This window comes from Herbaspirillum lusitanum, assembly GCF_026127345.1.
Classification (GTDB): Bacteria; Pseudomonadota; Gammaproteobacteria; order Burkholderiales; family Burkholderiaceae_D; genus Herbaspirillum; species Herbaspirillum lusitanum.
The window spans coordinates 1-57,671 of sequence record NZ_QXFG01000008.1 but is presented as its reverse complement, the minus strand read 5'-3'; the positions used below and the strand labels follow the sequence as shown (position 1 = coordinate 57,671).

Sequence of the window (57,671 nt, the reverse complement as noted above, 5' to 3'; positions counted from 1 at the left end):
AGAAGATATGGCCTTGACCAACGTCGCCCTGGACCTGATCGGCCAGGCGCGGCTGTGGCTGTCGTATGCCGCAGAACTGGAAGGCGCCGGCCGCAACGAAGATCAGTTGGCCTTCCTGCGTGACGCGCATCAGTTCAGCAACGTGCTGCTGGTCGAACAACCCAACGGCAACTACGCCGACACGCTGGTGCGCCAGTTCTTCTTCGACGCGGCGCATTATTTCCTGCTGGAAGCGCTGACGACCTCGACCGATCCTCGCATCGCCGGGATCGCGCAAAAGTCGATCAAGGAAGTGACCTATCACGTGCGCCGCAGCGGCGACCTGATCGTGCGCCTCGGCGACGGCACCGAACTGAGCCATCGCATGGTGCAGCAGGCTGTGGATTACCTGTGGCCTTATACCGGCGAACTGTTCAGCAGCGACGCCGCCGATCAGGCGGTGATCCAGGAAGGCGCGGCGCCTGCAACCGAGGCGATCCGCGCGCAATGGCTGCAGCACGTGCAGGAAATCCTGACCGAAGCGACGCTGCAGACGCCGCCGGCCGACGCCTGGATGCAAAGCGGCGGCAAGCAAGGCAAGCACACCGAACACCTCGGCTTCCTGCTGGCGGAAATGCAGTTCCTGCAACGCGCCTATCCCGGAGCAACCTGGTGATCGCGAGCGCTTCCAGCCTGTCGACCGAGCAGCTCCAGGAACAGATCTGGAGCTGGCTGCACCTGGTCCCCGATCCTGAAATCCCAGTGATTTCGGTGGTGGACCTGGGCATCGTGCGCGACGTGCAAGTCAGCACCAGCACTGGCAAGAGCGCGGACGACGAGCAGGAAGTGCAATGCACCATCGTGATCACCCCGACCTATTCCGGCTGCCCCGCCATGCAGGTGATTTCCCAGGAGATCGTCGCGGTGCTGGCGCAGCACGGCGTTGCCGGCGTCGCCATCCAGACCCGGCTGTCGCCGGCCTGGAGCACCGACTGGATGAGCGAGCACGGCAAGAGCCAGCTCAAGGGTTACGGCATCGCGCCGCCGGCGCAACAGGTGATCGACATCAGCGGCATCAGCCGCAAGCGCTTGCAGGCGCCCAAGGTGGCCTGCCCGCATTGCGGCTCGATGCACACCGTCGTGGTCAGCCAGTTCGGTTCAACCTCCTGCAAATCCCTGTACCAGTGCAAGGATTGCCTGGAGCCGTTCGATTATTTCAAAGCCCATTGATCCTTCAACAGGCGCCTCAGCACATCAGGCAGACACCCATCATGAGCAAATTTTATCCTCTGACCGTCGGCAACGTGAAGAACGAAACCCGCGACACCATCGTCGTATCGTTCGACGTGCCGGCCGAACTCAAAGAGACCTTCCAGTACCAGCAGGGCCAGCACCTGACGCTGCGCTCCGAGATCAATGGCGAAGACCTGCGCCGCTCCTACTCGATCTGCTCGGCGGTGCAGGACGACCAGCTGCGCGTGGCGATCAAGCGCACGCAAGGCGGCGTCTTTTCGACCTGGGCCAACGACACGCTCAAGCCGGGCCAGAGCCTGCAGGTGATGCCGCCGATGGGCCACTTCAACCTGCCGCTGGACGCCGCCAACCAGAAACATTACCTGGCCTTCGCCGCCGGCAGCGGCATCACGCCGATGCTGTCGATCATCAAGACCACGCTGCTGGCCGAACCGGGCAGCCGCTTCACGCTGGTCTACGGCAACCGCGCGTCGTCGTCGGTGATCTTCAAGGAAGAGCTGACCGACCTGAAGGACATCTACCTGGAACGCCTCAACGTGGTCTACGTCATGAGCCGCGAACAGCAGGATGTGGAGTTGTTCAACGGCCGCATCACGCGCGAGAAGTGCGACCAGTTCTTCAAGTCCTGGATTGATCTCGACGACATCGACGCCGCCTTCATCTGCGGCCCGGAAGAGATGCTCAACGCCGTCAGCGCATCGCTGCAGGCCAATGGCCTGGACAAGTCCGCCATCAAGGTAGAACTGTTCGCCGCCAGCATCCCCAAGCACAAAGCCGTGGCAGCGCGCCCGGTGGTCGGCAAGCAGGAATGCGAAGTCACCGTGATCGTCGACGGCTATCACACCGTCTTCACGATGGAGAAGGAAAAGGAATCGCTGCTGGACGCCGGCCTCAAGAACGGCATCGACATGCGCTACTCATGCAAGGGCGGCGTTTGCGCCACCTGCCGCTGCAAGATCGTCGAAGGCAAGGTCGACATGGACGCCAACTACTGCCTGGAAGACTATGAAATCGCACGCGGCTTTGTCCTGAGCTGCCAGAGCTTCCCGGTCACCGACAAGCTGCTGATCGACTTCGACCAGGACAACTGATCGCGTTGATCCTAGCTGACCCAAAGTCGACCACACACAATCATTCAGGAGACCACATGTCGACCACCTTCTTTGAACGCCACCGCGCCACGCTGGACAAAGCCGTGCAAGCCATCGGCGAACGCGGCTACTGGAGCCCGTACAGCGAAAGCCCGAGCCCGCGCGTCTACGGCGAAACCGCCGCCGACGACGGCAAGGCCGCTTACGATGCGCGCCTGAACCGCCCATTTGAAATCGACCAGGCCGGCACCACCGGCCGCATTGGCAGCGAAGTCTCCCCTTACGGCCCGGCGCTCGGCATCACCTATCCGAAGGCTGACATTGATCAGTTGTTGCAAGGCGTGGCCGCCGCCGGCGTCGCCTGGCGCAAGGCCGGACCGGAAGTCTGGGCCGGCGTGGCGCTGGAAATCGTCGCCCGCCTGAATGCCCGCAGCTTCGAAATCGCCCATGCAGTCATGCACACCACCGGCCAGGCCTACATGATGTCGTTCCAGGCCGGCGGCCCGCACGCACAAGACCGTGCCGTCGAAGCGATCGCCTACGCCTGGCAGGAAACCAGCCGCATCCCGGCCGGCGCGCATTGGGAAAAACCGCAGGGCAAGCACGACCCGCTGAAGATGCAAAAGAGCTTCCGCATCGTGCCGCGCGGCATCGGCCTGGTGATCGGCTGCTGCACCTTCCCTACCTGGAACAGCTATCCCGGCCTGTTCGCCGACCTGGCGACCGGCAACACCGTGATCGTCAAACCGCATCCGGGTGCGATCCTGCCGCTGGCGATCACCGTCGAGATCGCGCGTGCTGTCATCGCCGAAGCCGGCTACAACCCCGACGTCGTCACCTTGGTCGCGCATGAAGCTGGCGACAAGGTCGCCACTGAACTGGCGCTGCGCCCCGAGATCAAGCTGATCGACTTCACCGGCAGTTCCGCCAACGGCAACTGGCTGGAGCGCAATGCGGTGCAGGCACAGGTCTTCACCGAAAAGTCCGGCGTCAACCAGATCGTCATCGACTCGACCGCCGACTTCAAGGGCATGGCGCGCAATATCGCTTTCTCGCTGGTGCTGTACTCCGGCCAGATGTGCACCACGCCGCAGAACATCTATATCCCGAAAGATGGGATAGCCACCGCCGAAGGCCACGTGAGCTTTGATGCCGTAGTGGCTGCAATCGGCGAGGCGATCAGAAAATTGACCGGCGATCCGGTCAAGGCGGTGGAACTGCTGGGCGCGATCCAGAATACCTCCGTGCTCGATCGCATCGAGGCGGCGCGCAAGATGGGCGAGGTCGTGCTCGACAGCATGCCGCTGCAGCATCCGCAATTCCCCGAGGCGCGCATCCGTACTCCGCTGCTGGTGAAGACGGCCGGCGGCAAGGCCGTGACGGAAGAATTCTTCGGCCCGATCTCGTTCGCGGTCGCCACCGACAGCACGGCCGAGAGCATCAGGCTGGCCGAGCAAACCGTACGCGAGCATGGCGCGCTGACGCTGTCGGCCTACACCACCGACGCCGCCGTCAAGGAAGCACTGGGCGACGCCGCCGCCGAAGCCGGCGTGGCGTTGTCGCTGAACCTGACCGGCGGCGTGTTCGTCAATCAGTCGGCGGCCTTCAGCGACTTCCACGGCACCGGCGCCAATCCGGCCGCCAACGCCGCGCTGGCCGATACGGCCTTTGTCGCCGGCCGTTTCCGCGCGGTGCAGACCCGCGAACCTGTCTAACCAGTTAGGAATCCGCCATGCAATACGAATCCATCCTGTTTGAAAACACCGACGGCGTCGCCGTCATCACGCTGAACCGGCCCGACAAGCTCAACAGCTTCACGGTCGCCATGCATCTGGAAGTGCGCGATGCGCTCGACAAGATCGCCGCCGATCCGCGCGTGCGCGTCTTGCTGCTGACCGGCGCCGGACGCGGCTTCTGCGCCGGGCAAGACTTGTCCGACCGCGCGGTGAAGCCGGGCGACGGCGCCGTCGATCTGGGTGAATCGGTGGAGAAATACTACGGCCCGCTGGTGCAGACATTGCGCGCCCTGCCCTTCCCGGTGATCTGTGCGGTCAACGGCGTGGCGGCGGGCGCCGGCGCGAATATTCCGCTGGCGTGCGACATCGTGCTGGCGGCGCGTTCGGCCAGTTTCGTTGAAGTGTTCTGCAAGCTGGGCCTGCTGCCGGACACCGGTGGCACCTATTTCCTGCCGCGCCTGGTCGGCACTGCGCGCGCGATGGGGCTGGCGATGCTGGGCAACAAGCTGAGCGCGGAACAAGCCGAGCAATGGGGCCTGATCTGGAAATGCATCGACGACGACAAATTGCAAACCGAAGCGCGCGCCATGGCGCAACATTTCGCCACCGCGCCGACCAAGGGTCTGGCGCACACCAAGGCGGCGATCCATCAGAGCCCGGCCAATACGCTGACCGAACAGCTGGCGCTGGAACGCGACAGCATGCGCGCACTCGGCTACAGCCGCGACTACAAGGAGGGCGTCACGGCCTTCCTTGAAAAGCGCGCGCCGCTGTTCACCGGAGAATGAGCATGTCCGGCAGCAATCATCCCAAAGCGTTGGCCCCTTCCCGCACCGTTGCCGTCATCGGCAGCGGCGCCATGGGCGCCGGCATCGCGCAAGTGGCGGCGGCAGCCGGCTACAGCGTGCAGCTGTTCGACACGCGCGCCGAAGCGGTGGCGAAAGCCATCGCCGACATCGGCGGCATGTTCGACAAGCTGGCCGGCAAGGGTCGCATGACGGCCGACCAAGCGCGCGCCGCCACGGCACGCTTGCGCCCGGCGGCGGCCTTGTCCGAGCTGGCCGAAGCCGGCCTGGTGGTCGAAGCCATCGTCGAAAACCTCGACGTCAAACGCAAGCTGTTCGCCGACCTGGAAGCCGTGGTCGCGGACGATTGCATCTTCGCCAGCAACACTTCTTCGATTTCCATCACCAGCATCGGTGCGGCGCTGCGGTTGCCGCAACGGCTGGTGGGCATGCATTTCTTCAACCCGGTGCCGTTGATGGCGCTGGTCGAAATCATCAGCGGCCTGGCCAGCGATGCGGCCGTGGCCGAGTGCGTGTACGACACCGCGCTGGCCTGGGGCAAGAATCCGGTGCACACCAAATCGACGCCGGGCTTCATCGTCAACCGCGTGGCGCGTCCGTATTACGCCGAAGCGCTGCGCATCCTCAACGAACAAGCGGCCGGGCCGGCCACCATCGACGCCATCCTGCGCGAAGCCGGCGGCTTCCGCATGGGACCGTTCGAGCTGATGGACCTGATCGGCCATGATGTCAATTTTGCGGTGACGCAATCGGTATTCCATGCCTACTTCACCGATCCGCGCTTCACGCCGTCGCTGATCCAGCAGGAACTGGTCAATGCCGGTTTCCTCGGACGCAAGAGCGGGCGCGGCTTCTATCGCTACGGCGCGGATGCCGTTGCGCCGACGCCGGCTACGGAAGCTGCGGTTGAGCATGCGTCACAAATGGTGCAGTTGTCCGGCACCGGCCCGCTGGCCGAGGCGCTAGCCGCACGACTGGGCAACGTCAGCGTCGAGCGCAGCAGCACACCCGGCGCTGATGATGCGGTGCTCCAGTGCGGCAGCGCCCGCGCCTATCTGACCGACGGCCGCAGCGCCACCCGGCGCGCCGCCGACAACCGTCACGCCGATACCGTGCTGATCGACCTCGCATTGGACTTCAGCAAGGCCACGCGCGTGGCAGTGACGCGCGCCGATCAATGCAGCGATGCCGCCTATTTCTCCATTGTTGCGTTGCTGCAGGCGGCCGGCTTTGCCGTTTCGCGCCTGGACGATGTGCCGGGCATGGCGGTCATGCGTACTGTGGCGATGCTTGCCAACGAAGCCGCCGATACCGTCAACCAGGGCGTGTGCAGCGCCGCCGACGCCGACATGGCGATGCAGAAAGGCGTCAACTATCCGCGCGGGCCGCTGGCCTGGGCCGACGCCATCGGACTCGATACCGTCGCCGAAGTGCTGTCGCACCTGGCCGCCGCCTATGGCGAAGACCGCTATCGCGTGTCGCCGCTGATCATGAGAAAAACCGCAAGCAAAGGACAGTTCCATGCCTGAATCAATCATCAACGCTGCCGCTACCGTTGCCTCCCCTGTTGCCCTGAACCCTGAAGAAGCGCAGGCCCTGGCCGAAGCCACCGCCAAGTCCATGTACGCGCGCGACAACGCCACGCAGGCGCTGGGCATGAAGATCCATGAAGTACGTCCCGGCTATGCGCGCTTGTCGATGCTGGTGCGTTCGGACATGCTCAACGGTCACGCGTCCTGCCACGGCGGATTCATCTTTGCGCTGGCCGACAGCGCGTTCGCGTTTTCGTGCAACAGCCGCAACCAGGCCACGGTCGCGTCCGGCTGCAGCATCGAGTACCTGGCGCCCGGCGCGGTCAACGACGTGCTGACGGCGGAAGCCATCGAACAATCGCTGGCGGGACGCACCGGCGTCTACGACATCACCGTCACCAACCAGGACGGCAAGCGCATTGCGCTGTTCCGCGGCAAGTCGTATCGCATCAAGGGCGAAGTCATCGCCGGGTTCGACGCGACGGCCCTGGCGAAAAATGCAGCTGTGCCTGTGTCCTGAACATTTGAACATCGCCACAAGCACCGATTTAAAAGCGCCCATTAAAAACGATCGCTCATAGAGCTGATCCCGTACGGAGACTCTCATGCAACAAGGTTCCAGATTGATCCCTCGCACTTGTGCCGCTCTCGCGCTGGTCGCTTGCACCACCCTCGCGTCGACCGGTCGCGCCGCATCGGATCCGGCTTCGGACCGCGTTGCCGTTCCTGCCGGCAAGATCACGATCAAACGCGACGGCTATGGAATTCCGCACGTGTACGCCAACGATGTGCGTGGCCTGTTTCACGGATTCGGCTATGCGGTCGCCGAGGACCGCCTGTTCCAGATGGAAATGGCCCGCCGCGCCGTGCTCGGCACCGTCGCCGAAGTGATGGGGCCGGCCTATATCGCGCTCGACAAGGGAAGCCGCTCCGGCTTCACGCCCGCCTCCATCCACGCACAGATGGCTGCGCTGTCCGCCGACGACAAGGCCATCTTCGACGGCTATGCCGCCGGCTTCAACGCCCGTGTCACCGAGGTGCTGCAGGCGCAGGCAACGCTGCTGCCCAGGCAGTTCATCGACGCAGGCTTCAAGCCAAAAGCCGACTGGACGGGTTACGACGTGGCCATGATCTGGATCGGCACCATGGCCAACCGCTATTCCAATGTGAGCAGCGAAGTCGCCAACCTGCGATTGCTGGATCAACTGCGCAAGGCGCGGGGTGATGTCGCCGGCCGCCAGTTGTTCGACCAGATCCGTTGGGTGGAAGACCCTCTCGCGCCAACCACCGTGCCGCGCACGGCTGCCACCCTCAAGACGGCGTCGTCGACTGTCGATCTTGCGCCCGTCTCGCCCGAATTGCTGGCCGCTCGCAACGACATTGACGCGGCCCGCCGCGGCGTTGCCGAGCCATGGACACGCCCGATCGCCAGCAACCTCTGGATCGCCGGACCGGACAAAACCACCGACGGCAGCACGGTCTTCATCAACGGCCCGCAGTTCAACTGGTTCAATCCGTCCTATGTGTTCGGCATCGGCCTGCACGGCGCCGGTTTCGACGTCACCGGCAATACGCCGTTCGCGTATCCCGTGGTCCTCTTCGGCACCAACGGCAAGATCTCCTGGGGCGCCACCGCCGGCCCGCTGGACGTGAACGACATGTACCAGGAGAAGCTCAGCCCGGCCAATCAACACGAGTATCTGTTCAACGGAGCGACGCGCCCGATGACCAGGCGCACCGAGGTGATCCATGTCAAGGACCAACCCGATCAGAGCGTGGACGTCTACGCCACCGTACATGGCATCGTCACCAACTTCGACTTGCCGAATGGCGCCGCCTATACGATGAAGCGCAGCTGGGACGGCTACGAACTGGAGTCCTTGCTTGGCTGGATCCATTCGATGCAGGCGACGAACTGGGATCAGTGGCTGGCGCAGGCCTCGCGCGTGGCCATCACCATCAACTGGTACTACTCGGACACCAACGGCAACATCGGCTACGTGTCTCCCGGCCGTCTGCCGATTCGCCCGGCCGCGCAGGACATCCGGCTGCCCGCCGTGGGCGACGGTTCGATGGAATGGCTTGGCATCCGCCCCTTCAGCGACAACCCGAAGACTTTCAATCCGGCACAGGGATACATCGCCAACTGGAACAACCAGTCAGCGCCAGGCGCAGTGAGCGACGGCGGCAACTATTCGGTGGTGGACCGCGTGCGCGAGTTCACCGCGCGCCTCGAGGCCAAGCCAAGACTGACGCCTGATGAGCTGTGGGCGCTCAATCGCATCACCGCCTACGCGGACACCAACGCCCGCTACATGGTGCCTTTCGTCGTCGAGGCCACGCGTGACCTTCCGGCCAATGATCCTGCACGCCGCGCCGCGCAGTTGCTGGCCAACTGGAATATGCTTAACGACGATCCGGCCGAACGCGGTGTGTACGACAGCCCCGCCACCACACTGATGATGCACTGGCTACCCATCCTCTACAAAAAGGTGCTGTCCGACGACCTGCCGCCCGAGGTGTTCGCGGCCTATGCGGACAACGGCTATGCCGGCAGCACGCAGGTGGCCAGCATCCGTCCCGGTAACGGCATGAAACTGATCTACAACGCGCTGCTGGGCTCCAGGTCCGGTGTTCCGCAAACCTACGACTTCTTCAATGGCGAAGACAAGAACGCAGTGCTGCGCGCCACACTCGCGCAGGCCATGGCCGAACTTGAGACGCGCTATGGCCGCGATACCGCGACATGGCGCACGCCGGTGGTGAAACACCTGTTTCTCACCAGCAATTTCATCGGCGCACCGCAGGCGGGTGCGGACGAACTGTTGACACTGCCGAGCTTCATGAACCGCGGCTCGCAAAACGACAAGATGGTGCTCAGTGCGCGTGGCATCACGCTATGCACGGCTGCACCACCCGGCCAGAGTGGCTTCATCGCACCAGATGGCCGCAAGTCGGTGCACTATGCCGATCAGATGACACTGTTCAAGGACTTCGGTTGCAAGGTCGAGGCGGTGACGCCCGCCGAGGTTGACAGTCACACCGAATCGACGAAGCAACTGAGCTACTGAACGCCGGCCGGCAAGGCGCCAATTCAGAAATTAAGAACCAAAAAACGATTACCCATAGAGTAGATCCCTCACGGAGACCACCATGCCACAACGCACCCCACAACCAGGCGACCTGGAAGCCATCGAAACCGCCAGCAAGGATGAACTGCAGGCCTTGCAATTGCAGCGCATGAAGTGGTCGCTCAAGCACGCGTACGACAACGTGCCGCATTACCGCGCGTCGTTCGATGCCGCCGGCGTGCATCCCGACGATCTGAAGACGCTGGCCGATCTGGCGAAATTCCCGTTCACGGGCAAGAAGGACCTGCGCGACAATTATCCATTCAACATGTTCGCAGTACCGCGCGAGCAGGTCGTGCGCATCCACGCCTCCAGCGGCACCACCGGAAAGCCGACCGTGGTCGGTTACACCCAGAACGACATCGATACCTGGGCCACCGTGGTTGCGCGCTCGATCCGCGCAGCAGGCGGCCGCAAGGGCGACATCGTGCATATCTCCTACGGCTACGGCCTGTTCACCGGCGGCCTGGGCGCACACTACGGCGCCGAGAAGCTGGGCTGTACGGTGATCCCGATGTCCGGCGGACAGACTGAAAAACAAGTCCAGCTGATCCAGGACTTCAAGCCGAGCATCATCATGGTGACGCCGTCGTACATGCTCAACATCATCGAAGAATTCCAGCGCCAGGGCCTGGATGCGGTCGACAGCTCGCTCAAGGTCGGCATCTTCGGCGCCGAGCCTTGGACCGACGCCATGCGCGCCGAGATCCAGGCGCGCGCCGGCATCGACGCGGTCGACATCTATGGCCTGTCCGAAGTCATGGGACCGGGCGTGGCCAGCGAATGCATCGAAAGCAAGGACGGCCCGGTGATCTGGGAAGACCATTTCTATCCCGAAATCATCAACCCGGAAACCGGCGAAGTACTGCCGGACGGTTCCGACGGCGAACTGGTGTTCACCTCGCTGACCAAGGAAGCGCTGCCGATCATCCGCTACCGCACGCGCGACCTGACGCGCCTGCTGCCGGCGACCTCGCGCTCGATGCGCCGCATCGGCAAGATCACCGGCCGCTCCGACGACATGCTGATCATCCGCGGCGTGAACGTGTTCCCGACCCAGATCGAGGAACTGATCCTGAAGATGCCGAAGCTGGCGCCGCAGTATCAACTGGTGGTCGGCCGCAACGGCCATCTCGACACGCTGGGCGTGACCGTCGAACTGCGCCCCGAAGTCGCGCTGTCGGCCGGCGACATCGACGCGCTGGCGCGCGAACTGCAGCACCACATCAAGACGCACGTGGGCGTAACCACGGCGGTGCAGGTGGTCGCGAGCGGCAAGATCGAGCGGTCGGCCGTGGGCAAGGCCAAGCGCGTGGTCGATCAACGTCCGAAGGTGGTGCATGAAGCGCCCGCCGGCGCCATCTGAACGACACGAACCAATCTCTATTTAGCCATCCGGCAACAGACAAGGAACATCATGGAAGCTTTTATCTGCGACGCCATCCGCACCCCTTTCGGCCGCTTCGGCGGCGCCCTGTCCGGCGTGCGCGCCGATGACCTGGCCGCCTTGCCGATCCGTGCGCTGATCGGGCGCAATCCCGGCGTCGACTGGACCAAGGTGGACGACATCATCTACGGCTGCGCCAACCAGGCCGGCGAAGACAACCGCAACGTCGCGCGCATGGCAGGGTTGCTGGCAGGCTTGCCGGTCGAGGTGCCGGGCACCACGCTCAACCGCCTGTGCGGCTCGAGCATGGACGCGGTCGGCACCGCGGCCCGCGCCATCAAGGCCGGCGAATGCGACCTGGTGATCGCGGGCGGCGTGGAGAGCATGACGCGTGCGCCGTTCGTGATGGCCAAGGCGGAGTCTGCTTTCTCGCGTTCCGCAAAGATCGAAGACACCACCATCGGCTGGCGTTTCATCAATCCGCTGATGAAGGCCAAGTACGGCATCGACTCCATGCCGGAGACTGCAGAAAACGTGGCCGACGAATTCGGCATCAACCGCGCCGACCAGGACGCCTTCGCCGTGCGTAGCCAGCAACGCTGGGCAGCCGCCCATGCTGCCGGCTTCTTCGACGGCGAAATCGTGCCGGTCACGATCCCGCAAAAGAAAGGCGATCCCAAGATCGTCAAGGACGATGAGCATCCGCGTCCGGACACCACGGTCGAAGCACTGGGCCGTCTCAAGGGCGTGGTCCGCCCGGACGGCACCGTGACTGCCGGCAACGCCTCGGGCGTCAACGACGGCGCCTGCGCCGTGCTGCTGGCCTCGGCCGCAGCGGTCGACCGCTATCAGTTGAAGCCGCGCGCCAAGGTGCTGGGCATGGCCACTGCGGGCCTGGCGCCGCGCATCATGGGCTTCGGCCCGTCGCCGGCCTCGCGCAAGGTGTTGGCGCAGACCGGCCTGACGCTGGAACAGATGGACGTGATTGAACTCAACGAAGCCTTCGCCGCGCAAGGCCTGGCGGTGACACGCGACCTCGGTCTGGCCGACGACGCCGCCCACGTCAACCCGAACGGCGGCGCCATTGCCATCGGCCATCCGCTGGGCGCATCCGGCGCACGCCTGATCACCACGGCGATCAACCAGCTGGAACGCACCGGCGGCCGCTACGCGCTGTGCACCATGTGCATCGGTGTCGGCCAGGGCATCGCCGTGATCATCGAACGCGTCTGAAGGGCGGACACTCCATGAGCGACCAATCCGTCACCTCGAACCAGGACATCTTGGTTGAACGCAGCAGCGCGCACCTGCTGCTGATCACGCTCAACCGTCCGGACGTACGCAATGCACTGCGCAACAACAGCCTGCGCGAAATCGTCGCGGAGCTGGCGCTGGCGGAAGCAGACGACAGCATCCGCGTAGTGGTCGTCACCGGCGGGGCGAAGGTATTCGCCGCCGGCGCCGACATCAACGAGATGGCGCAGACCGATGCCATCGGCGCCCTGCTCGACGTCCGTCCGCAGTATTGGAAAGCCATCGCCGGTTTCAGCAAACCGCTGCTGGCTGCTGTCAATGGCTATGCCTTGGGCGCCGGTTGTGAAATGCTGATGCACGCTGACATCGCCATCGCCGGCCGCGGCGCCAAGATCGGCCAACCGGAAATCAACCTCGGCACCATTCCCGGCGCAGGCGGCACGCAGCGTCTGATTCGGACCGTCGGCAAGCCGCTGGCGATGAAGATGGTGTTGAGCGGCGAGTTCCTGTCGGCTGACGATGCCTTGTCGGCCGGCCTGATTGCCGAAGTCGTCGACGACGAGCAAACGCTGCCGCGCACCTTGGCGTTGGCAGAGACCATCGCCGGCAAGTCGCCGCTAGCACTGCGGCTGGCCAAGGAAGCCATGCTCAAGTCGTATGAACTGGGACTGGAAGCGGGACTGAACCTGGAGCGGAAATCGTTTTCCTTGCTGGCGGCCAGCGAGGATCGGCGTGAAGGAATTGCGGCGTTCAAGGAAAAGCGCACGGCGCAGTTCGTCGGACGTTGAAAAGGAAGCTGAAGTTGCGGTTGGAGTTGTAATTGCAGTTGTAGCCGGAGTGAAATCGTCAGCAAAGGCATTCCCGGTTCTGCGGTAATTTTTGCAATGAAAAAGCCGTCTTGTGGACGGCTTTTTCATATGCGCGATACGGTCATACTGTCATACGGCCGGTCAGCGCGTCACACTTGTTCCTGCGGTCTTTCCGATCTTCAGATCCTGCTTCTTGCCGGCTTCTTGCGGCAGAAACTCGCAGCGTGCCTCGGCCGTGTCGAATACGATGCCCTTGGCGTCCTTTGGACGCGGCGGCAACTGGTATTGCACCGAACATTGCGCGTTCGCCGCTTCGCCCCAGCGCACCAGCAGCTTTCCCTGATCCTCGTTCGAGGCGCGTACGAACACGCGGCCGCCCTGCCCGGCCAGACCGACCGAATTGCCCTGCGCATCCAGCACCTCGGCACCGAAGGGGACGCCGTCGCCGTTCGGCAGCGTCACCTGGAACAGGATGGAACGGCCGGTCACGGTCGGATACTTCAACATCACGACCGCGCCTGCCCTCGGCGCCACGCGTTGACTGGTCAGCGCCAGTTCGACGTCGGTCGACGAACCTTTCGGATCGATGGCGATTTCATTGAGGCGGTATGGCGTCATGTAAGGCACGACGGCGTAGCCGCGGCCGTCCACCCTCACGCCGGCGGTATTGACCGATGCGCCTTCGGCGTCGCGCGCTTCGACGATGCCGATGGTTTCGCCCACGGACTGCGCCAGAGTGACGCCACCGGGATGGGCGACGACGGCGCCGGACGCCTGCGCCGACATCTGTGTCGCACCGCCATTGGTATAACCGTAGCTGCCGCCGACGTTGGCGTAAGCGGCCCGGTACTGGCCGTTGACCGATGCATTCGACGAAAACGGACTTTTGCTGGCGCTCACGCCGTAACTGAAAGCGTTGTCCTCTCCCAGCACGCCGCTGAGGGTTGACTGCAGGCTGCTCCCGCCGGCGCTGTCCTTGCTGACGCTGGTGCTCAGGGTTGGCGAATGCACTTCGCGTCCGAGCGGCATGGAAGCGCTGGCGTAGTACTGCGTGCTGGTGGCCCCGGATGCGAGGTCTTTTTGGCGCTGCAGGTAGACGCTATAGGAAATCATCTTCCAGTTGTTGTTATAGCCGGCCTGGTATTGCATCGTCGATCCGTCGCGATTCCAGTAGTTCTGCATGGAGCTGCTGAGGTAAAAAGAACCGTTCTTTTCGCCCAGCGATTGATTGACCAGGAGTTGCAGCTGGCTGCGCTGGCGATCAATCCGGCTGCCCGGGAATCCCTTGGCGACCAGATCTTTCGCCTGCAGCAGATCTTGCAGGCGCATGAAGCCGCTGCTGGAATAGCGATACGCCGCGAGCGACAGGTTGGTGCCGATATCCTTCAACAGCTTGCTGTAGTCGGCCCGGTAGCTCTGGCCGGAGCGCACGTCCTGCTCCGAGACCTTGGCGTTCGACTGCGTCACGCTTGCTGAAAACGCGCCGATCCCGGTATTCAACGCGGTGCCGCCGACCGCCGACAGATAATCGTTTGCGACCTGGGCGCCACCGAACAGCGTCAGACTGTTGGTCATGCCACGCTCATAGGTGGCCTGGACGAAATTGACCTGCGGCAGTCCGTTGTCGCGTGTGCGGCCGGCCGTGACGCTGTAGCGGCCGACACCGGGACGCAGCAATTGCGCCACGGATGCATACGGCACGGTAAAGCTGCTGCGGCTGCCGTCGGCTTCCGTGATCACCACCGACAGGTCGCCGCCGTAACCGGTCGCGTACAGGTCGTTGATTTCGAACTGGCCCGGCGCGACCGTGGTTTCGTAGAGGATGTTGCCGCTCTGGGACACCGTCACCTTGGCGTTGGTCCTGGCGATGCCGCGCACCGCCGGCGCATACCCGCTCAGGGAATCGGGCAGCATGCGGTCGTCGGAGGCCAGCCGCACGCCGCGGAACGAAAAACTGTCGAAGAACTGGCCCGGCGTGAACGTATCGCCGATGGTCAGTTGGCTTTTCAAGTCGGTCAGATCGCGTTGCAAATAGGTCGCGGTGTTCTGGAACCTTGTGTCGCCGCTGCTTTGCTTGGTCAACGCCGAAAAATTGCGCAGACGCCAGTCGCCGAGGTTGACGCCGCCGTTGAGGCCCAGGTAATAGGAAGTGCTGGACTGCAGGCCCGGCGTGCTGGTGCGATAGGCATTGAAGTTGTAGCCGAGGATCGCCGCATTGACGCCGCGATCCCAGAATTCCGGATTGACGTAGCCGCGCGCCTGCCTGCGCACTGATATCTGCGGCAAGCTGACGTTCAGGCGCAATTCGGCATTGTCGAACAACGCGGTCGCGCTGGGGATCAGCTCCTCAAGTTTGAGGCAGCTTTCCGGTGTAGCTTGCTTGATGGTCGCAAGCGCCTCGGGCGAGAGTTTTTCAAAGTCGACGCCGGCCATGTCGAGGAAAGAACGGTCGGCACAAAACACGACGTTGTTCGGATCATCGCTGACGCTGCGAAGCACCACATCCGACCGCCCCATCCACGCCTCGTTCACATAAACGTCGGCGCGATAGGTGCCGGCCTGGACCGGATTGCCGTTCTTGAAGCGCGACAAATCCACCGACTTGCCATCCTTGCGCAACAGGAACTGATCGTTGAACTGCGCCTGCGCCAATGCAGTCGGCTTTTTCTCTGCATGCGCGGCCCAGGATGGCAGCGCCGCAAGCATGACCAGGATCATGTTGCACAACGGCTTGCGCTTGAATGTCTGTCGAATGGGTTCCATGGTTTCTACCGTGTCCTCTTGCGAGGGCTTTCTGCGTTTCAATGATGGTGAAGAGATGATCTGCATAAGACTTCGAGTCCCGTTGCGATCACTTCGATACGGTTCCTTCGCCAACGACGGCGCCGCCGTAGTCGTTCAGGAATTCGAATTTCACTTTCTGCCCGCCGGCAGGCATGCTCTTGAGGTCCTTGAGCGGAAACTTCTGGGTGCCGCCTGGCGCCACCATACCGCCCTCGCTGTTCATGATGTCGGGTCCGCCTTCCACGTTGGAGGCCAGGCCGGCATTGATGAGACTGAAGTAATACGGCGTGGGGTTTCTGAGTTCGAGCGCGTAGCCGGAACCTTCGCGCACGACAGTCCATGCAAATTGCGCCGGCCCCTTGTAATACGCGTCCTGGTTATCCAGCGCCTTGGGACGATAAAACACCTTGATGCGTGTACGGAAAGCCATCTGCATGAAGTTGGCGTTTTCTTCTTCCAGCTCGACCGGACGCGGCGGCACTTCGAGCAGGTTCAGGTAAAAAATCGTTTCCTTGTCCTGCGGCAGGGGTTCGCGCGTATGGATCACGCGCAGCGTCTGCCCTTTGCCCGGCTCGATACGGAACAGGGGCGGCGTCAGGATGAACGGCACCTTGGTTTCATCCGGCTTGGCGCTGATATCGCCGGCGTCCATCCACATCTGCACCAGGCCGGGGGACACGCCTTCGTTGCTGAGGCGCACCGAGACTTCTTTTTCGCTGGACGGAAAAATGACGCGTGTGCCGTGGATGATCACGCTTGCCCAGCTGGAGGCAGTGCTGGCCGCCAGCAACAAGGCAACGGCCGTTCTTGTTATGTTGCGTTTCATTTGAATCCTTTTTCGCTGCGATGAATCCGGGTGACGGAGCGATGCCCGACACCCGGGTTCCAGCATAAAGATGGCATCAAAGAAAACCGGCCGAAGACTGGCCCTCTTCTTTGAACCGAACGACTTATTGGAAGTCGAGGCTGTACTGAACGCTGGTGATGACCGTACCGGCTGTCGCTGCACCGGTTGCCACATACTTGGAGCCGTACACGAGTGTCGCAGCGCCGGAGCCGGCGGCACCGGCGAGCGGCACGTACTGGGTGTTTTGCGAAGCTGCACCGACAGCGACATCCGTACCGTCCTGATTGATCAGGCCGACCTGAACGTTGGTAGCCGTACCTGTTGAATTCCGCAGACGGCGGGTAGTGGCGTCAACTGTCGGGCCACCTTCGAAGAAAGCGCGCACAGCGCCGTTTGCGGCAGGACTAGCGCCGTTTTGGGAGCAACCGGTCAGCGTGATCCTGATCGAATCGTTGACAACACCAGCGGTTTGGCCGGCGGTTGCCAGCGCCGTGGTTGGCACTCGCGGCATGTTGACTGCGAAGCTCGGGGTGCCGCCGTTGATGGTGCAGGTCTGGGCAGTAATGGTGCCGTTGAAGGTAATGGTGCCGTCAGCCGCCTGGGAAACGGCTGGCGCAGCTGCAACCGCCAGCAAAGAAGACAGGATGATTTTTTTCATGGTGATACTCCAAATTGAATTTAAAAAATTTCGCAATTCATGCAGATGCCTGAACCTGCAAAAAACCTCGCCACACATTCATCCGATAACGCCGGACGACGTTGCATTGCGTAGCGCGACCTTGCGTTGAACATGTCGGTTTGTTGCTCTGACAAATTCATCACAGGACGCATCATAGGGATTCACCGATACCAAAAATATAAGAAAAATCTCAAACTGATTTTGGTGAAAAAATCCGACAGAAATCCATTGAGACAAGCACGAATATTGCAGAGCGTGGCGCGACGCGGCGCCGTCAAAAATGAGTTTTGACGGCGTTCCCTGCTCCGGCACTACGATTCCGTGTGCGGAAAAGAATGGTTTTCAGGAAGAGAAGAAAGAAGGGACGCGCGCATCTCGCATCACAAGCTGCGGAGGAAAAACCGGAAAAGGAAGAAAAGAAAGAGCGCGCCCCATCTGCTGCGCTCTGTCGAAGACGATTGTTGGCTACTTTCGCGACGGACGGGATCCATCGCGGTTCCCTGGCAGCTTCAATCTTTTTTTGTCGCGTGTGCCACTGTTGCGAACACCAAAATTTTTATCGGGAGATAAAAATCAGATCATGCCGGTTGCGTACGCGTACTTGATCAAGTCTGCGTCAGTAGACAAGCCCAGCTTGCGCATGGCGTTGTTCTTGTGCGTGCTGACCGTGCTGGGCGTGCGCGACAGGCGATCGCAGATATCGCCCAGCGAGCAGCCGCCGACGAACAGGCGCATTACTTCCAGCTCGCTCATGGTGAGCTCTTTGTTTTGCGTGAACGCGTCGCCTTGCGCCCAGCTCATTTCGAGTTCGCCGCGTAGCGACACCGGGAAATAAACCTGCTTGGTCGATTGCGTGGCCAGACAGGCGTTGACCAGTTCGTCGGCTTTTTCCTTCTTGCTGATGACCGAGAAGACGCCCATGCGATACAGGCGCTTGACCACGGCGCTGTTGCTCATGGCGGTGTAGACGATCAGCTTGGTGGACGGAAACTCGGCGCGGATGCGCTTGATCAGCACGAAGCCGTCGGCCTCGTCCTTCTCGTCGGTCGGCATGGCGAAGTCGGTGATGACCACTTCGCATGGCGTGCGCTGCAAGGACTCCAGCAGTTCATCGCCGGTGTGCGCCATCAGCACGATACGGAATTCCGGCAGGCGGCCCAGCTCATGCTTGAGTGCATTGAGCACCACCGGATGATCGTCCGCAATCGCGATTTGCAGAACCTTATTCAAAATTAAACTCATACATTCTCCTATCATTAATTTGCACGCTTAGCGGCTTCAACCATACGCACATCGTGCATGTGCGATATGCCCCTCAAAAAATATATGATCTGGAGTGGCCGCCGTCTTGCTTGGTTCCCGGCTGCTTTTTCGCCAATCTGCGCAAAGCGTTTTTTCTCCTATGAAGCGCGGCGAAAAATATTTTTTTGCAATTTTTTTTAATTGTGAAAAAGCAACAGCAAACAAAATTATCGCGACATATAATCTAGAAAAAATTCAATAAATCACAAGCAATACCCTCTCAAACTCTCGAAAAAATTCGATATACCATCGGATTGCATAGCCCGTTTCAGCAGCCAATTTTTCGAGGAGTATCTTTGCCATGTCCACCACCACCCGCTTCCAGCGCCTTGCCGTCTTTGGCCTCATCAGCACGTGCTCTTCATTGGCTTTCGCCGTTGGAGGAACCATACGCTTTTCCGGTGCGATAGTCGAACCGGCTTGCACCGTACAAAACCAAACGATAGACATGAAAACGCTGGCCGCGTCACGCACCGGCGGCAAGATCCCCTTGAACGTATATTGCAACGCTAATCAGTCGGTGCAGATTTCGATGCAGGACATGGGTACGGCGACCGGCCGCAAGACGTTCGACGGCGGTGTTGCCGGTGCGGAAGTTGCCATCAGCCATGGCGCGGCGCCGGTCGGCCCGGGCGATGTGATCAACTACAGTTTCAAGGGGAAGCAGGCGATGTCCGTTCCGTTGACGGCGACCTTGCGCAAGGCGGCGAACATCGACGCGGCCGCAATGCACAGCAGCGTGCTGGTGTCTTTCGATTATCGCTAGGCAAATCCACAACGGACTGCTTCGCCAGCAGGCATTGCGCGTGCGTTCTGCAAAGGGCGCGCGATGCGCGTCAGTTGCGCATCCTCACCGCCGTCACCAATAATCTTCAGTGATGAACTGCCCTCCGCCGGCGCGGCGGCATGGGCCGAGTCCGCGCTCGCGCAGGATCTCGCGCACTTCGGTGATCATGTCGGGATTGCCGCAGACCATCAGGCGCGATGCGTCGGCATTGATGGCCAGCCCGGCTTTGCGTTCGAGGCTGCCATCGCGCAATGCGCTGGTGATGCGTCCGTGCAGGCGGTCGGGATGTGCGGCGCCATCGTCGCGCGTGGTCATGGGGATCAGCTGCAAGCGGCCCGGCAGGTTTTGGGCTGCCGCCTGCTCGCGCAAGCTTTCAAATTTTTCCCGGTAGGTCAGTTCTTCTTCGTGACGCACGCAGTGCACCAGCACCAGGTTGCGGAATTGCTGCCAAACTTCACGCTGCTGCAGGATGGAGACATACGGTCCCAGGCCGGTGCCGGTCGCCAGCATCCAGAAGTCGTCGCCGCCGCTGAAACGGTCCGGCGTCATGAAGCCGTAGCTGAGTTTTTCCAGCCATACCGGATCGCCCGGTTTCAGGGCGTTGAGCGCGGTGGTGAACAGGCCATTGGGAACCACGATGGCGTAATACTCCAATTCGTTTTCGGTCTCGGCCGAGGTGATCGAATAGGCGCGCCAGACCATTTCGCCGTTGACCTGCAAGCCCAGCCGCGCAAACTGGCCGGGCGTAAAACGATATTCAGCGGGTCGCGTGGTCCGGAAGGTCAGCAGTTTGTCGGTCCAGCGATGCACGGAAACGAGGGTTTCCTGCGTGGCTTTTTCGGTTGCCGGGATTTGCGCGTTCACGTCCTTGCTCCTTTTCTGCGTCCTAACGTCCAGCGACGTTTAAGAAAAATCTCAAAAATGCCCTGTACAGGGCTTGCTTCATTGCGTCCGCCGCTTTGCCGGATACAATGGCGGCTGGTGGTCGCGAAGGACCGTTCGCACGTCCGTTCGCTGCTCCAATAGCCATGTGCGTTGCAGGGGAACTAATCCCCTCCGGCAGGGCCACAACCTACATCCTAACCGCACTTCCGCCTGAACGCCCCGGCAAGTGCTCGATTACAAAAAACCAGAACCAACGAACACCCGATGAAATGGACTTGCCGATTAGCGATTGCCCTCCTGTCCTGCGCTGCCGGCGCGGCGCATGCCGCCTACAAGGTTGAGATCACCGCACCCGATACGCTCAAGAAAATCCTGAAAGAACACCTCGATCTGGTGCGCTACCAGGACCGCGCCGACCTCAGCGAAGAACAATTGCAGTTCCTGCTCGACACCGTCAGCGACCAGGTGGTGCAGTTGGCCTCGACCGAAGGTTATTTTTCGCCCAGGACCGAAGTCCGTCTGGACAAGGACGGCAAGCAGGAAAAAGTGGTGCAGCTGCATGTCGACGCCGGCCCGCAGACCAAGATCAACTCGGCTGACGTCGGCGTCTCCGGCGCGGCCGCCGAACAAGACCCGGCACGTGTCAGCGATATCCGGGAAACCTGGGCGCTGCCGGTCGGCGCGCCGTTCCGCCAGGAAGATTGGGACAAGGCCAAGAACCAGGGCCTCGATAAATTGCAGCAGCACAAGTACGCCGCCGCCCGTATCGCCGAGTCGCAGGCCAGCATCGATCCGGACGACCAGCAGGCCGACCTGAGCGTGCACTACGACAGCGGCCCGCGCTTCACGCTCGGTCCTCTGCAGATCAGCGGCACCAAGCGCTATCCGGAAAGCATCATCCGCAACGTCAACCCGCTCAACGTCGGCGAAGAGTACGACGTCAACCGCCTGCTGTCGCTGCAACGCCAGATCCAGAACACCCCCTACTTCAGCAACGCCATCGTCGGCATCGACAACGATCCGGAAAATGCCGACATGGCGCCCGTGAAAGTGCAGGTTACCGAGTTCGCAACCCAGCGCATACGTACCGGTCTCGGTTACGCCACCGACACCGGCGCCCAGGTCGAAGGCCGCTATTCGCACTACAACGTATTCAACAAGGCATATGTCTTCGACAGCCAGTTGCGGCTCGAACAGAAGCGCCAGTACGGCCTGCTCAACCTCGCCATGCCGCCCGACAGCAAGGCCTTCGTCAACAGCGTCAACGCCTCGATGGAACGCACCCGTCTCGAAGGCGTCGACCTGCGCAGCCTGCGCACCGGCATCAAGCGCGCCCGCACCGGCGAGTTCTACGATACCGCCTATACGCTGACCTATTACCGCGACCAGCTGCAACAGGAAAACGGCGCCACCCTGCCGGCCGACACGGTCGTTTCGCAAGGCACGCACCAGGCGCTGGTGCCGGGATTCTCGTGGGCGCGCCGCAACGTCGACGATCCCATCTTCCCGCGCAAGGGCAACCTGCTGACGCTGGAAACCGGCTTCGCCGTCAAGGGCGTAATCACCGACCAAACCTTCGGCCGCCTGTATGGACGATTCAAGCAATACCTCCCGGTAGCCAGGCGCGACCTGGTCATCCTGCGCACCGAGCTCGGCGGCGTGTTCACCAAAGGCTCGGCGTCCGAAGTGCCGGCGTCGCTGCTGTTCCGCGCGGGTGGCAACGATTCGGTGCGCGGCTACAGTTACCAAAGCATCGGCAATGAAGTCAACGGCACTGTTTATCCAACCAAATACCTGGTGACCGGCAGCGCCGAGTACCAGCGCTGGTTCACCGAAAAATGGGGCGCGGCGGTGTTCTACGATGTCGGCGCCGCCGCCGACAACTGGAACAACAAGACGTTCTACAACGGCGTCGGCGCCGGCGCGCGCTGGCGCAGCCCGGTCGGCTCGCTCAACCTCGACCTGGCCTACGGCGTGCAGAAGAAGCAGATCCGTCCGCATATTTCGCTGGGCATCGCTTTCTGATGCCGTTGACCATCCATCACTTTTACCCGACCTAAGCATGACCGCACCAACCGCCACCGATCGTCCTGAAGACCAGCAAGCGCCCGAGCCCGGGCGCGAAGGCGCCGGCCGTTGGGTGCTTTACGTATTGCTCGCCGTCGCCACGTTGTTGCTGGCGCTGGCGGCGACGCTGGCGTGGGTGGTCGGCACCGACAGCGGCACGCGCAGCGCCTGGCGTCTGGCGGTCTGGAGCATGCAGGGGAAATTGTCCGGCGTGCACGGCGGCGGCAGTCTGGCGGACGGCGTCCACTTGCGCAATCTGCGTTACCGCGACGCCGCGATGCAGCTCGACATCGATCGCATCGACGCCGCCTGGGATCTGTCGCTGAGACAGCGCCGGCTGACCGTCAGCTATCTCCGCGTCGGCACCGTCGACATCAACAAGCAACCGTCGCCGCCGACGCCGACCGTCATGCCGTCGTCGCTCAGTCTACCGTTGGCACTGAACCTGAACGACGTCTCGCTGCAAAAACTGATCCTGCAGCAAGGCACTTCCGTCACCGAACTGAGCGGCCTGCAATTGCATGGCACCTCGGACGGCGTCCAGCACACGCTGGTGCTGGACAAGCTGACCACCGCCTTTGGTCAAGCCACCGCGCTGCTGCACCTGAACGGCAAGCAGCCGTTTGCACTTAACGGCGGCATTGAGCTGGCGGGCCTGTATCAACAGGATCAACAGGATCAACAGGATCAACAGGAAAAGAGCTCTGAAAAATTCCAGCTCGCGGCGCAATTGTCCGGCTCATTGCAAGAGCTCGGCATCGCCCTGACCGCCACCGGCGACAAACTCAACGGCAAGGCCGACATCGTAGCCACGCCATTTTCCACGGTGCCGCTCAAACGCGCCAAGGTCGACCTGCAGCACGTCAATCCGCAAGCCTTCAGCAACGGCGCGCCGAAAGCCGATCTGCAACTGCGTGCCGATCTGGCGCCGGTAGCCGGCGCGACGGCAGAGAATTTGCGCGTGGCCGGTCCGGTCGATATTGTCAACGCCATCCCCGGCAGTCTCGACCAACAGCGGCTGCCGCTGACCTCAATCAAGGCCAGGGTCGACCTCGGCGTAGACAGTCAGCAATTGGATGACTTGCGCATCGCCTTGCTCAAGAATGCAACCCTGACCGGCAAAGGCCAATTCCATCCGGCGGACAAGGCCGGCCGCTTCGACTTCGACGTCGCCGGCCTCGACCTGCAGGCGATCCACAGCGAACTCAAGCCGACCCGCTTGGCCGGGCCGCTCAATGTCGTCCTCAAGCCGGGCGGCCAGGACATCATGCTCAAGCTGCAGGATGCGCAATACAGCATCCAGGCCAACGCCGCCGTCACGCCCGAACAAGTCACGCTGAAACAAGTGCTGCTGACCGCGCAGAAGGCGCGACTGGAACTGGCCGGCACGTTGGGCACGGTCGGCGCCATGGAATACGCCTTCAAGGGCAAGCTGGCCAACTTCGATCCTTCGCTGTGGATGAAGACCGGCAAGGCGCCGGCCAACGCCAAGGCAGGGACTGCGGCGCACGCCATCAGCGCGCGCATCAACATGGACTTCGACACCGCCGGTTCGCTCTCGCCCGAACTGCAGGCCAGGCTCAATTTCATCATCCACGACAGCAGCTATGACCAGTTGCCCATGAGCGGCAGCGGCAAGCTGCAACTGGCCGGCAAGCGTCTGCTGCCGAGCAGTCTCGATATGCTGGTGGCAGGCAACCAGCTGCAGCTCAAGGGTGCGTTCGGCGCGCCGTCCGACAAGCTCGACATCCACATCGATGCACCTCAACTGGCGCGGCTGGGTTTCGGCGTTGCCGGCCTGCTCAAGCTGGACGGTCAACTGACCGGCAGCATGCAGCGTCCCAATCTGCGTGCGACCTACAGCGGCCGGCAACTGGCCTTCGGCCCGCACCACCTGAACCGCGTCGACGGCCAGGCCGACCTGCAGACCGATCTGAATGCGAGTGCGGCATCCGCCAGCAACAAGCTGCAACTGAGCATTGATGGCGACGGCTACAGCGGCCCGGACGCCGCGCTCAAACAATTGAAACTGAACTTGTCCGGTACCTTTGGCGAGCACAAGCTGGCCGTGCAGGCCGACGGCCGCGTACGCAACCAGACGCTGGCGCTGCAACTCAACGCCCACGGCAAGGTCACCCAGGACAAGAACGGCTACGGCTGGAACGGCGTCATCGACAAACTCGACAACCAGGGCTTGCCGCGCATCGCGCTGGCTGCGCCGCTCAGTCTCACGCTCGCTGCCGACACGCTGGTGGCAGGCGCCACCCGGCTCAATGTCGACCGCATGGCGATCGACCTGCGCAGCCTGAGCTACCAGCAAGGCCGTATCCGTTCGGAAGGCAGCGCCAAGGCCCTCGACGTCGGCCGCATCCTGGAGCTGGTGCGGGAGATGAGCGGTGCATCTGCTGCTGCACCGCCGGCAAAGACCGACCTGGTGCTCGACGCCGACTGGAATTTCTCGCTCGCCGAAACCGCATCCGGCTTCTTCCAGGTGCTGCGCAAGAGCGGCGACGTCTCGGTCAATACCGGTGCTTCGCAAGTCGCGTTGGGCCTGTCGGCGCTGCAACTGCGCCTCGATCTTGCCGGTCATGAAGCGAAGTTCAACGGTGGCGTGACAGCCTCCCGCATCGGCACCATTGAGGCCCAGGGCCAAGCCGGCCTGCTGCGCCAGGATGGCGTGCTGACGCTGCTGCCGGACTCGCCGCTGACCGCCCACGCGCGCCTGAACGTGCCGGAGGTCAAGACCATCGGCGCCCTGCTCGGTCCGCAATACAGCCTGGACGGCAAGCTCGCGATGGACATCAATGCCGCCGGCACGCTGGACAAGCCGCGCCTGTCCGGCGCCATCAACGGCGACAGCCTGGCGGTGACGCTGTTCGACCAGGGCATCCAGCTCAAGGACGGCACCGTGCGCATCGTCATGGACGACAACGTGATCGACCTGCGCCAGATCGAATTCCACGGCGGCGAAGGCACGCTGCGCGCCACCGGCAAGGTCAAGTTGGGCGACGCCGATCCCGACCTCAACGCCGCCATCGTGGCCGACCGCCTGCAATTGTTCGCCAGTCCCGATCGCCAGCTGATGCTGTCGGGCCAGGCCAGACTGGCCAACGTCAACGAGCAGTTGCGCATCGACGGCAAGTTCGTGGTCGACAAGGCCTTGTTCGACCTGCCCAAGAGCAGCGCGCCCAAGCTCGGCGACGACGTCGTGATCGTGCGCAAGGACAAGGACGGCAAGTCCCGCGCCAAGGCCGGCGCGGCCGCAACGTCAAAGGAAAAACTCACGGCCGCGACCGAAAAACCGGCCGGACGTTTTGCGCCGGTGATGAATATCGTGGTCGACCTCGGCAACAACTTCCGCTTCAACGGCAGCGGCGCCGACCTCAAGCTGCGCGGCGAAATGAACGTGCGCAGCGAGCCGCTGGTGCCGCTGCGCGCCACCGGCACCGTGCGCGTCAGCGAAGGCACCTACGAGGCCTTCGGCACCAAGCTCAACATCGAGCGCGGCATCATCAACTTCCAGGGGCCGATCAGCAATCCCAACCTGAACATCCTCGCCATGCGCCGCAACCAGGACGTCGAAGCCGGCGTCGAAGTCACCGGCAACGCCAACCAGCCGCGCGTGCGCCTGGTGTCGGAACCGAACGTGCCCGATGATGAAAAACTCTCGTGGATGATGTTCGGCCACGGCAGCGACAGTTCAGGCCTGGGTCAACGCAGCGCCAGCAGCCAGGCGCTGGCCTTCGTCGGCAACTACGGCGGCAAGAAGATCGCCAAGGACATCGGCCTCGACCAGTTCTCGATCGGCGCCAGCGAATCGGGCCTGTCCGACGAACAAGTGGTCAATCTCGGCAAGTCGATCTCCGAAAAACTCTCGCTCGGCTACGAGCAAAGCCTGACCGGCGCGGCCAGCATCGCCAAGGCCACCTGGCAACTGTCGCGGCGCTGGTCGCTGGTGGCGCGCACCGGCACCATCAACGGCCTCAACGTGCTGTACAACCTGCGCTTCGACTGATTGCGCAGGACGTAAAAAAGGCGATGTGGAATTCCACACCGCCCTTTTTTTCCATCTGGATTTTTTATAGCCAGCCAACCTTGCGCAAGCGGTAGTACAGCCAGCTGCACGAGCCGCCGATGGCGATCAGCACGGTCGGATAGCCCCAGTGCCATTCCAGCTCCGGCATGTATTTGAAGTTCATGCCGTACAGGCTGAACATCATGGTCGGGATCGCCAGGATACCGCCCCAGCCGGCCAGGCGCTTGACCACTTCGTTCTGGCGTATGGTCACTTGGGCGAGCTCGATCTGCATCGCCGCCGCCACCATTTCGCGCAGGCGATCGCCGGTCTCGATGAGGCGCACCACGTGGTCGTAGATGTCGCGGAAATAGACCTTGCCATCCTTGGTGATGATGTTCTCGTGGAAGCGCAGCAGCTGCGTACACACGTCCAGCAACGGCACCGCCGCCGAGCGGATCTTGATCAGCTGGCGCTTGAGCTGGTAGAGGTCCTGCAAGTGGGCTTGCTCGGACACCCGATCGAACAGCTCCGCTTCATACTTGTCGAAACGCTCTTCCAGATCGTCCATGATGGGACCGTAGTTGTCCACCACGAAGTCCATGATCGAATACAGCACGTAGCTGGGACCTCGGACCAGGCGCTCGGGCAGCATTTCGCAATGCTCGCGCACCTTGGCGTAGCTCTTGGAAGAACCGTGCCGCACCGACACCACGAAGCGGGCGCCGACGAAGATGTGGGTCTCGCCGAACTGCACCACCGCGTCGACCACTTGCGCGGTCTGCAACACCACGAACAAGGTGTCGCCGTATTCCTCGATCTTGGGGCGCTGGTGGGCGGCGTAGGCATCTTCGACGGCCAGTTCGTGGAGGTTGAATTCTTCCTTGATCTGGCGCATCAGTTCGACGCTCGGTTCCAGCAGGCCGACCCAGACGAAGGTGTTCTCCTCCAGCAGCACGTCGCTGATTTCCTCGATCGTGATGTCGCGCAGCTTCTTGCCGTTCTTGTAGGCCGTGCAATTGACGACCATGTTTGCGTTGTTCATGTTTGCGCCTGCTTTCCTGTTTGTTCGTCAGACCGCCGGCCGTACGATCCGGCGTTTGATCAGCTGCGCCAGCACCACGCCGGCCAGCGTAATGCCGCCGCCGACGGCGTGGTACGAATGCAGCGCCTCGTCCAGCACCACCATGGCAATTATGACGGTAAAGATGGGCGACAAGTTCATGAACATGATCGAGTGCGTCGCACCCAGATGGGCGACCCCGTTCATCCACAGGACTTGCGAGATGATCGAGGCAGCAATGCCCGCATACAGCAACAGCGGCAGGTTGGCTACCGTCACCGGTGAATACGGCGCTGCCAGGCACAGCGGCAGCAGCAGGATTACCGCCACCCAGATCTGCAGGTACAGCAAATGCCATGTAGCGATCGGCAGCGCCCAGCGTTTCAGCAGCACGCTGTAAAAGGCATACGCGATGGTCGCCACCAGCATCAGCAGGTCGCCGAACACCACGCCGCTGGTGAACAGTTGCGCCGGATGCCCCTTGCCGATCAGGATCGTCAGGCCGAACAGCGACAGCATGCCGCCGAACAACGTGCCCCAGGTGGGGGGCTCGCGCAGCAGGATGCTGCTCAGCAACAAGGTCAGCAGCGGCATCAGCGAGGCGATCATGCCCATGCTGGTGGCCGATGACGTGGCCGCTGCAAAGTACGCCAGGCTCTGGTATAGCACCATGCCGAACAGCGCCAGCACCACGACCTTCCACAGATGCGGACGAATCTGGTGGCGCTGCCGCCAGACCCCGCGCAGACAAAACGGCGTCAGCAGCAAGCCGGCCATCAGCCAGCGGTAGAACGACATCGCCGCCGGCTCGATCACGCCTGCCGCCATCTTGCTGACGATGGTATTGCCCGACCAGATCAGGATCGCGCTGATCGGAAAGACGCTGTATTTGAGCTGCATGTGGGCCATGGCGCTGTCGTGGAATAGTCAGGTTGCGCCAGCCGAACCGGCCTTGGCCTGATTGCGGCCGGCCAGTTCAGCGCCGGCATCGGGCGGCAGGCGCATCAGCAGCGGGATCGAGAACGAGGCGGCCACCGCTACCGTCAGGAAGGCCGGCCAGAAATCCTGGCTGACCAAGGTAGCGTGACCCTGTAAATGGTTGGACATCTGCAAGGCGAAACCGCCCAGCACCACGCCCATGCCGACCGACAATTGCTGCGCCACGCTGGCGATGCTGGTGGCCTGGCTGAGGCGATTGTTGTCGACATCGGCGTAGGAAATCGCATTGAGGCTGGTGAACTGCAGCGAGCGGAAACAGCCGCCGATCAACAACACGATCAGCATCACCGCATACGGCGTGGCCGGCGTGAAGAAGCCGATCGCCGCCAGCGACATCACGCCGCAGGCGCCGTTGACGATCATCACCCGGCGGAAGCCGTAGCGCTTGAGGAATTTGGCGGCGATGGTCTTCATGAACATCGCGCCGGCCGCCGATGCGCAGGTCAGCAGGCCGGAATGGAAGGCGCTGAAACCGAAGCCCAGCTGCAGCATCAGCGGCAGCAGGAAGGGAATCGCGCCGATGCCAAGGCGGAACAGCGAACCGCCGCCGACGCCGGCCTGCAAGGTCTCGATCCTGAGCAGCTTGAGATCGATCAGCGGATGTTCGGTGCGACGCGCGTGCCATACGTAGGCGGCCAGCGACAGGCTGCCGAGCACCACGCAGGCCAGAGAAATGTCGCCCGACACCAGGTGGCGTCCGGTGGTCGCCAGTCCCATCATCACCATCGAACAACCCAGCGCCGACAGCACGAAGCCGACCCAGTCCAGCGGCGCCACGCTTTCCGACTTGGCGTTGGCGATGAAGCGCGTGGCCAGATACAGGCCAAGGATGCTGATCGGAATATTGATGAAGAAGATCCAGCGCCAGTGGAAATACGTGGTGATGAAGCCGCCCAGCGGCGGTCCCAGCACCGGCCCGAACATGGCGGGAATGGTGAGGTAGCTGAGCGCCTTGACCAGGTTGGCCTTGTCGACGCTGCGCAGGATCACCAGCCGCCCGACCGGCACCATCATGGCGCCGCCGATGCCCTGGAAGAAGCGCGCGGCGACGAATTCCGGCAGGCTTTGCGAGACGCCGCACAGGATGGAGCCGAGCATGAACACGCAAATCGCCGAACGAAAAATCGTCAGCGCGCCGAAACGGTCAGCCATCCAGCCGCTGATCGGGATGAATACGGCCAGGCTGACCAGGTAGGACGTCAGCGCCAGCTTGAGCGAAATCGGATCGACCGCCATGTCGATCGCCAGCACCGGCAGCGAGGTCGAAATCACGGTAGAGTCCATCTGTTCCATGAACAGGGCGCAAGCAACGATGAGGGGAATGGTGAATGTGCGCTGTAAAGCCATGGGATGGGAAATTGGTTGAGTCAGCGTTGATTCGGACCTCTGCGCAGCGAGCCCGTTGCATCACGGAAATACGTTCCAGTATACCGTTTAAGCTATGATGCTGCCGGGCGCTCCCGGCCGTTGGCCGGCAGCTTGCCTTCCCTTGTTTACTCTTGGCCGAACCACGCACGACTATGTCTCTCCCTTGCTTCGCCCTGCTCGACGACAGTTACCGCCACGACGATGCCAACGCGCGCACGGACGAACCGCGTTCGCGCCTGTACACCGGTTATCACGCGACGCTGCGCTGCCACGATGCAAACGGTATGGAAGAGATGCTCGCCCGCATGCAAAACGCGCAGCAGCAAGGCCTGCATGCCGTGGCGCTGTTCAGCTACGAACTGGGGGGAGGCTTGCACGGCATTGAAGCGCATGCGGATCAGCCCGGTCCGCTGGCGGAAATCCTGCTCTTCACCGACTGTCGCCGCCTCAGTGCGACGCAGACCGATGAGTGGTTGCAACAACAAGATGCCGTCCCGGCCGCCGCCGGCGTAGCCAACGTCCGCGCCAGCGTCGACGAGCAGCGTTTCAGCGCCGACATCGCGCGCATCCGCGACTACATCGCGGCCGGCGACACCTACCAGGTCAACTACACCTATCGCCTGCAGTTCGACGCCTGGGGAAAACCGCTCAGTCTGTACAAGCAGTTGCGCGCGCGCCAGCCGGTGCCCTACGGCGCGCTCATCCATCTGCCCGACCAACGCTGGGTGCTGTCGTTTTCGCCGGAACTGTTCGTGCGCCACGCGCAAGGAAAGTTGCTCGCCCAGCCGATGAAAGGCACCGCGCCCGCGCATGACGATGCTGCGGAAGACAGCCGCCGCGCCGATCAGTTGGCGAACGACGAAAAGAACCGCGCCGAGAACCTGATGATCGTCGACCTGCTGCGCAACGACCTCGGTCGCGTCGCCGTCGCCGGCTCGGTGCAAGTGCCGCATCTGTTTACCGTCGGCCGCTTCGGCCAGGTGCTGCAGATGACCTCGACCGTCACGGCGCAACTGCGCGACGACGTGCAACTCGCCGACGTGGTCGCCGCGCTCTATCCCTGCGGATCGATCACCGGCGCACCCAAGCGCCGCACCATGCAAATCATCCGTGAACTCGAGTCGGCGCCGCGCGGCCTGTACACCGGCGCGATCGGCTGGTTCGACGCCGCGCCGGCGGAACGGACGCTGGGCGATTTTTGCCTGTCGGTGCCGATCCGCACGCTGGTGCTGCAAGCGCCTCAACACGGTGTGCGTCGGGGTGAAATGGGCGTGGGCGCCGGCATCGTCCATGACAGCAAGGCCGCAGATGAATTTGCCGAATGCCGTTTGAAGTCGTCGTTCCTGACCGGACTCGATAGCGGTTTCAGCCTGTTTGAAACCATCCACGCCGACCATGAGAACGGCTGCCGCCACCTGGACCTGCATTTGCAGCGACTGCAAAACTCTGCGGCGTATTTCAATTTCACATTCGATGAAACGATCGTCCGCAACGGATTGACCGACGCCTGCGCGCAACTGCCTCCCGCAACCCCGCATCGCTTGCGGCTGGACCTGTTCCGCGATGGCGCGATCCGCTTGCAACAAGGCGCACTGTCGGCATTGGACGCGACGGTGAAGGTGTTCGTCTCGCCGACGCCGAGCGCCAGCCATGACCTCTTCCTGCGTCACAAGACATCGGTTCGCACCGCCTACGACGACGCCTGGAAAGAGGCGGAACGGCGCGGCGGTTTCGACATGCTGTTCTTCAACGAGCGCGATCAGTTGACCGAAGGCGGCCGCAGCAATGTGTTCGTGCAACTGGACGGCCGCTGGTACACGCCGCCACTGGCGGCCGGTGCGCTGCCCGGCGTGATGCGTTCGGTATTGCTCCGGGATCCGGCGTGGGCGGCGACCGAGCGCAGCATCACGCGCGAGGAATTACGCCACGCCGATGCCGTGATGATCTGCAACGCCTTGCGCGGCGCGGTGCGTGCAGAGGTCGTCTGGAACATGGACAAGGCTGCATAAAAAAAGCGCAGCACCGAGGCTGCGCTTTTTGCCGATCCGGCAAACTTGTTCAATCCTATTTCTTCTTGCTGCTCTCCGACTGACTTGCCAGCGCGCCCAGGTCGGCGATGTTCTGCTCGCTCCAGCCGCCGCCGAGAGCCTTGGTCAGCAACACGCTGGCGGCCATGCGGCGATACAGGATATCCAGTGCGGTGCGTTCGCTGGTCAGCGCGGTGGCTTGCGCCGTGATCACGCTGGTGTAATTGACGGTGCCGGCCTTGTACTGGTTGGTGACCAGCGTCACGGCCTGGCGCGCCGATTGCAGCGCTTCGTTTTGCACCACGGCTTCCTGTTCGAGGATGCGCAGCGCGGCGAGGTTGTCTTCCACTTCCTGGAACGCAGTCAGCACGGTCTGTTTGTACGCCGCGGCCACGCCGTCATAGGTGGCGATGGCCTGGTCGGTGACCGAGCGGCGCGCGCCGCCGTCGAAAATCAACTGGCTCAGTTGCGGCCCCAGCGACCACACCCGGCTCGGCATCGTGAACCAGTTGGCCAAACCGTTGGAAGTCTGGAATCCGCCCGAGGCCGACAGCGACAGGCTCGGGTAATACGCCGCCTGCGCCACCCCGATCTGGGCGTTGGCGGCGGCGACGCGGCGTTCGGCGCCGGCGATATCGGGACGCCGTTCCAGCAGCATCGACGGCAAGGCCACCGGAATCGGCGGCGCTGCGGCGGCCAGCGGCGACGGCGTGATCGAGAAAGTCGAGGCCGGTTGACCTACCAGCAAGGCGATTGCGTGTTCCAGCTGCGCGCGTTGCACGCCGTTGTCGAGCGCCTGCGCCTGCGCCGACTTCAATTGCGTCTGCGCCTGAATGACGTCGGACTTGGCGACCACGCCGGCGTTGTATTGATTCAACGTCAGCTGATACGAGCGCTGGTAAGCGGCGACGGTGTCGTCCAGCAACTGCTGTTGCGCATCAAGCACGCGCAGTTGCAGATAGTTCTGCGCCAGTTGCGCCTGCGCGCTCAGACGCGTTGCCGCGAGGTCGGCGGCGCTGGCCTGGGCGCTGGCTTCGTTCGACTCGACATTGCGGCGCACACGGCCCCACACATCAATCTCCCAGTCGGCGTTGAGCGAGAAGGAATAATTGTCGCGTACCGATGAGCTGGAACTGCTGCCGCTGCTGCTGCTGCTGCTGGTTGCTGAGCGCGAACGCGTGCGCGACGCATCCACCGACAGCGTCGGCGAATAGTCGGCGCGCGCGCCCTGCACCAGCGCCATGGCCTTGCGGAAATTGGCTTCCGACTGCGCCAGGTTCTGGTTGGAGATATCGATCTGCTCCACCAGCGCATTGAGCTGCCGGTCGCCGAACATTTCCCACCACTTGCCGTTCATGGCCAGTTCATTCGGCTGGGCCGGCTTCCAGTCCTTCATTTCCTTGAAGGCCGTCGGCACCGCCGCGGTTTGCGGGCGGACGTAGTCGGGGCCGACCGAGCAGGCGGCCAGGGCCAGCACCAGCGGCGTCAGAATCAAAGCGCGTTTGCGCAGTACGGATGTCATTGTCATTTCTCCTTGAGCGCGGCGTTTCACGCCGCTCCCGTGTTCTCTTGTCTGCCGGTCTTGCGCTCGAACAAACCCTTGCTCCACAAACGGAACCGCTCCATGTAGAGATAGACCACCGGCGTGGTGTACAGCGTCAGCATCTGGCTCACGATCAGGCCGCCGACGATGGAAATGCCGAGCGGCTGGCGCAGTTCGGCGCCGTCGCCGGTACCCAGCGCCAGCGGCACCGCGCCCAGCAGCGCCGCCATGGTGGTCATCATGATCGGCCGGAAGCGCAGGCTGCACGCCTCGAAGATCGCATCGCGCGGCGACAGGCCGCGCGTGCGCTCGGCCTGCAGGGCGAAGTCGATCATCATGATGGCGTTCTTCTTGACGATGCCGATCAGCAGGATCACGCCGATCAGCGCGATCAGGCTGAAGTCGGTGCCGGTCGCCAGCAGCGCCAGCAGCGCGCCGACGCCGGCCGACGGCAGCGTCGAGATGATGGTGATCGGATGCACCAGGCTTTCATACAGAATGCCGAGCACGATATACACCGCCAGCAAGGCCGTCAGGATCAGCACGGGCTGGCTGTCGAGCGACGACTGGAAGGCGTTGGCGGTACCGGCAAAAGCGCCGTGCACCGCCGTCGGCACGCCCAGGCGCGCCAACGTGTCGTTGATCACTTGGGTGGCCTGCGACAGCGAGACGCCTTCGGCCAGGTTGAAGGAAATCGTCGAGGCAATGAACTGCCCCTCGTGACTCACGCTCAGCGAGGTAGTAGTCGGCGCGAAGCTGGAGAACGAGGTCAGCGGCACCTGTTTCGACGCCGCCGTTGACAGCGTCAGCGCCAGCGACGAATTGGAGTTGAGCTTGCCGCCCGCCGTCAGCGCCGGCGGCGTACCCAGCGCCGAGGTGGTCGGCGACAGGTTGGCCGTACTGTTGGCCAGGCTGACGTAGGTGCTGTTGAGGATTTCCGGGCTTTGCCAGTATTGCGGCGCGGCCTCCATCACCACGTGGTACTGGTTCATGCCGCTGTAGATCGTCGAAATCTGGCGCTGGCCGAACAGGTCGCTCAGGCTGGTGTCGATCAGCTGCGGCGTGACGCCGCTGCGGATGGCGGTCTCGCGGTCGATCGTCAGCGTGGTCTGCAAACCCTTGTCCTGCTGGTCGGTGCTGACGTCTTCCAGTTGCGGCAGGTTGGAGAACGCCACGCGGATCTTCGGCTCCCAGGTGCGCAACAGTTCAAGGTCGTCAGACTGCAGCGTGTACTCATATTGCGAATCGCTCTGGCGTGCGCCGACGCGGATGTCCTGCACTGCTTGCAGGAACAGGCTGGCGCCGGCCACGTGGCCCAGCTTCATGCGCAGCCGCGCAATCACCTTGTCGGCGGATATCTTGCGCTCCGATAGCGGCTTGAGCGCGATGAACATGCTGCCGCCGTTGCGGCGACCGCCTCCGGTGAAGGCGGTGACGTTGGCCACCGCCGGATCCTGGCGCACGATTTCGATGAATTCGTTGAGCTTGATGCGCATGGCCTGGAACGAGATCGACTGGTCGCCGCGGATGCCGCCAACCAGCCGGCCGGTGTCCTGCTGCGGGAAGAAGCCCTTGGGCACGATCACGTACAGATAGACATTGAGCGCGATGGTGGCGAGCAGGATCACGATCATCAGCGGCGAGAATCGCAGGGCCCACGCCAGCGAGCGCTCATAGCCGCGCAGCATGCTGTCGAACAGGCGCTCGACAGCAGTGAAGAAACGACCCGGCTTGCGCTCCTCTTCGCTCTCTTGTTTGAGCAGCATGGCGCACATCATCGGCGTAGTCGTCAGCGACACCAACAGGGACACCAGGATCGCCACCGACAGCGTCACCGCGAACTCGCGGAACAACCGCCCGACAATGCCGCCCATCATCAGGATGGGGATGAACACGGCGATCAGCGAAATGCTCATCGACAGCACCGTGAAGCCGACTTCGCGTGCGCCGATCAGCGCTGCCTTGACAGGCTTCATGCCCTGTTCGATATGGCGTGAAATATTTTCCAGCACCACGATGGCGTCATCGACCACGAAGCCGGTGGCGATGGTCAGCGCCATCAGCGACAGGTTGTCGAGGGTATAGCCGAGCAGATACATGACGCCGAAGGTGCCGATCAGCGAGACCGGCACCGCCACGCTCGGGATCAGCGTGGCGCGGCCGTTGCGCAGGAACAGGAACACCACCATGATCACCAGCGCGATCGACATCAGCAGCGTCTTCTCGGTGTCCTTGAGCGAGGCGCGGATGGTCGGCGTGCGGTCCATCATCACTTCGAGATTGATGGCGTGCGGGATCGATGCCTTCAGGTTGGGCAACAAGCCATTGACGGCGTCGACGGTCTCGATGATGTTGGCGCCGGGCTGGCGGTTCAGGATCACCAGCACCGACGGCTTGCCGTTGGCGGAACCGGCGTTGCGCAGGTCGGCCACCGAATCCTTGACCTCGGCGATGTCGCGCACGCGCACCGGCGCGCCGTTGCGGTAGGAGACGATCAGCGGCGCATATTCGGCGGCCGTCTTGACCTGGTCGTTGGCGTAGATCTGCCAGTTGCGGTCGCCGTCTTCGACGATGCCCTTGGGACGATTGGCGTTGGTGGCGGCCACTGCGGTGCGCACGTCGGCCGTGCCGATGCCGTATTTGTTGAGCGCGGTCGGGTTGAGCTCGATCCGCACCGCCGGCTGCGAACTGCCGCCCACGCTGACCTGGCCGATGCCGCGCACCTGCGACAGCTTTTGCGCCAGGATGCTGTCGGCGGCGTCGTACATCTGGCCCTGCGTCATGGTGTCCGAGGTCAGCGCCAGGATCATGATCGGCGCATCGGCCGGATTCACCTTGCGGTACGACGGACTGCTCGGCATGCCGGACGGCAGCAAGCTGCGCGCCGCATTCAATGCCGCCTGGACGTCGCGCGCGGCGCCGTCGATGTCGCGGTTGAGGTCGAACTGCAGGGTGATGCGGGTCGAGTTGAGCGAGCTCGACGAGGTCATTTCGGTGACGCCGGCGATGGCGCCGAGCGCGCGCTCGAGCGGCGTGGCGATGGTCGCCGCCATGGTTTCCGGGCTGGCGCCGGGCATCGAGGCAGATACCGAGATGGTCGGGTAATCGACCTGCGGCAGCGGCGACACCGGCAACAGCTTGAACGCCAGCATGCCCGCCAGCGCGATGCCGATGGTCAGCAGCGTGGTGGCGATGGGCCGTTCAATGAAAGGACGCGAAATATTCATGCTGTCCCTGCGTCAGGCTTGCGGCTGTGCCGGCGGCGTCGGCGGAACCAGCGGCGCGTTGGCCGAAGGCGCATCGTCATCATCCGGATGTCCCGGATGCTTTTCCTTGCCGAAGCGCTTGCGCATGCGTTTGGCCAGGCTGTCGAAACCGAGATAGATCACCGGCGTGGTGAACAGCGTCAGCACCTGCGACACCAGCAGGCCGCCGACCATGGTGATGCCGAGCGGCTGGCGCAGTTCGGAGCCGACGCCCGTGCCCAGCATGAGCGGCAAGGCGCCCAGCAAAGCCGCCATGGTGGTCATCAGGATCGGGCGGAAGCGCAACAGGCAGGCTTGATAAATCGCGTCACGCGGCGACTTGCCTTCGTGGCGTTCGGCCTCGAGCGCGAAGTCGATCATCATGATGGCGTTCTTCTTGACGATGCCGATCAGCAGGATGATGCCGATGATGCCGATGATGCCGAGGTCGTTGCGCGAAATCATCAGCGACAGCAAGGCGCCGACGCCGGCCGACGGCAACGTGGACAGGATGGTGATCGGATGGATGTAGCTTTCGTACAGCACGCCGAGCACGATGTACATCGTCACGATCGCGGCCAGGATCAGCCACAGCGTATTCGACAGCGAGGCCTGGAACGCCTGCGCGGCGCCCTGGAAGTTGGTCGAGATGCTGGCCGGCATGGCGATGTCCTTCTCGGCCGCCATGATGGCCTTGACCGCTTCGCCCAGCGAGGCGCCCTGCGCCAGGTTGAACGAGACGGTGGCGGCCGGGAACTGGCCGAGATGGTTGACCACCAGCGGCGCGGTGCGCTCGGTCACCTTGGCGATGCTGGACAGCGGAATCTGGTTGCCGCTGGAGGCCACCAGGAAAATGCTGTTGAGCGCATCCGGTCCCTTCTGGAATTCCGGCTTGACTTCCATCACCACGCGGTACTGATTCGATTGCGTGTAGATGGTCGAGATCAGGCGCTGGCCGAAGGCGTTGTACAGCGCGTTGTCGATGGCGGCCGTGGTGATGCCCATGCGCGACGCGGCGTCGCGGTCGATCTCGACGTAGGCCTGCAGCCCTTGGTCCTGCACGTTGCTGGCGACGTCGGCCAGTTCCGGCAGCTGACGCAGGCGGTCGACGATCTTCGGCACCCAGGTGCTGAGTTCGGCGGCGTCGGCATCTTCCAGCGTGAACTGGTATTGCGTGCGGCTGACGCTGTCTTCGATGGTCAGGTCTTGCACCGGCTGCATGTACAGCGTGATGCCGGGGACTTTTTCGTTGAGCCTGGGTTGCAGGCGGCGGATGACGTCGCTGGCGCTGATGTCGCGCGATTCATGCGGCTTGAGGTTGATCAGCATGCGGCCGCTGTTCAGGGTGGCGTTGATGCCGTCGACGCCGATGAAGGAGGACAGGCTTTCCACCGCCGGGTCTTCCAGCACCACCTTGGCCAGCGCCTGCTGACGCTCGGCCATGGCGCCGAAGGAGACCGATTGCGTCGCTTCCGAAATCCCCTGGATCACGCCGGTATCCTGCACCGGGAAGAAGCCCTTGGGAATGAAGATGTACAGCACCACGGTCAGCACCAGCGTGCCCAGCGCCACTACAAGCGTGGCGCGCTGGCGATCCAGAACCCATGTCAGCGCGACGCCGTAGCGGGCCACGACGTTGTCGAAGAATGCGCCGCTCTTGTGATAGAACCAGCCCTGCTTCTCTTCCGGCACGTGATGCAGCAGGCGCGCGCACATCATCGGCGTGAGCGTCAGCGACACCACCGCCGAGATCAGGATGGCCACCGCCAGCGTGACGGCGAATTCATGGAACAGCCGCCCCACCACGTCGCCCATGAAAAGCAGCGGGATCAGCACAGCAATCAGCGAAAACGTCAGCGAAATGATGGTGAAGCCGATCTGCTGCGCGCCCTTGAGTGCGGCTTGCAACGGCTCCATGCCTTCTTCGATGTAGCGCGAAATGTTTTCGATCATGACGATGGCGTCATCGACCACGAAACCGGTGGCGATCGTCAGCGCCATCAGCGTCAGGTTGTTGATCGAGAAGCCGGCCAGGTACATGACGCCGAAGGTGCCGACCAGCGACAGCGGCACCGCCACGCTCGGGATGATGGTGGCGGGGATATTGCGCAGGAAGACGAAGATCACCATCACCACCAGCACGATCGACAGCAGCAGTTCGAACTTGACGTCGTCCACCGAGGCGCGGATGGTGGTGGTGCGGTCGGTCAGGATATGCACGTCGATCGCGCCCGGCAGGCTGGCCTGCAAGGTCGGCAGGATCTTCTTGATGCTGTCGACCACGGCGATCACATTGGCGCCCGGCTGGCGCTGGATGTTGACGATCACGGCGGCGGAGTCGTTGGCCCAGGCGCCGAGGCGGACGTTCTCCGCGGCGTCGACCACGTCGGCCACGTCCGATACGCGGATCGGCGCGCCGTTCTTGTAGCCGATGATGAGGTTGCGGTATTCGTCGGCGGACTTCAACTGGTCGTTGGCATCGATGGTCGAGGCGCGCGCCGGGCCGTCGAAACTGCCCTTGGCCTGGTTGACGTTGGCGTTGCCGATGGCGGTGCGGATGTCATCCAGGTTCATGCCCAATGCGGCGATGGCGCGCGGATTCAACTGCATGCGTACGGCAGGACGCTGGCCGCCCGACAAACTGACCAGGCCGACGCCGGAGAGCTGCGAAATCTTTTGCGCCAGGCGCGTGTCGATCAGGTCTTGCACCCTGGGTAGCGGCAGCGTCCTGGACGTCACCGCCAGCGTCAGGATCGGCGTGTCGGCCGGATTGACCTTGCTGTAGATCGGCGGCGCCGGCAAGTCGGACGGCAACAGGTTGCCGCCGGCGTTGATGGCGGCCTGCACTTCCTGCTCGGCGATGTCGAGGCTGAGGTCGAGATTGAATTGCAGCGTGATCACCGAAGCGCCGCCCGAGCTGGTCGACGACATCTGGTTGAGGCCGGGCATCTGGCCGAACTGGCGTTCCAGCGGCGCGGTGACCGACGAGGTCATCACATCGGGGCTGGCGCCGGGATAGAGCGTGACGACCTGGATGGTCGGATAGTCGACTTCCGGCAGCGCCGAAAGCGGCAGCTGTTTATAGGCGACGATACCGACCAGCAGAATCGCCAGCATCAGCAGCGAGGTCGCCACCGGCCGCAGGATGAACAGGCGTGATGGATTCATGCGGCCGCCTTATTTCGTCGCAGCGGGTGCGGGTGCAGCTGCAGGCGCAGCCGGCGTGCCTTCCGTGGTGCTGCGTTGCTGGCGGCGCATTTCCATCATGCGCTGGCGACGCTGGTCTTCCGGCAGCTTCTTGATCTCTTCGCCGAATTCACCGGCGTCGATGCGTTTGTTGAGTTCGGCCCAGCGCTTCTGGCGCTCTTCGGGCGTCATGTCCTGGCCGCCCTGTCCACTTTGCGCTTCGCCGACGGCGCCGTCGCGTTTATGCCGACGCGGACCGGCTTTCTCGGTCAGCTTGTTGGCCGGATCGTCAGCGCCGCCGCGCACTACAGGTTCGACCTTGGCGCCTTCGCGCAGACGGTCGATGCCGTCGACCACCACGGTTTCGCCGCTGGCGACGCCGTCTTCGATCGCGGTGATGTCGCCCTGCGCCGGACCGGTCTTGACGTTGCGCACGGTGACGGTATTGTCGGACTTGACCACGTACACGAACAAGCCCTTGGAGCCGCGTTGCAGCGCCGCCGTGGGGATCGTCACGGCATCCTTGCGGGTGTCGAGCAGCATGCGGATGTTGACGAACTGATTCGGGAACAGCGCATAGTCGGTGTTGGGAAATTGCGCCTTGAGCTTGATGGTGCCGGTGGTGGCGTCGACCTGGTTATCGATGGTCAGCAGCATGCCGCTGGCGAGCTTGTTCTTCTGGTCGCGGTCCCAGGCGTCGGTCGGCAGTTTCTTGCCGGCCTGCAGTTGCTTCATGACGGCCGGGATATTGTCTTCGGGGATGCTGAACACGGCCGTGATCGGCTGCACCTGGGTGATGATGACGATGCCGTTGGTGTCGCTGGAATGCACGATGTTGCCGATGTCGACCTGGCGCAGGCCGAGGCGGCCGCTGACCGGCGCGGTCACGCGCGAATAGGTCAGTTGCAGGCGCGCACTGGCCAGGTTGCCCTGGTCGGACTTGACCGTGCCTTCCAGTTGCTTGACCAGCGCGGCTTGCGTGTCGACCTGCTGGCTGGCGATGGAATCCTGCGACAACAGTGTGCGGTAGCGCTGGAGATCGAGTCGGGCCGCGCCCAGTTGCGCCTGATCACGCGCCAGCTGGCCTTCCGCCTGGGTCACCGCAACCTGATAAGGACGCGCATCGAGCTCGGCCAGCAAGTCTCCCTCCTTGACCAGTTGGCCTTCCTTGAAATGCAGCTTCATGAGCTGGCCGTCGACGCGGCTGCGTACCGTGGCGGTGGCGGTCGGCGTGATGCCGCCGAGACCGGTCAGGTAGATGTTGACGTCCGAAATCCTGGCCACCGCCACGCCCACCGGCGACAAGCCCATGCCGCCGAAGCCGCCGCCCGGAGGCCCGCCGCGCTTGCCCTTGCCGCCGCCCCCTTGCCATTGGCCGGCGCCGTTCTGGGCCTGCTCGGCCGCTGCCGCGCGCTTGTGATGCCAATAGTAATAACCTCCGCCAACCAGGATGACCAGCAAGGCCCAGAACCACCAGCGCTTGAGCAAGCCGGGCGATTTCCTGGAGGACAAGGGGGAAGATGGCGGTTGATTATTGTCGGGAGTTGGTGTTGTAGTCATCTTGGGGACGGGGAATCGGACAATCAATATGGATCAAGACATTTCATGAAGATCCGCACAACCCCGACAGCCCTGCTCTGGCGGCCGGAGGGATGGTCTTCAGGAAATGCGCTCGCAGGCGCATGGCAACACGCCAACTCGTTATTATGGTGCAGAAGCATGACGGAACGATGATCGATACCGTATATCTTCATGCCAAATAAGCAAAAAAAGTGAAAGAAAGACAAAAAACCTTGCGCAACATTGCGCAAGGTTTCGAATTACCAAGGTCGCTTACTTGGCTGGAGCAGGCGCAGTTGCAGGAGCATCGCGCTTGCCGTGATCGCGACCGTGATCATCGCCAAAGCGGCCGTGTTTGAAACGATGCTCTTCCATCTTGCGGAATTCCTGGTCGAACACCTTTTGCTGCTCAGGCGACAGGACGGCGTAGAACTCCTTGGTGGCGGCGATATGGTCCGTCATGCGGGCTTCCATCTGCTTCATCCGGTCCAGATGACGATCCAGGCGTTCCGGCGTGGTCATCTTGCTCCATTCATCCTTGTCCGGACGGGCCGGCGGCGTGGCCGGACGCTGCGGCGTGGTCTTGTCGGTGAAGGTCTTCCAGGCGCCTTCCTGGGCCGCAGTGATCTTCAGTTTGTCGTGCAAGGCTGCCTGGCGTTTGGCGCGGTGCTGCTCGAATTTGGCGATCTGCTCGGGGGTCGGCATGTGGCGTCCATCTGGGCCGCCCGGACCTGCCGGCGGCATCTGGGCGAATGAAGACATGGCGGTCAGACCGATACCTGCGGCGGCGACGCCGATCATCAGGTGTTTTTTCAGATTCAACATGGTGATTCCTTTCGTGTTGGGTGCGTTATCTGCACAGTTCACATTTAACGCTTCAGGTGTAACCGCGGTTTTTCCCTTGTCCCACGATTTGTATCGCTCTGTATATGCCGGCGGCTGCTTTGTTTCGCTCTATGTCCGGAGGGCCGCCTGTTATCCCAATATACAATTCAGCGTCACCCCATTTTCTGGAGTAGTCATAATGGCTGCCATGGATACAAATTCTCACATTCTGGTGGTCGATGACGACCGCGAAATCCGCACCCTGCTGGCGGAGTACCTCGACGCCAACGGTTTCCGCACACTGACGGCGACCAACGGCGCCGACATGCGCAAGGTGCTCGACGAATCGCGCGTGGACCTGATCGTGCTGGACCTGACGCTGCCCGGCGAGGACGGGCTGACGCTGTGCCGCAACCTGCGCGCCCAGTCGAACGTGCCGGTGATCATGCTGACCGCGCGCGGCGAACCGCTGGACCGCATCCTCGGCCTGGAAATGGGCGCCGACGATTACCTGGCCAAGCCGTTCGAGCCGCGTGAATTGTTCGCCCGCATACGCAGCGTGTTGCGCCGGACCCAGGCGCTGCCGCCGAGCATGATGCGGCCGGAAGCAAAGACCATGCATTTCTCCGGCTGGACGCTGGACCTGACGGCGCGCCATCTGCTCAACCCGGAGGGCGTGGTGGTGGCCTTGTCGGGAGCGGAGTTCCGCATGCTCAAGGTATTCCTCGACCATCCCAACCGCATCCTCAACCGCGACCAGTTGCTGGAGCTGACCCAGGGCCGCGAAGCCGATCCTTTCGATCGCTCGGTCGACATCCAGATCAGTCGCCTGCGCCAGAAGCTGGGCGACGACGCCCGTACCCCGACCATCATCAAGACCGTCCGCAATGAGGGCTACGTGCTGGCCACCACCGTGACATTGGAAGACGCCGGATGAATCATCTCTTCGCCCCCCTGCGCGAGTTCGTCGGCTCGATCGGCAACCGCGTCTTCCTGATCCTGCTGGCAGGCATCCTGGTGGCGACCGTCACGACCACCTGGCTGGCCTCCAACGAGCGTCGCAACACCATGCGCGAACTGCGCTACCAGCACGTCGCCGAGCGCGTCGAACAGGTGGTGCAGGCGCTCGATCCGCTTACGCCGCAGGCGCGCGACGTGGTCCTGCACGCGGCCGACAATTTCGGCTTCGAGGCGGGTTTCGTCAATGAAGTCGGCGACATGCAGAGCCCCAGCACCGGTCCGATGGCCGACATGCTGAAATCACGGCTGGGCGAAGACCGCCAGATCGTGGTCCAGCGCGAGACCGACTGCGCGCCGCGCCGGCCGCGCAATGCCCCGCCGGATGGCCATGACCGCGCCGAACGACCGCGGATGGAAACCTGCCGCGTCATCTATGTCAGCCTGCGCGACAAGGCGCTGCTGCGCCTGCGCCTGCACATGCCGGGCGACCCGCCGTCGCTGCGCAGCCGCGGCGGCGTGGGCCCTTCCGGCAGTCCGTACATCCTGCTGTTCCTGGTATTGATTGCGATGCTGGCGTACGTGGTGGCGCGCATGGCGGCGCGTCCGATCAAACATCTCGCCAGTGCCGCGACCGAACTCGGACGCGACATCGATCATCCTCCGCTGGCGGAAAAAGGCCCGACCGAAATCCGCCAGGCAGCCAAGGCCTTCAACGCCATGCAGACGCGCATCCGGCGCCAGATCCAGCATCGCACCCACATGCTGGCGGCAATCACGCATGATTTGCAGACGCCGCTGACGCGCCTGCGCCTGCGGCTGGAAAAAGTGGAAGACAAGGAATTGCAACAAAAGCTGGTGGATGACCTTGCCGTGATGCAAGACATGGTGCGCGAGGGACTGGATCTGGCGCGCAGCATGGATTCGTCGGAAGCGATGCAGCGGCTGGACATCGATTCTCTGCTCGACAGCGTGTGCGCCGACGCATCGGATGCCGGCCAGCAGGTTGAACTGCAAGGCCGCACGCGCGCCTTTGTGGTGGCCCAGCCCAACGCACTGCGGCGCTGCCTGACCAACCTGCTCGACAATGCCTTCAAATACGGCCAGCGCGCCGAGGTATCGATCGCGCTCGACGACCTGCTGCCCAACCGGGTGCTGATCCGCATCCGCGATCATGGCCCCGGTATTCCCGAGGGCCAGCTGGAAACGGTGTTCGAACCTTTTTACCGGCTTGAAACATCACGCTCGCGCGACACGGGCGGCACCGGCCTGGGGCTGACGATTGCACGCAATATCGCGGAAAATCACGGCGCCTTGCTGGACCTGCGCAATCATGCCAAAGGTGGACTGGAAGTCTTGCTGTCGTTGCCGTTGAAGCAAGCAAAACGGGCGCGTTGAGCGCCCGTCCGGATCCGTTGAAAGCGGCTTAGAAGTAATTCAGACCGAGCGCGCCACGCACTTCCGACACCGTCTGCGCAGCTGCTGCGCGCGCACGCTCGGTGCCGCGACGCAGGATCGCCAGCACTTCACCGCGCTCCTGCTGCCATTGTTCGCGGCGGGTGCGGATCGGCTCCAGCAATTCCTGCAAATGGCCTTCCAGGCGACGCTTGAGCACACTGTCGCCGAGACCGCCGCGGCGGTAGTGCTGCTTCAGCTCTTCCAGCGCCACACGGTCCGGCTCGAATGCATCGAGGAAGGCAAACACCACGTTGCCCTCGACCTGGCCCGGATCATCGACGCGCAAGTGGTTGGGGTCGGTGTACATGCGCTGCACCGCCTGCTTGATCTCGGCCGGCGAGGCGCCCAGCGCGATCGAGTTGCCCAGCGACTTGCTCATCTTGGCCTTGCCGTCGATGCCCGGCAGGCGTCCGGTTTCAGACAGCACTTCCTTGCACTCCACCAGCACGTCCTTGCCGACTACGTTGTTGAAACGGCGCACCAGTTCGTTGGTCTGCTCGATCATCGGCAACTGGTCGTTGCCGACCGGCACCAGCGTGGCCTTGAAGGCGCTGATGTCGGCGGCCTGGCTGACCGGATACGTCAGGAAGCCGGCCGGAATGTCGCGCTCGAAACCGCGCAGGCGGATCTCTTCCTTGATGGTCGGATTGCGTTCCAGACGCGACACGCTAACCAGATTGAGCAAGTGCATCGACAGCTCGTACAACTCCGTGACTTGCGACTGGATGAAGATGGTGGATTTTTCCGGATCGATGCCGACGGCGAGGTAGTCGAGCGCCACTTCAACGACGTTCTCGGTGACTTTCTGATGACGGCCGACGTTGTCGGTCATGGCCTGGGTGTCGGCCAGCAGCAGGAACTGGCTGGCCTCGTCCTGCAACTGCACGCGCGACACCAGCGAGCCGATGTAGTGGCCCAGATGCAAAGGGCCGGTCGGGCGGTCGCCGGTCAGGACGATGGGACGCGCGGCCGACGGCTTGTTGGAAACGGTAGAAGTTGCAGATGGTGCAGAGGCTGGCGAAACATTCAAGGACATGGTCACTCCGGTAATTTCGGAACGCTGCCAGTCTCGCCGCATAAAACAATGCCGCCCGGACCGGCGGCATCACATTGACAAAAGCTGTACTACTAAGCTGTGCAAAAGCGGGCCACCCGAATCAGGTGCGCCACCAATGCTGGAGTTGTAGTGAGGGATGAATTCTGTATTGCATCGGCGAAGTATAGCATCAAGCCTTGCTCATGATGCAGCGCAAAAGCCCTGCCCGACCCACTTTCCAGGAAAAAACCGCCTCGTTTGCAGGAGGCGGTTTGGGAGGATCAGGCCATCAGTACGCGCCCGGCGGCGGACCATAATATCCCGGCGGAGGACCGTAGTAACCGGGTGGCGGAGGCGGCGGTGCATAGTAGTAGCGGCGCGGATGATAGCTGTAGACCGTGGTGGCCTGCTGCTGCGTCTGGATCTGGTTACCCTTGCTGTACATGCATTGGCTATAGGTCATGTCGTAGCGTTGCTGCATCGAATAGTTGCCGCCCGCCGATGCATTGCTGCCGGCCGCGCTGCCGACCAGCAAGCCGCCGCCTGCGCCGATCGCAGCGCCTGCGCCGGCGTTACCCGAAGCGGCGCCGATCAGCGCGCCGGCGACAGCGCCGATCGCGGTGCCCGCCACGGCGCTGTTGGTGGCGTTGTTTTGCGTCGACTGCGCCTGGCCGCCGATGGCGTCCTGGGCATATTGCTGGCATTGCTGCTGTTCACTGCGGAATTGCTCGTACGACTTGCCGTTGCCCGGCATGGCCATCACGGAGGGGCCGGTCGGCACGCTGACGCAACCGCCCAACACCAGCAAGGCAGTTAAAGCGCCGAGCGTACCGGCTGTTTTATGAATTGGTTTCACGATGTAATCCTTGAAAAAGCTATCTGGAACTGGTCTGAAGCTTGTTGGCGACCGCACGTTACTGCGGCGGCGGCTGTCCGCCATTCGGACCGTTCGGCACAACCTTCATCCAGTTGCTCGGGCAACTCTGGACGTAGGGGTAATAGCCTTTGGATTCCTGGCAGTAGTACCAGTAGTTGCTCTGCGCCGGACCTTGCTCAATGTAGACCGGCGGCGCAGCGGGTTGGACGTACACCGGCGGCGGATAATAGACCGGGGCCGGATAGTAGGCCGGCGGCGGTATCCACAGGGGACCGCCGATGTACACACCGAAACGGGTGTGTGCGGAGCTTGCCCCGCTTGCCGCCATGCAACCAAGCGCAAGCAATCCCAATAAAGCTGCTTTTTTCATGTTCGCCTCGCGTATTTCGTGGAGACGGCACTCGCCATCCCGCTTCATTAAATATACGCAAAACGGCCAGGTTTCAACGGTTTTGTTTCAATTCGTAACCCTATTTAAGAAACCTGTACATGGCGCTACAAAGCCGGACACATGCGGGTTTCCGGGAATCGGAAACGAACACGCCGCTTGCAGGAAGCGGCGTGTCGGCAAAGCGGAAATTTTACTGAAAAACGGCCGTGGAAGTCGCTTGAAATTATTTCGGCCCGGTCATTTCCTCCGGCTTGATCCACAGCGCAAACTGCTCTTCGGTAACATAACCAAGCGCAAGTGCGGCCTGTTTCAAGGTGGTGCCGTCGTGATGCGCCTGTTTGGCGATCTTGGCGGCCTTGTCGTAGCCGATATGCGGCGCCAGCGCGGTCACCAGCATCAGCGAACGCTCCATCAGGTCGGCAATGCGATCACGGTTGGCTTCAATGCCCTGCGCGCAGTGGTCGTCGAAACTGTCCATGCCATCGGCCAGCAAGCGCACGCTTTGCAGGAAGTTGTGGACGATCACCGGCTTGAACACGTTCAGTTCGAAATTGCCGGAAGCGCCGCCGATGTTGATCGCGACGTCGTTGCCGAACACCTGCGCGCACAGCATGGTCAGCGCTTCGCATTGAGTCGGGTTGACCTTGCCCGGCATGATCGAGCTGCCCGGTTCGTTTTCGGGGATGGTGATCTCGCCGAGTCCGGAACGCGGACCGGAAGCCAGCCAGCGTACGTCGTTGGCGATCTTCATGAGCGCCGCCGCCAGTGTCTTCAAGGCGCCGTGCGCCGACACCAGCGCGTCATGGCTGGCCAGCGCGGCAAACTTGTTGGGTGCAGTCTTGAACGGGAAGCCGTAATGCTTCTCCAGCTCGGCGGCGACGCGCGTGCCGAACTCCGGATGCGCATTGAGGCCGGTGCCGACTGCGGTGCCGCCGGCCGCCAGTTCGCTGACGGCGTTGAGCGTGGCGATGATCGCCATTTCGGCATGCGTGAGTTGCGCGATGTAACCCGAGAATTCCTGGCCCAGCGTCAGCGGCGTGGCGTCCTGCAAATGAGTGCGGCCGATCTTGACGATGTCCCTGAACTCTTCCGACTTGCGTTCCAGCGTCGCACGCAGCTTGTGCAGCTTGGGCAACAGATGCGTCGCCACCGCCAGACTGGCGGCCACGTGCATCGCAGTCGGGAAGATATCGTTGGACGACTGGCTCTGGTTGACGTCGTCGTTGGGATGGATCTTGCGCTCTTCGCCGCGCACGCCGCCCAGCAGTTCCGACGCGCGATTGGCCAGCACCTCGTTCATGTTCATGTTGCTTTGCGTGCCGGAACCGGTCTGCCAGACCGACAGCGGGAATTCCAGCGGATGCTTGCCGGCGATCACTTCGTCGGCGGCGGCAACGATGCCTTCCGCCTTCTTGGCGTCGAGCTTGCCGAGGTCGCGGTTGACGCTTGCGCAGGCGCGCTTGACCGCCGCCAGCGCGACGATCAGTTCGGCCGGCATGCGTTCGGTGGAAATATGGAAATGGTGCAGCGAGCGCTGCGTTTGCGCGCCCCACAAACGATCGTCAGGCACCTCGATGGGGCCGAAGGTGTCTCGTTCGATTCGATGTTTCATGATGCTTCTTCTCCGCAGGAAATATGGTTCCGTGGAACCGCCACATCTCATACGGCTCTGGCGCACGCTGCAGGCTTGAGCGATAGGAGACGACTAGAACTCATTGCATCAGTATCCGCGAATTGCAGGCGGACGCTGATGCAATGCGTCCTGCAGCCCTAAGGCTTGCGAGAAGCTGGGTCCGGCAGCAGACAGGCGTCGATCACCTGCAGGTTGTTGTCTTTGGCGAAATTCAGGACGAAATGGTAAGCCAGCGGCTCAAGCGCGCGGAGCGCTTCGTTGACGACAACCGAGCGGACGCCGTTGATCATGGTCGGTAATACGTAGGGGGAATATTGCAGGTGAGCATTGCGGCCGCCCGAACCTTCGGGGCGGAAACAGGACATGACGCCGCACAGACGTTCGGCCCAGTCGCTGGGCCGGAACTGCTTCCCATCCTGGGTCAGACCCATGATGATGAATTCTTGTGCCGGCTCGTTGGTGGTATTGATGGGATCTGCCATGCGTGCAATTCGTTCTCTGGCGTTTGCCACATAAATGGCTTCCTGCCTCTTGGGAGGGAAGCCGACGAAACCCAAGTATTATATCTTATAGAAGACTTGAGATACACCCCTATCTGGACAACCAGCAGCGCCCGCAAATCTTGTCTTGCGGACAACCCTGCCTTGCCTTTATCCCATCCAGACCGCCACCGACAGCAGCAACAAGAGGAACATCCACAACAACATCGCGCGCCAGACCAGGCCGACCGTGCTTTGCAGCGTGCGCGGCGAAGGCTGGTCGCCGGGGAAGCCATCGGCTGCTTCGAGCGTCGAATCGACGGTCGCGGCATCGATCGGCAGCACGCCTGAAGCGGATTCCGCCGGTGTGCCGAAGCGCACGCCCATGGCGCCGCCGCCGGCCGACAGGATGATGCCGACGGCCTCGTCCTGCCAGCGGTCGGCAAAATTGCGCCAGGCGTAAATCGCGTCTTCGAAATTGCCGACCACCGCGAACGCCGCCGCCGTGAAGCGTGCCGGAATCCAGTCAATCCAGTAGAACGCACGCTCGGCGAAACGGCCGAAGACTTCCTGCTTCATGTGATCCGGCTCGTTCCAGGCGCGCGCCAGGTACTCCGACACGCGGTACATCACGGCCAACGCCGGGCCGACCGGCATCAGGAACCAGAAAAACACGCCAAATACGTGGCGATGCGTGGTGACCAGCGCTTTTTCGGCGGCGATGCGCGAAATTTCGCTGACGTCGAGGTCCGACGTGTCTTCCTTGGTCCATTCGGCCAGCAAGGCGCGCGCGGCGACGTCATCGCCGGTGTTGAGCGCCAGCTGGATCGAAGTGAAATAGTGGCTGTAGTGGCGGAAGCCCAGCGTCATGTAAACGATCAGCACGTTCCAGGCCAGTGCCGCCAGCGGGCTGATGCGCAGGCACACCCAGTAAATCAGGCCGGCCGGCACTGTCAGCGCGCCGACCATGACAAACCATCCCAGACGTCCATGATGCGCATGACCGGCGTTGAACCAGTTTTCAATCCGGGCCGCGAAGGACTTGATCCAGGCGTAAATCGGATTGTCCGCCCGCAGCGGCTTCAATTGTTCGATCAGGAGCGCAAAGAGTATGGAAAGAAATGTCATCAAGCCGCCTTTTGGTGAGTCTTGTTTGTGTGCTTATTGGTGTACTTATCTGAGTACTTATTGAAGTACTTATTGAAGTACTTATTGAAGTACTTGCTGAGGTACTTACGCCAAGCGAATATGAGTTCGCACAGAGCGCACGACCTTCGCGAAAACAGGTAAATGATACAACGGCAGCAAGTATCCCTGACGTTTTATGTTGTCCGCCGGAGATATTTCCCCTGTGAGCGAGGCCTTTCGGCCCTCCCCTGCTCCGCTCTCAGCTGCGCAGGAAATGGAACAGGTTGCGCAGCATGCCGGCGGTCGCGCCCCAGATGAAGAAGCGCTCGTAGGGCATGGTGTAGAAGGTGCGGCGACCGAGGTCGTTGGGCAATTCGATGGTGCGGCGCTGGTGGTTCATGCCGTCCATCAGGAAAGCCAACGGCACTTCGAAGATCTCGGCCACTTCACGCGGATCGGGCACCATGTTGAACGGTGGCCGGATCAGGCCGGCCACCGGTGTGACGCGATAGCCGGTGCCGGTGAAATACTCGGGCAGCGAACCGATCACCTCGACATGGCGTCGCGCCAGGCCGATTTCTTCTTCCGTTTCGCGCAGGGCGGTGTCGACCGGCGAGACGTCGCTCAACTCGGTGCGGCCGCCGGGAAAGCTGATCTGCCCGGCATGGTCCTTCAGATCGGCGGTGCGCTGGGTAAACAGCAACGTCGGCCCTTCCGCACGCAGCACGATAGGCATCAGCACTGCCGCCGGGCGCGGCGTACCAACCGACTGGCGCATCTGCTGCTCGACGTTGATTTCGGGCGTCCAGGGCCGCGTTTCGGTAAAGCGACGGCGCAGCCATTCCTCTTGCATGCGCTCGGCATCCAGCCCCGCCTCGCCGGCGACGGACTCTATCGGAAGATCGAGAGGATCAAAATTTGCCAAGGCTGCACCTTAAGGATTTAATACAAAAAGGGCGTCCGAAGACGCCCTTTTTTCAAGCAAATACCGAAGATTACGCTTCAGCCTTGGCAGTGCCACGGCGGTTAGGCAGCTTCTCTTTGATACGTGCCGACTTGCCGGAACGCTCACGCAGATAGTACAGCTTGGCGCGACGGACATCACCGCGACGCTTGACTTCGATCGACGCGATCAGCGGCGAGTACAACTGGAATGTACGCTCAACGCCTTCGCCCGACGAAATCTTGCGGACGATGAAGTTGGAGTTCAGACCACGGTTGCGACGCGAGATCACGACGCCTTCGTAAGCCTGGGCGCGCTTGCGCGTACCTTCGACCACGTTGACGCTGACGATGACGGTATCGCCTGGAGCGAACTCAGGGATGTTCTTTGCGAGACGCGCGATCTCTTCTTGCTCTAATTGCTGGATCAGATCCATTTTAATACTCCGAATGCCATCTTGCCGGCGCTCACTTCGTCGACTGAGTCGACCTGCCCGGTAGAGGATGGGGTTGAACAACGAGCGCCGCCTTCAGTTGTCTTCCGGCTTTGCCCGCACTTTTGCTGCTTTTACTGCAAACTGCTTAAAAACTTCTCATCGGCCTTGCTCAGCAAACCGTCCTGGCGCGCCCTGGCGATCAGGTCGGGACGCTTCTTGGCGGTCGCCTCAAGCGCCCGCTCGCGTCGCCACTTCACAATCTCTGCATGGTGGCCGCCCATCAACACCGGCGGCACCGCCACGCCTTCGTATTCTTCCGGACGCGTGTAATGCGGACAATCCAGCAGGCCGTTGACGAAACTGTCTTCAACCGCCGAACTGCCGTCGTTGAGCACGCCCGGCAATTGCCGGATCACGGCATCCATCAGCGCCATCGCCGGCAATTCACCGCCCGACAGCACGAAATCGCCGAGGCTGATTTCTTCGTCGACATGGCGGTCCAGCAAACGCTGGTCGATCGCCTCGTAGCGACCGCACAGCAGCACCACGCCAGTATCTTCAGCGAACTGCATGACGCGCTGATGCGTCAGCGGCTTGCCTTGCGGGGACAAATACACCACACGCGGTGCCGCCAGATTCAAATCAAGTTGCCGCTGCCTGGCCGCCTGCAGCGTCTGCTGCAACGGTTTGGCCAGCATCACCATGCCCGGCCCCCCGCCATAAGGCCGGTCGTCGACCGTGCGGTGATTGTCGGTGGTGAAATCCCGCGGATTCCATAGCGACAAGCCCCACTTCTTTTGCTCGAACGCACGCCGGGTTACACCGGACTGCGTCAATGCTGCAAACATTTCGGGGAAAAGCGTGACGACGTCAAATTGCATCCGGCGCCCTTTTTAATATTGCAAACCGCGCTGCCGGATCAATAATCCAGTCCCCAGTCGACCACGATTTTCTTGTCCGCCAGACTGACGGTCTTGACGAACTGGTCGACGTACGGAATCAGGATTTCTGCAGCAGCCTTGCTGTCGGCTTCAACTCCTGCCTCAGCCGGGACAGCAGGAACCGCGACACGCAGGATCGGGTGAGCCCCGTTATCCATCAGATCGCTGACCACGCCCAGGGACTCGCCCTGCATGTTTTCAACTGCCAGGCCGATCAGATCGACCCAGTAAAATTCTCCGTCGGATAAAGCAGGAAAGTGGCTGCGCGCAATCTGCACCACGGCGCCCTTGAGCGCTTCGGCGGCATCACGACCAGCCACTCCCATTAACCTCGCCACCACATCACCGCTGTGGGACTTGGCTTGCATCATCTCGACATCGCGCAATTCCGGCTTGTCCAGCCACCAGGTTCTTGCGCCCAGCAGAGCATCTGCATCCGCTGAATAAGGTTTGACCCGCACCCATCCCTGAATACCATAAGCACCTGAGATGTAACCTACCGTCAACAGATCCGGGGGAACTGCGACGCCTGATTGTGATGTGCGCGACAAACCTGCCTTACCAATACGCTTGCGAAATCAGAGCCGAATGCAACTGCAATTAAGCAGCGGCCTTCTTGCCTGCTTCGCTGACCAGACGGGCAACGGTTGGGGACAGCTGTGCGCCGACGCCTTCCCAGTGAGCCAGGCGGTCCTGAGCGATACGGAAGGATTCTTCCTTACCGGATGCAACCGGGTTGTAGAAACCCAGACGCTCGATGAAGCGTCCGTCGCGGCGATTGCGCGAATCAGTTGCAACGATGTTGAAGAATGGGCGCTTCTTGGCGCCTCCACGAGCTAAACGAATAACGACCATAATGGTTCCAAAAAGTGTTCGAACACGGAAAAGCTGGTGATTATAGCCGAAATACCGGCCACGCAGCAAGATGAATACGGGAAAGCAGCCCAAGCCGGGCGCGGAGCCGATCCGGCTCCATCCGACCTTCCCGCCTGATTTCGCCCTTTTCAGGGCAATGCGCCCCGAAACGGTCTTCGGGACGCCCTCTCCTGCGGCTATACTAGGCGCAGTTTTTTTACAACACTACAACGCGCTCCGGCGCGCAGTCCGGCCGATCCAGCGCCTTCTTTTGCCATCGAGAAATTAGCTTCATGACAATTCAGCACAAGAACAAGACTTTCACGACTTTCCTGGCGGCCGTTTTCGGCGGCATCGGCATCCATCGTTTTTATATGGTCGGACGCAAAGACCTGATCGGCTGGTTGCATCTGGCCACCCTGCCGGTGTCGGCGCTGCTGATCTGGACATTCAGCAACTCGCAGCCGCTGTTCATGGGCATGCTGTTTGCGCTGTCGATATTGTGCGGCTTCCTCGAAGCCCTCGTCATCGGACTGACACCGGACGAAAAATGGGATGCCGCCCGTAACCAGGGCTCCGGCAAGAAATCGGAATCGCACTGGGTTCTGGCGCTGATCCTGGTATTGACGCTGGGAGTCGGCGCCATGTCGGTGATCGCCCTGATGGCGCGCAGTTTCGACCTGCTCTTCACCGGCGGCGCTTACGGCTGACGCCGAGTATAAACCGCAGACCCGCGGTGCTTGCCGATCATCCCGGCAAGCACCTCCGCATCAGAATTGCTCTTCGGTCAACGCCAGCACGCCGGCGCTGCCTTCCACCACCGCCGCACGCAGCGACGACGCTTGCGTCAGCACATGATCTGCATAGAAACGCGCCGTCGCGATCTTGGCTTTGTAGAACTGTGCATCGCCGTCACCGGCTTTCAGCTTGTCGACAGACACCAGCGCGGCGCGCGCCATTTGCCAGCCTCCCAGCACCACGCCGGCCAGTTTCAGGTACGGCACGCTGCCTGAAAACACACCCTTGATGTCCGTCTTGATGTTGGCGACCACGTAGTTGACCACGTCGTCCAGCGCGAGCGTGCCGTCAACCAGGCGCTTGCGGATCGCCTGCAGGTCGTCGCTGTATTCGCCTGCAGCGGCAGCGGCGAGCGCCGCTTCAGTCTTGTGAATTTGCCCGATGATGCCCTTGGCGACTGCGCCGCCGTCACGCGAGGTCTTGCGACCGACCAGGTCGTTGGCCTGGATCGCCGTGGTGCCTTCGTAAATCGCCAGAATGCGCGCGTCGCGGTAATACTGTGCGGCGCCGGTTTCTTCGATGAAGCCCATGCCGCCGTGCACCTGCACGCCGGTCGAGGTGACGTCGATGGACAACTCGGTCGACCAGCCCTTGACGATGGGCACCAGGTATTCGTAGACGGCCTGGTTGGTCTTGCGCGTCGCCTCGTCGGCATGATGATGACCTGCATCCGATGCTGCAGCGGCGACGTATGCCAGCGCGCGCGACGCTTCCACCTGGGAGCGCATCGACATCAGCATGCGGCGCACGTCCGGCTGGTGGATGATGGTGACGGCGCCTGCAGAACCGACCAGGTCGCGCGACTGCACGCGGTCCTTGGCGTAAGCCACGGCTTTTTGATAGGCGCGTTCAGCAACGCTGATGCCCTGAACGCCGACTGCGAAACGCGCGGCGTTCATCATGATGAACATGTATTCAAGGCCACGATTTTCTTCGCCGACCAGCATGCCGACGGCACCGCCATGGTCGCCGAATTGCAGCACCGCAGTCGGGCTGGCCTTGATGCCGAGCTTGTGTTCGATGGAGACGCAATGCACGTCGTTACGCTCGCCCAGCGAACCGTCCGGCTTGACCAGGAATTTCGGCACGATGAACAGCGAAATGCCTTTCACGCCTTCCGGCGCATTCGGCGTGCGCGCCAGCACCAGGTGGACGATGTTCTCGGCCATGTCGTGATCGCCGTACGTGATGAAAATCTTGGTGCCCGACAATTTGAACGTACCGTCATCCTGCGGCACCGCGCGCGTACGCACCAGCGCCAGGTCGGAACCGGCTTGCGGCTCGGTCAGGTTCATCGTGCCGGTCCACTTGCCGGAGATGAAATTGGTCAGGTAAGTATTCTTTTGCTCCTCGGTGCCGGCCGTCATCAACGCTTCGATGGTGCCGTCGGTGAGCAGTGGACACAGCGCGAACGACAGGTTCGCGGAATTGAGCATTTCGATACAGGGCGTCGCCACCAGTTTCGGCAGACCCTGGCCGCCGAATTCAACCGGATGCTGCACGCCCTGCCAGCCGGCTTCGCCGAACTGCTTGAAGGCTTCCTTGAAGCCCTTGCTGGTCGTGACCTTGCCGTCGCTCCACGAGCTCGGCTCCTTGTCGGCGGAGTGGTTGAGCGGCGCCACCACTTCACTGCAGAATTTTGCATTCTCTTCCAGAATGGCTTCCACGGTTTCCGGCGTCGCGTCTTCGCAGTTGGGCAATGCGTTGACTTCCGACAATCCGGCCAGTTCGTTCATGACGAACAGCATATCCTTCAATGGTGCGACGTAGCTCATCTCCGACTCCTGATCCTGTGTACGCAATCTGTTGTTGCGCTGCTTTCGCATTCGTTTTTTACTGCTTGCTTACTGCTTACCGTACTGCCACTGCTGCTAAAAAATCGGCCCTGTCATGCGAGAGGGCCGATTTGGCATTGCTGATTAACCGAGCTGCTTGACCAGCTCAGGCACGATCTCGAACAAGTCGCCGACGATGCCGTAATCGGCCACCGAGAAGATCGGCGCTTCTTCATCCTTGTTGATCGCCACGATCACCTTGGAATCCTTCATGCCCGCCAGATGCTGGATCGCACCGGAGATGCCGACGGCGATATACAGCTGCGGCGCCACGATCTTGCCGGTCTGGCCCACTTGCCAGTCATTCGGCACGTAACCTGCATCAACAGCAGCGCGCGATGCGCCCATGGCGGCGTTGAGCTTGTCGGCCAGCGGTTCCAGGATCTTGAAGCTTTCCGACGAACCCATGCCGCGACCGCCGGAGACGATGATCTTGGCGGCGGTCAGTTCAGGGCGATCCGACTTCGCCACTTCGCGCGAGACGAAGCTGGACTTGCCGAAGTCGGCGACGGCCGTCAGCGATTCGACTGCGGCGCTGCCACCTGTTGCTGCTGCATCGAAGCCGGTCGTGCGTACCGTGATGACCTTGATGGCGTCGGTCGATTGCACGGTGGCGATCGCATTGCCGGCGTAGATCGGACGCTCGAACGTATCAGGGCTGTCGACCCTGGTGATTTCGGAAATCTGCGCCACGTCCAGCTTGGCGGCCACGCGCGGCAGGATGTTCTTACCGTAGGCGGTGGCCGGGGCCAGGATGTGAGTGTAGTCCCTGGCGATGGCCAGCGCTTGCTCGGCAACGTTCTCGGCGAGGCCGTCGGCGAATTGCGGCGCGTCGGCCAGCAGGACCTTTGTTACGCCAGTAATCTGGGCTGCGGCATCAGCAGCTGCTTTCGCGTTATGACCTGCCACGAGGACGTGGACGTCGCCGCCGGCCGCTTTTTGCGTTTGTACGGCGGCGGTGATGGTGTTCAGTGTGCTGCCTTTCAGGCTGGCATTATCGTGTTCTGCAATGACAAGTGCGGTCATGTTGTCTCTTCCTTAAATGACTTTGGCTTCGTTTCTGAGCTTGGCCACCAAGGTGGCGACGTCAGGCACCTTCACGCCTGCGCTGCGCTTGGCCGGCTCGGCGACCTTGAGCGTCTTGACGCGCGGGGCGACGTCCACGCCCAGGTCTTCCGGCTTGACGATGTCCAGGGTCTTCTTCTTGGCCTTCATGATATTGGGCAACGTGACGTAGCGCGGTTCGTTCAGGCGCAGGTCGGTGGTGACGATGGCGGGCAAGGTCAGCGACAGGGTTTCGAGGCCGCCGTCGACTTCGCGCGTCACGGAAACTTTGCCGTCTTCGACCACAACCTTGGAAGCAAAGGTCGCCTGCGGCCAGCCCAGCAGCGCCGCCAGCATCTGGCCGGTCTGGTTGGAATCGTCGTCGATGGCTTGCTTGCCGAGGATGATCAGTTGCGGTTGCTCCTTGTCTGCCAGCGCCTTGAGCAGCTTGGCCACGGCCAGCGGTTGCAGGTCGAGGTCGGCCGGTGTTTCCACCAGGATGCCGCGGTCGGCGCCGATGGCCATCGCAGTGCGCAGGGTTTCCTGGCATTGCGTCACGCCGCAGGAGACGGCGATGACTTCGGTGACCTTGCCGGCCTCCTTCAGACGCGTGGCTTCTTCCACTGCAATCTCGTCGAAGGGGTTCATCGACATCTTGACGTTGGCGATGTCCACACCGCTACCGTCGGATTTGACGCG

The 57,671-nt window shown here is 62.3% G+C and carries 45 protein-coding genes (1 of these 45 running past the window's edge); 18 read left to right on the top strand and 27 right to left on the bottom strand.

Features of this window, described 5'->3' with window-relative positions:
* The 11 genes from paaC to DXT88_RS08615 all read left to right on the top strand — a co-directional run.
* Positions 1–655, top strand: partial view of a 1,2-phenylacetyl-CoA epoxidase subunit PaaC gene (gene paaC / locus DXT88_RS08665; RefSeq protein WP_265212732.1) — the 3' portion only. 98 nt of this gene lie to the left of the window's left edge; only the last 655 of its 753 coding nucleotides appear in the window; its start codon lies off the left edge, out of view; it ends in the stop codon at positions 653–655.
* Positions 652–1,209 (top strand): 1,2-phenylacetyl-CoA epoxidase subunit PaaD, encoded by a 558-nt coding sequence (gene paaD, locus DXT88_RS08660; protein ID WP_265212730.1) that lies wholly within the window; start codon positions 652–654, stop codon positions 1,207–1,209. Before paaC ends, paaD begins: the two co-directional genes overlap by 4 nt.
* A 41-nt stretch (positions 1,210–1,250) precedes the next feature.
* Positions 1,251–2,324 (top strand): 1,2-phenylacetyl-CoA epoxidase subunit PaaE, encoded by a 1,074-nt coding sequence (paaE, locus tag DXT88_RS08655; protein WP_265212728.1) that lies wholly within the window; start codon positions 1,251–1,253, stop codon positions 2,322–2,324.
* A 56-nt stretch (positions 2,325–2,380) separates the two neighbouring features.
* Positions 2,381–4,039 (top strand): phenylacetic acid degradation protein PaaN, encoded by a 1,659-nt coding sequence (paaN, locus tag DXT88_RS08650; RefSeq protein ID WP_265212726.1) that lies wholly within the window; start codon positions 2,381–2,383, stop codon positions 4,037–4,039.
* 17 nt (positions 4,040–4,056) lie between these two features.
* A complete protein-coding gene (paaG, locus tag DXT88_RS08645; RefSeq protein WP_265212725.1) occupies positions 4,057–4,848 on the top strand; it encodes a 2-(1,2-epoxy-1,2-dihydrophenyl)acetyl-CoA isomerase PaaG in 792 nt (263 codons plus the stop codon).
* Between the two features lie 2 nt (positions 4,849–4,850).
* A complete protein-coding gene (gene paaH / locus DXT88_RS08640; protein ID WP_265212723.1) occupies positions 4,851–6,395 on the top strand; it encodes a 3-hydroxyacyl-CoA dehydrogenase PaaH in 1,545 nt (514 codons plus the stop codon).
* Positions 6,388–6,918 (top strand): hydroxyphenylacetyl-CoA thioesterase PaaI, encoded by a 531-nt coding sequence (paaI, locus tag DXT88_RS08635; RefSeq protein WP_265212721.1) that lies wholly within the window; start codon positions 6,388–6,390, stop codon positions 6,916–6,918. The genes paaH and paaI overlap by 8 nt, the downstream gene beginning before the upstream one ends.
* An 85-nt stretch (positions 6,919–7,003) precedes the next feature.
* On the top strand, positions 7,004–9,469 hold the full coding sequence (locus DXT88_RS08630) for a penicillin acylase family protein (RefSeq protein ID WP_265212719.1): 2,466 nt from the start codon (positions 7,004–7,006) through the stop codon (positions 9,467–9,469).
* A gap of 82 nt (positions 9,470–9,551) precedes the next feature.
* On the top strand, positions 9,552–10,895 hold the full coding sequence (paaK, locus tag DXT88_RS08625) for a phenylacetate--CoA ligase PaaK (protein ID WP_016836367.1): 1,344 nt from the start codon (positions 9,552–9,554) through the stop codon (positions 10,893–10,895).
* A 51-nt stretch (positions 10,896–10,946) separates the two neighbouring features.
* The gene (gene pcaF, locus DXT88_RS08620; RefSeq protein WP_321161108.1) at positions 10,947–12,149 is read left to right on the top strand and encodes a 3-oxoadipyl-CoA thiolase; all 1,203 of its coding nucleotides are present in this window, start codon (positions 10,947–10,949) and stop codon (positions 12,147–12,149) included.
* Positions 12,150–12,163: 14 nt separating this feature from the next.
* On the top strand, positions 12,164–12,958 hold the full coding sequence (locus tag DXT88_RS08615) for an enoyl-CoA hydratase-related protein (protein WP_265212716.1): 795 nt from the start codon (positions 12,164–12,166) through the stop codon (positions 12,956–12,958).
* 162 nt (positions 12,959–13,120) lie between these two features.
* On the opposite strand, the gene DXT88_RS08610 is transcribed toward DXT88_RS08615, so the two are convergent.
* The 4 genes from DXT88_RS08610 to DXT88_RS08595 all read right to left on the bottom strand — a co-directional run bounded on the left by DXT88_RS08610 (position 13,121) and on the right by DXT88_RS08595 (position 18,531).
* Positions 13,121–15,742 carry a fimbria/pilus outer membrane usher protein gene (locus DXT88_RS08610; RefSeq protein ID WP_265212714.1) on the bottom strand — a complete coding sequence of 874 codons (2,622 nt, stop codon included), beginning with the start codon at positions 15,740–15,742 and terminating at the stop codon, positions 13,121–13,123.
* Positions 15,743–15,830: 88 nt separating this feature from the next.
* Positions 15,831–16,589 (bottom strand): fimbrial biogenesis chaperone, encoded by a 759-nt coding sequence (locus DXT88_RS08605; protein ID WP_265212711.1) that lies wholly within the window; start codon positions 16,587–16,589, stop codon positions 15,831–15,833.
* Between the two features lie 124 nt (positions 16,590–16,713).
* Positions 16,714–17,268: a fimbrial protein gene (locus tag DXT88_RS08600; protein WP_265212709.1), complete on the bottom strand. Its 555-nt coding sequence runs from the start codon at positions 17,266–17,268 to the stop codon at positions 16,714–16,716.
* Positions 17,269–17,862: 594 nt separating this feature from the next.
* A complete protein-coding gene (locus DXT88_RS08595; RefSeq protein WP_265212707.1) occupies positions 17,863–18,531 on the bottom strand; it encodes a response regulator transcription factor in 669 nt (222 codons plus the stop codon).
* 361 nt (positions 18,532–18,892) lie between these two features.
* Between DXT88_RS08595 and DXT88_RS08590 the strand changes: the two genes are divergently transcribed.
* Positions 18,893–19,357: a fimbrial protein gene (locus DXT88_RS08590; protein ID WP_157137998.1), complete on the top strand. Its 465-nt coding sequence runs from the start codon at positions 18,893–18,895 to the stop codon at positions 19,355–19,357.
* Positions 19,358–19,450: 93 nt separating this feature from the next.
* Here the strand turns inward: DXT88_RS08590 and DXT88_RS08585 are convergent, their stop codons facing one another.
* Positions 19,451–20,242 carry a ferredoxin--NADP reductase gene (locus tag DXT88_RS08585; RefSeq protein ID WP_016836376.1) on the bottom strand — a complete coding sequence of 264 codons (792 nt, stop codon included), beginning with the start codon at positions 20,240–20,242 and terminating at the stop codon, positions 19,451–19,453.
* A gap of 285 nt (positions 20,243–20,527) precedes the next feature.
* On the opposite strand from DXT88_RS08585, the gene DXT88_RS08580 reads away from it, so the two are divergent.
* Together DXT88_RS08580 and DXT88_RS08575 are read left to right on the top strand one after the other, a co-directional pair.
* Entirely contained in the window at positions 20,528–22,288 is a 1,761-nt protein-coding gene (locus DXT88_RS08580; protein ID WP_265212702.1) for an autotransporter assembly complex protein TamA, read from the top strand.
* Between the two features lie 37 nt (positions 22,289–22,325).
* On the top strand, positions 22,326–26,345 hold the full coding sequence (locus tag DXT88_RS08575; protein ID WP_265212700.1) for a translocation/assembly module TamB domain-containing protein: 4,020 nt from the start codon (positions 22,326–22,328) through the stop codon (positions 26,343–26,345).
* Positions 26,346–26,409: 64 nt separating this feature from the next.
* On the opposite strand, the gene corA is transcribed toward DXT88_RS08575, so the two are convergent.
* The 3 genes from corA to DXT88_RS08560 are packed head-to-tail and all read right to left on the bottom strand — an operon-like array spanning position 26,410 to position 29,754.
* Positions 26,410–27,390, bottom strand: a complete 981-nt coding sequence (gene corA / locus DXT88_RS08570) for a magnesium/cobalt transporter CorA (protein ID WP_265212698.1) — start codon at positions 27,388–27,390, stop codon at positions 26,410–26,412.
* Positions 27,391–27,417: 27 nt separating this feature from the next.
* Entirely contained in the window at positions 27,418–28,317 is a 900-nt protein-coding gene (locus DXT88_RS08565) for a DMT family transporter (RefSeq protein WP_407649290.1), read from the bottom strand.
* 18 nt (positions 28,318–28,335) lie between these two features.
* Entirely contained in the window at positions 28,336–29,754 is a 1,419-nt protein-coding gene (locus tag DXT88_RS08560) for an MFS transporter (RefSeq protein WP_265212696.1), read from the bottom strand.
* A gap of 173 nt (positions 29,755–29,927) precedes the next feature.
* Here DXT88_RS08560 and pabB point away from each other — a divergent pair, with 173 nt between their 5' ends.
* Positions 29,928–31,784, top strand: coding sequence for an aminodeoxychorismate synthase component I (pabB, locus tag DXT88_RS08555; RefSeq protein WP_265212694.1), 1,857 nt, complete (start codon positions 29,928–29,930; stop codon positions 31,782–31,784).
* Positions 31,785–31,839: 55 nt separating this feature from the next.
* On the opposite strand, the gene DXT88_RS08550 is transcribed toward pabB, so the two are convergent.
* From DXT88_RS08550 to DXT88_RS08530, 5 genes are all read right to left on the bottom strand, one after another.
* Entirely contained in the window at positions 31,840–33,330 is a 1,491-nt protein-coding gene (locus tag DXT88_RS08550; RefSeq protein ID WP_265212692.1) for an efflux transporter outer membrane subunit, read from the bottom strand.
* Positions 33,331–33,350: 20 nt separating this feature from the next.
* Positions 33,351–36,572: an efflux RND transporter permease subunit gene (locus tag DXT88_RS08545; RefSeq protein WP_265212690.1), complete on the bottom strand. Its 3,222-nt coding sequence runs from the start codon at positions 36,570–36,572 to the stop codon at positions 33,351–33,353.
* A 12-nt stretch (positions 36,573–36,584) separates the two neighbouring features.
* Positions 36,585–39,758, bottom strand: a complete 3,174-nt coding sequence (locus DXT88_RS08540) for an MdtB/MuxB family multidrug efflux RND transporter permease subunit (RefSeq protein ID WP_265212688.1) — start codon at positions 39,756–39,758, stop codon at positions 36,585–36,587.
* Positions 39,759–39,767: 9 nt separating this feature from the next.
* Positions 39,768–41,336 carry an MdtA/MuxA family multidrug efflux RND transporter periplasmic adaptor subunit gene (locus DXT88_RS08535; protein ID WP_265212686.1) on the bottom strand — a complete coding sequence of 523 codons (1,569 nt, stop codon included), beginning with the start codon at positions 41,334–41,336 and terminating at the stop codon, positions 39,768–39,770.
* 273 nt (positions 41,337–41,609) lie between these two features.
* Positions 41,610–42,161: a Spy/CpxP family protein refolding chaperone gene (locus DXT88_RS08530; RefSeq protein ID WP_265212684.1), complete on the bottom strand. Its 552-nt coding sequence runs from the start codon at positions 42,159–42,161 to the stop codon at positions 41,610–41,612.
* A gap of 208 nt (positions 42,162–42,369) precedes the next feature.
* Here DXT88_RS08530 and DXT88_RS08525 point away from each other — a divergent pair, with 208 nt between their 5' ends.
* Together DXT88_RS08525 and DXT88_RS08520 are read left to right on the top strand one after the other, a co-directional pair.
* Positions 42,370–43,098, top strand: coding sequence for a response regulator (locus tag DXT88_RS08525; RefSeq protein WP_193365593.1), 729 nt, complete (start codon positions 42,370–42,372; stop codon positions 43,096–43,098).
* Between the two features lie 17 nt (positions 43,099–43,115).
* The gene (locus DXT88_RS08520; protein ID WP_407649328.1) at positions 43,116–44,516 is read left to right on the top strand and encodes an ATP-binding protein; all 1,401 of its coding nucleotides are present in this window, start codon (positions 43,116–43,118) and stop codon (positions 44,514–44,516) included.
* Between the two features lie 28 nt (positions 44,517–44,544).
* Here the strand turns inward: DXT88_RS08520 and trpS are convergent, their stop codons facing one another.
* The 11 genes from trpS to rpsP all read right to left on the bottom strand — a co-directional run bounded on the left by trpS (position 44,545) and on the right by rpsP (position 53,295).
* The gene (gene trpS / locus DXT88_RS08515) at positions 44,545–45,612 is read right to left on the bottom strand and encodes a tryptophan--tRNA ligase (protein WP_265212679.1); all 1,068 of its coding nucleotides are present in this window, start codon (positions 45,610–45,612) and stop codon (positions 44,545–44,547) included.
* A 289-nt stretch (positions 45,613–45,901) separates the two neighbouring features.
* A complete protein-coding gene (locus DXT88_RS08510; RefSeq protein ID WP_265212677.1) occupies positions 45,902–46,468 on the bottom strand; it encodes a glycine zipper family protein in 567 nt (188 codons plus the stop codon).
* A gap of 58 nt (positions 46,469–46,526) precedes the next feature.
* Positions 46,527–46,859 carry a hypothetical protein gene (locus DXT88_RS08505; RefSeq protein ID WP_029363977.1) on the bottom strand — a complete coding sequence of 111 codons (333 nt, stop codon included), beginning with the start codon at positions 46,857–46,859 and terminating at the stop codon, positions 46,527–46,529.
* A 244-nt stretch (positions 46,860–47,103) separates the two neighbouring features.
* A complete protein-coding gene (fumC, locus tag DXT88_RS08500) occupies positions 47,104–48,492 on the bottom strand; it encodes a class II fumarate hydratase (protein WP_016836399.1) in 1,389 nt (462 codons plus the stop codon).
* A gap of 158 nt (positions 48,493–48,650) precedes the next feature.
* Positions 48,651–48,995 carry a DUF3579 domain-containing protein gene (locus DXT88_RS08495; RefSeq protein WP_016836400.1) on the bottom strand — a complete coding sequence of 115 codons (345 nt, stop codon included), beginning with the start codon at positions 48,993–48,995 and terminating at the stop codon, positions 48,651–48,653.
* Between the two features lie 168 nt (positions 48,996–49,163).
* Positions 49,164–50,120 carry a CobD/CbiB family protein gene (locus tag DXT88_RS08490; RefSeq protein ID WP_016836401.1) on the bottom strand — a complete coding sequence of 319 codons (957 nt, stop codon included), beginning with the start codon at positions 50,118–50,120 and terminating at the stop codon, positions 49,164–49,166.
* Between the two features lie 259 nt (positions 50,121–50,379).
* A complete protein-coding gene (locus DXT88_RS08485) occupies positions 50,380–51,045 on the bottom strand; it encodes a CoA pyrophosphatase (protein WP_265212669.1) in 666 nt (221 codons plus the stop codon).
* Between the two features lie 70 nt (positions 51,046–51,115).
* Positions 51,116–51,499 (bottom strand): 50S ribosomal protein L19, encoded by a 384-nt coding sequence (gene rplS / locus DXT88_RS08480; RefSeq protein WP_016836403.1) that lies wholly within the window; start codon positions 51,497–51,499, stop codon positions 51,116–51,118.
* Positions 51,500–51,630: 131 nt separating this feature from the next.
* On the bottom strand, positions 51,631–52,380 hold the full coding sequence (trmD, locus tag DXT88_RS08475) for a tRNA (guanosine(37)-N1)-methyltransferase TrmD (RefSeq protein ID WP_016836404.1): 750 nt from the start codon (positions 52,378–52,380) through the stop codon (positions 51,631–51,633).
* A 38-nt stretch (positions 52,381–52,418) separates the two neighbouring features.
* Positions 52,419–52,946, bottom strand: a complete 528-nt coding sequence (gene rimM, locus DXT88_RS08470; RefSeq protein ID WP_265212666.1) for a ribosome maturation factor RimM — start codon at positions 52,944–52,946, stop codon at positions 52,419–52,421.
* A gap of 94 nt (positions 52,947–53,040) precedes the next feature.
* Positions 53,041–53,295 (bottom strand): 30S ribosomal protein S16, encoded by a 255-nt coding sequence (rpsP, locus tag DXT88_RS08465; protein WP_040503873.1) that lies wholly within the window; start codon positions 53,293–53,295, stop codon positions 53,041–53,043.
* A gap of 293 nt (positions 53,296–53,588) precedes the next feature.
* Between rpsP and DXT88_RS08460 the strand changes: the two genes are divergently transcribed.
* Entirely contained in the window at positions 53,589–54,005 is a 417-nt protein-coding gene (locus DXT88_RS08460) for an NINE protein (protein WP_265212662.1), read from the top strand.
* Positions 54,006–54,065: 60 nt separating this feature from the next.
* On the opposite strand, the gene DXT88_RS08455 is transcribed toward DXT88_RS08460, so the two are convergent.
* The 3 genes from DXT88_RS08455 to DXT88_RS08445 form a co-directional block, all read right to left on the bottom strand.
* Positions 54,066–55,868: an acyl-CoA dehydrogenase gene (locus DXT88_RS08455; RefSeq protein WP_265212660.1), complete on the bottom strand. Its 1,803-nt coding sequence runs from the start codon at positions 55,866–55,868 to the stop codon at positions 54,066–54,068.
* 144 nt (positions 55,869–56,012) lie between these two features.
* Positions 56,013–56,954 (bottom strand): electron transfer flavoprotein subunit alpha/FixB family protein, encoded by a 942-nt coding sequence (locus DXT88_RS08450; RefSeq protein ID WP_265212659.1) that lies wholly within the window; start codon positions 56,952–56,954, stop codon positions 56,013–56,015.
* Between the two features lie 12 nt (positions 56,955–56,966).
* Positions 56,967–57,671 (bottom strand): electron transfer flavoprotein subunit beta/FixA family protein (locus DXT88_RS08445; protein WP_265211129.1); only part of this gene is annotated, 705 nt, incomplete at its 5' end.

What these genes read in the sequence shown, in the direction of transcription:
- paaE (WP_265212728.1), top strand. Translation starts at nt 1,251, where the DNA reads ATGAGCAAATTTTATCCTCTGACCGTCGGCAACGTGAAGAACGAAACC.
- paaN (WP_265212726.1), top strand. Translation starts at nt 2,381, where the DNA reads ATGTCGACCACCTTCTTTGAACGCCACCGCGCCACGCTGGACAAAGCC.
- paaG (WP_265212725.1), top strand. Translation starts at nt 4,057, where the DNA reads ATGCAATACGAATCCATCCTGTTTGAAAACACCGACGGCGTCGCCGTC.
- paaH (WP_265212723.1), top strand. Translation starts at nt 4,851, where the DNA reads ATGTCCGGCAGCAATCATCCCAAAGCGTTGGCCCCTTCCCGCACCGTT.
- paaI (WP_265212721.1), top strand. Translation starts at nt 6,388, where the DNA reads ATGCCTGAATCAATCATCAACGCTGCCGCTACCGTTGCCTCCCCTGTT.
- DXT88_RS08630 (WP_265212719.1), top strand. Translation starts at nt 7,004, where the DNA reads ATGCAACAAGGTTCCAGATTGATCCCTCGCACTTGTGCCGCTCTCGCG.
- paaK (WP_016836367.1), top strand. Translation starts at nt 9,552, where the DNA reads ATGCCACAACGCACCCCACAACCAGGCGACCTGGAAGCCATCGAAACC.
- pcaF (WP_321161108.1), top strand. Translation starts at nt 10,947, where the DNA reads ATGGAAGCTTTTATCTGCGACGCCATCCGCACCCCTTTCGGCCGCTTC.
- DXT88_RS08615 (WP_265212716.1), top strand. Translation starts at nt 12,164, where the DNA reads ATGAGCGACCAATCCGTCACCTCGAACCAGGACATCTTGGTTGAACGC.
- DXT88_RS08610 (WP_265212714.1), bottom strand. Translation starts at nt 15,742, where the DNA reads ATGGAACCCATTCGACAGACATTCAAGCGCAAGCCGTTGTGCAACATG.
- DXT88_RS08605 (WP_265212711.1), bottom strand. Translation starts at nt 16,589, where the DNA reads ATGAAACGCAACATAACAAGAACGGCCGTTGCCTTGTTGCTGGCGGCC.
- DXT88_RS08600 (WP_265212709.1), bottom strand. Translation starts at nt 17,268, where the DNA reads ATGAAAAAAATCATCCTGTCTTCTTTGCTGGCGGTTGCAGCTGCGCCA.
- DXT88_RS08595 (WP_265212707.1), bottom strand. Translation starts at nt 18,531, where the DNA reads ATGAGTTTAATTTTGAATAAGGTTCTGCAAATCGCGATTGCGGACGAT.
- DXT88_RS08590 (WP_157137998.1), top strand. Translation starts at nt 18,893, where the DNA reads ATGTCCACCACCACCCGCTTCCAGCGCCTTGCCGTCTTTGGCCTCATC.
- DXT88_RS08580 (WP_265212702.1), top strand. Translation starts at nt 20,528, where the DNA reads ATGAAATGGACTTGCCGATTAGCGATTGCCCTCCTGTCCTGCGCTGCC.
- DXT88_RS08575 (WP_265212700.1), top strand. Translation starts at nt 22,326, where the DNA reads ATGACCGCACCAACCGCCACCGATCGTCCTGAAGACCAGCAAGCGCCC.
- corA (WP_265212698.1), bottom strand. Translation starts at nt 27,390, where the DNA reads ATGAACAACGCAAACATGGTCGTCAATTGCACGGCCTACAAGAACGGC.
- DXT88_RS08565 (WP_407649290.1), bottom strand. Translation starts at nt 28,317, where the DNA reads ATGGCCCACATGCAGCTCAAATACAGCGTCTTTCCGATCAGCGCGATC.
- DXT88_RS08560 (WP_265212696.1), bottom strand. Translation starts at nt 29,754, where the DNA reads ATGGCTTTACAGCGCACATTCACCATTCCCCTCATCGTTGCTTGCGCC.
- pabB (WP_265212694.1), top strand. Translation starts at nt 29,928, where the DNA reads ATGTCTCTCCCTTGCTTCGCCCTGCTCGACGACAGTTACCGCCACGAC.
- DXT88_RS08550 (WP_265212692.1), bottom strand. Translation starts at nt 33,330, where the DNA reads ATGACAATGACATCCGTACTGCGCAAACGCGCTTTGATTCTGACGCCG.
- DXT88_RS08545 (WP_265212690.1), bottom strand. Translation starts at nt 36,572, where the DNA reads ATGAATATTTCGCGTCCTTTCATTGAACGGCCCATCGCCACCACGCTG.
- DXT88_RS08540 (WP_265212688.1), bottom strand. Translation starts at nt 39,758, where the DNA reads ATGAATCCATCACGCCTGTTCATCCTGCGGCCGGTGGCGACCTCGCTG.
- DXT88_RS08535 (WP_265212686.1), bottom strand. Translation starts at nt 41,336, where the DNA reads ATGACTACAACACCAACTCCCGACAATAATCAACCGCCATCTTCCCCC.
- DXT88_RS08530 (WP_265212684.1), bottom strand. Translation starts at nt 42,161, where the DNA reads ATGTTGAATCTGAAAAAACACCTGATGATCGGCGTCGCCGCCGCAGGT.
- DXT88_RS08525 (WP_193365593.1), top strand. Translation starts at nt 42,370, where the DNA reads ATGGATACAAATTCTCACATTCTGGTGGTCGATGACGACCGCGAAATC.
- trpS (WP_265212679.1), bottom strand. Translation starts at nt 45,612, where the DNA reads ATGTCCTTGAATGTTTCGCCAGCCTCTGCACCATCTGCAACTTCTACC.
- DXT88_RS08505 (WP_029363977.1), bottom strand. Translation starts at nt 46,859, where the DNA reads ATGAAAAAAGCAGCTTTATTGGGATTGCTTGCGCTTGGTTGCATGGCG.
- fumC (WP_016836399.1), bottom strand. Translation starts at nt 48,492, where the DNA reads ATGAAACATCGAATCGAACGAGACACCTTCGGCCCCATCGAGGTGCCT.
- DXT88_RS08495 (WP_016836400.1), bottom strand. Translation starts at nt 48,995, where the DNA reads ATGGCAGATCCCATCAATACCACCAACGAGCCGGCACAAGAATTCATC.
- DXT88_RS08490 (WP_016836401.1), bottom strand. Translation starts at nt 50,120, where the DNA reads ATGACATTTCTTTCCATACTCTTTGCGCTCCTGATCGAACAATTGAAG.
- rplS (WP_016836403.1), bottom strand. Translation starts at nt 51,499, where the DNA reads ATGGATCTGATCCAGCAATTAGAGCAAGAAGAGATCGCGCGTCTCGCA.
- trmD (WP_016836404.1), bottom strand. Translation starts at nt 52,380, where the DNA reads ATGCAATTTGACGTCGTCACGCTTTTCCCCGAAATGTTTGCAGCATTG.
- rpsP (WP_040503873.1), bottom strand. Translation starts at nt 53,295, where the DNA reads ATGGTCGTTATTCGTTTAGCTCGTGGAGGCGCCAAGAAGCGCCCATTC.
- DXT88_RS08460 (WP_265212662.1), top strand. Translation starts at nt 53,589, where the DNA reads ATGACAATTCAGCACAAGAACAAGACTTTCACGACTTTCCTGGCGGCC.
- DXT88_RS08455 (WP_265212660.1), bottom strand. Translation starts at nt 55,868, where the DNA reads ATGAGCTACGTCGCACCATTGAAGGATATGCTGTTCGTCATGAACGAA.
- DXT88_RS08450 (WP_265212659.1), bottom strand. Translation starts at nt 56,954, where the DNA reads ATGACCGCACTTGTCATTGCAGAACACGATAATGCCAGCCTGAAAGGC.